We start from the raw sequence: 46181 nt of genomic DNA on the forward strand, positions 1-46181 counted from the left end.
ATACCACACACTTAGCGCACTGATTATGCACCGAAAACCCAATTCGCTTGACCACATCCCGCCCAGCCGTTAGAAGCGCCGATCTTTCGACCACCCGAAGTGATGCGAGCCATGAAAACCTTTTCCGCCACGCCCAAGGACATCGAGAAGTCCTGGGTCCTCATCGATGCTAGCGGCCTCGTGGTCGGCCGGCTTGCGGCGCTGATTGCCACGCGCCTGCGCGGCAAGCACAAGCCCGGCTACACACCGCACATGGATGACGGCGACAATATCATCGTCATCAACGCCTCCGATGTGGTCTTCACGGGCAACAAGCGCGCCAACAAGGAATACTTTTGGCACACCGGGTATCCGGGCGGCATCAAGAGCCGGACCGCCGAGAAGGTTCTAGAGAGCAAAAATCCTGAGCGCGTGCTTCAGAAGGCCGTGCAGCGCATGCTGCCCGACGGCCCGCTGGCGCGGAAGCAGCTCAAGAACTTGAAAGTCTATGCCGGCTCCGAGCATCCCCACGAGGCGCAGAACCCCGAGAAGCTCGACATCGCCGCCCTCAATTCGAAGAACGCAAGGAGCGCTTAAGAGCCATGAGCGAGACCACGACGCTGGAAGATCTGGCTCAACTGAAGGGCGAAGGCGAGGGCGATGCCCCGGCGCCGGAGCGTGTCTACGAAAAGAAGGTGGACGCGCAAGGTCGCGCCTATGCCACAGGTAAGCGCAAAGACGCCGTCGCGCGCGTCTGGGTCAAGCAGGGCCCGGGCAACATCATCGTGAACGGCAAGGACCACACGGCTTACTTCGCCCGTCCCGTGCTGCAGATGATTCTGAAGCAGCCGCTCGTTACCGCGGACCGCGAGGGCCAGATCGACATCGTCTGCACCGTATCGGGTGGTGGACTGTCGGGGCAGGCCGGCGCCGTGCGTCACGGCATCTCCAAGGCGCTGACTCATTTCGAGCCCGAACTGCGTAGCGTGCTCAAGAAGGCGGGCTTTCTCACTCGCGATGCGCGCACCGTCGAGCGTAAGAAGTACGGTAAGGCGAAGGCCCGACGAAGCTTCCAGTTCTCCAAGCGCTAGCGCTTGTCTCTGGAGGTTGCGGGAGGGGGCCGAACAGCCTTTATCTTCCGCACCGCGTCGAATTCCGCTAAGCCCGCATCCAACGCGGGACGTCTTCGTTAGGGTCGCACATGACCAGCAATCAGCCTATCCGGGCCGCCGTGCTCGGCGCCTCCGGTTACACCGGCGCCGATCTCATTCGGCTTGCCGCACGGCACCCGAATATTCAAATCACCGCGCTCATCGCCAAGGCCCATGCGGGCCAGCCGCTTGGCCAAGTCTTCCCGCATCTCGGTAGCCTCGATCTGCCCCAGCTCGTCACGTCGGACGAGGTGGATTGGGACAGCATCGACGTCGCGTTTTGCGGCCTGCCTCACGGCACGGCCCACGTCGAGATTGCCAAACTGCCGGAGCGCGTGAAGGTCATCGACATGTCCGCCGACTTTCGCTTGCGGGATCTGTCGACCTACGCCGAATGGTATGGCGGCGAACACGGCGCGCCTCAGTTGCTAAGCGATGCCGTCTATGGGCTCACCGAGCACTACCGCGACGAGATCGCGGGCGCCCGGATCGTGGCGTGTCCGGGTTGTTACCCGACCGCGGTGCTGCTCGCGCTCCTGCCGCTTGTGAAAGAGAAATTGATCGCCTCGGAAGGGATCATCATCGATGCCAAGTCCGGCGTGACTGGCGCAGGACGGTCCTTGAAACAGAACATTCTGTTCTCCGAAGCGGGCGAGGGGCTGTCGCCCTACGGGATCGGCAGCCATCGTCACGTGCCGGAAATCGAGCAGGAAATCGGCATGGCCGCCAACCAAGCGGTGATCGTGAACTTCACCCCGCATCTGGCGCCCATGGCGCGCGGCGAACTGTGCACCTGCTATGTGCAGCTGCCGAGCGGCACGACGGACGCCGATTTGCGCGGTGCCTTGCGGGACGCCTATGCGGCAAGCCCCTTCGTGCGGGTGATGGACGAGGGCGTGATCCCGGCCACGCAGCACGTGCGCGGGTCCAACTACTGCCATGTCGGCGTGTTTGCCGACCGCATCCCCGGCCGCGCCATCGTCGTCTCAGCGATAGACAACTTAGTGAAAGGCTCTGCGGGTCAGGCCTTGCAGAACTTCAACGTGATGCACGGCCTTGACGAGAGCACCGCGTTAGAGCAACTGCCGCTGTTTCCGTGAAGCCGGCTTAGTCGCGGTCCTTCACGAAAGACCCGGGCGCGTCCTCGATCGGCTTTAAGGCGCCGGCCGACGGATCGCGGGCCGGGATCTTTTCGCCGGATTGTCCGCTCAGCCATTCGGCCCAGTCGGGCCACCACGAGCCGGGGGCCTCGGCTGCCGTCTTGGTCCAGGCGTCGAACGTGTCAGCCGGCGTACCGGTCCAGTATTGGTACTTTTTCTTGGCCGGTGGATTGACCACGCCGGCGATATGGCCCGAGCCGGCCATCACATAGCGCACCGGTCCGCCGAACAGCTTGCTGCCACGATAGACCGACGTTGCCGGCGCGATGTGATCCTCTCGTGTGAACAACTCGTAGATCGGGATCTTCACCTTCGACAGGTCGAGCTTCACACCGCCGAGCTCCATTTCGCCCTTGCTCAAACGGTTCTGATGATAGAACTCGCGCAAGTAGAACGCGTGGTTCGCTGCCGGCAAACGCGTGGAGTCCGCGTTCCAATACAGCAGATCGAACGGGAAGGGCTTCTTTCCGAGCAGATAGTTGTTCACGATGTACGGCCAGATCAGGTCGCGCGGCCGCAGCATGTTGAACACGGCGGCCATGCGCGAGCCGTCGAGATAGCCTTGCTCGGCCATCATCTCCTCTAACGACTTGAGCTGTGCGTCGTCGATGAAGACGAGAAGGTCGCCCGCTTCGCTGAAGTCCACCTGCGCGGTGAGGAAAGTCGCGGTGGCGATACGGTCGTCGCCCTTCGCCGCAGCATAAGCAAGGGTCGATGCGAGCAGCGTGCCCCCGACGCAGTAGCCGAGCACATTCACATGGTGGAGCCCAAGCTGACGGTCCACCGCGTCAACGGCCGCCAGAATGCCTTCGGTCATGTAGTCCTCGAAGGTCTTCCGGGCGAGCGCCGCCTTGGGGTTCACCCACGAGATCATGAACACAGTGAAACCCTGGTCCACCGCGTACTTTACCAGCGACTTCTCCGGCTTGAGGTCGAGGATGTAATATTTGTTGATCCACGGCGGCGCCATAATCAGCGGCCGCTCATAGACTTGCTCGGTCGTCGGAGAATATTGGATGAGCTGAATAAGGTCGTTCTGGAACACGACCTTGCCGGGCGAGATGGCAATGTCGCGGCCGACCTCGAAGGCGGACAAGTCGGTCTGGCTGATGCGAAGCAAGTCCTTCGACTGTTCCAGATCCTCGGCGAAGTGCGTCATGCCTTGGACCAGGTTCTCCGCGTTGGACTGAAGCGTCGCGCGCACGACTTCCGGATTGGTGAAGGGATTGTTCGACGGCGACAGCGCAGCCAGCATCTGTTCCAAATAGAACAGCGCCTTCTTGCGAGTCTTGTCGTCGACGCCTTCGGTGTTCTTGGTGACGTCCTCGGCCCAGCGCGAGGTGATGAGGTAAGCCTGCTTCCAGAAATCGAAGAACTGGCTCTCCGACCACTCCGGATCCTTGAAGCGATTGTCGCCGGGCTCCGGCTCCGCCACCGGCTCAACCTCCTCGCCAAAGAAACGCCGCACGGACCGGCCCCACAGGTCGGCATAATTCTGGAATAGATCGCCTTGCGCGGCCGCCAGTTTGTTGGGGTTGGTAACCCAGGCGCCCGCGACTTCGCCGAGCGTCTTGGCGGCCTCGGTGACCTCGGAGGCCATGCTGTAGGGGCCACCATTATTCCCGTTCGTGCTGGAGCGCTCGGCCAGTGTCGAGAAGACTTTCGTGCCCTGATCGAATAGGCGGACCATATTCCGGGCAAATTCGTCCATTTGGGTCGTCTGGCTGTCGTCCGCTTCCGGCTTATCGGCGCCGTCCATTCGCTCCTGCATCAAAATGTCCCTGTCTTTGGCCCCAACTGACCATGCTCCCGCCTGTTTGCAGCTCGAAAACCTTGGGCAGGTTCCGCATAGTCACTCATTGTGCTATGCAATATAAGCTTCAGGCGATGCCTATCGCCAGGGGAAAGTCCACAAGAGCCAACATCTTACCGATGTTTCTGCGATCAGCGTATTGTCTGATGGTCCTACTGCCTGCGCTTCTGCTCGGCGGATGTGCCGGCAGCATGCCCGACACCAGCCGCCTGAAGCGGTTTACCGACGTGATCCGGGGCTATGACGAGACCCTGACCCCGGCGGAGAAAGAGGCCGCCATTTCGGAGCTCCAGAAGGACAAGGAGCGGCAGGACGAACAAACCGGAAAGAGCGAGGACGCTCCAAAAACCAACTAAAATCAAGGCGAAGGGTGCCGCTTGAAGGGTTCAACAGCTTGCCCGGAAGGTCCCTTTCGTGGTTCAACTGCAGACTCCCTGTTTGAGGAGCCCCAATCGGGGGCAAATCGCCCGTGCACAACGACTTTCATAGGATCAAGCGGCTGCCGCCGTACGTCTTTGAGAAGGTAAACCGGCTCAAGGCCGAAGCGCGCGCGCGTGGTGACGACATTATCGACTTCGGCATGGGCAATCCGGATATGCCGACGCCGCCGCACATCGTCGACAAGCTGGTTGAGACCTTGCGCGATCCGCGGACCAGCCGCTATTCGGCCTCCAAGGGGATCGGCGGTCTCCGCCGGGCCCAGGCCGCGTATTACGACCGCCGCTTCGGCGTGAAGCTCGATCCGGACACCCAAGTCGTGGTGACCCTGGGCTCCAAGGAAGGCTTCGCCAACATGGCGCAGGCCATTACCGCGCCTGGCGACGTGATCCTCGTGCCCAATCCGACCTATCCGATCCACGAGTTCGGTTTCATCATGTCGGGCGGAGTGATCCGGCACTTGCCCGCCAGCACGGATTCCCAATTCATGGTGTCGCTGGACAAGGCCGTGCGCCATTCGGTGCCGAAGCCGTCGGCGCTCGTGCTGAACTATCCGGCCAACCCGACCGCCGTGGTCGCCAATCGCAATTTCTACCGTGACGTCGTCGCCTACGCGAAACGCAACGACCTCATCGTGCTGTCCGATCTTGCTTATGCCGAGATCTATTTCGATGACGAGCCGCCGCCGTCGATCCTCGAAATCCCCGGTGCAATGGATATCGCCGTGGAGTTCACGTCCGTTTCCAAGACGTACTCCATGCCGGGTTGGCGCATCGGCTTCGCCGTCGGCAACGAGCGGCTGATCCAAGCGTTGACGCGCGTGAAGTCCTATCTGGACTATGGCGCCTTCACACCCATTCAGGTCGCAGCAACTGCGGCCCTCAACGGTGAGCAGGGGTGTGTGGACGAAGTGCGCGGCGTCTATCGCCGTCGCCGCGATTGCCTCGTGGACGCGCTCGCACGCGCCGGCTGGCCGATCCCGTCACCACCGGCCACGATGTTTGCCTGGGCGCCGATCCCCGACATGTTCGCGCATGTCGGTTCGCTTGAGTTCTCCAAGCTGCTTCTGGAGAAGGCCTCCGTCGCGGTCTCACCCGGCGTCGGCTTTGGTGAATACGGCGAAGGCTATGTGCGCATCGCGCTTGTGGAGAACGAGCAGCGTATTCGCCAGGCCGCGCGCAATATTCGTAAGTTCCTCACTGAGTCAGCGAATTCGCTGCACAACGTCATTCCCATCGCCTCTAAGGCACAACGGACTTTCTGATCTTTCCCGATGGCGGATCGTTTGAAGCTTGGACTGGCCGGTATCGGTACTGTCGGCGGAGGTCTCTTGCGGCTTTTGGAGGCGCGCGAGGCCGTTCTCGACGCGCGCGCGAGCCGTCCCATCGAAGTCGTGGCGGTTTCGGCGCGGAGCAGACGCAAGAAACGTAGCGTCGATCTTTCGGGTGTGCGTTTCGTGGCCGATCCCGTGGCGCTTGCGACCGATCCTGAAATCGACGTCTTCGTCGAGCTGATCGGCGGAGAGGAGGGCGTCGCCAAGGACGCCGTCGAGGCCGCGCTACGCGCCGGCAAACATGTGGTCACCGCCAACAAAGCATTGCTTGCCCATCACGGGGCCGCTTTGGCTGCCCTTGCCGAGAAGCACGGCGCGGCACTGAACTTCGAGGCGGCCGTCGCCGGCGGCATTCCCGTTGTCAAGGTGATCCGCGAGGGGCTCCAAGGCAACGACATCACCCGCGTCTACGGCATACTGAACGGCACCTGCAATTACATCCTGACGCGCATGGAGCGCGACGGACGCAGCTTCGCCGATGTGCTGAAGGAGGCACAAGAGCAAGGCTATGCGGAGGCCGATCCGACCTTCGACATTGGCGGCTTCGACACCGCGCACAAGTTGGCTCTTCTGACGAGCCTCGCTTTCAGCACACGCACCAAGTTCGATGCGGTCTATGTTGAGGGGATCGAGACCATTACACCGGCGGACATCGAAGCCGCCGACGATCTTGGCTACCGCATCAAACTTCTGGGTGTTGCGCTCCGCACCGACAGCGGCATCGAACAGCGCGTGCATCCGACCATGGTGCCGAAGGACACGGCCATCGCCAATGTCGACGGCGTCTCCAATTGCGTGGCCATCGATGGGGACTACGTCGGCGACGTCATGCTGATAGGCCCTGGCGCGGGCGGCGGTCCGACAGCCTCGGCGGTGATGAGCGACATTATCGATATTGCCCGCGGCGGCATCCTGCCCACCTTCGGCATCAAGGCGAAGCACTTAAGGCCGTACAAGAAGGCGCAAATGCGCGCCCATGAAGGTGGCTACTACATCCGGCTTTCGGTCTACGACCGTTCCGGCGCGTTCGCCGCGATCGCGCAGCGCATGGCCACGCATGGGATTTCGCTGGAGAGCATCGTCCAGCGCCGCCCGGAGGCCGACCCGGGCCGCAAAGGACGGCGTGGCAGAGACAAAGCCACCGTGGTCATGGTCACCCATGAGACGACGGAGGCCGCAGTGCGTAAGGCATTGGCCGCCATCGAGCGGGACGGCCATGTGGATGCCAAGCCGCAGATGATCCGTATCGAAAAGTTGTGATAGGGAGTCTCTAAGACGTCTGTACGGACGGACCCGCGAGTGAGGGAGCATGGACGTGCCAGACCAAACGGCAAGGAGCGAACTCGACCGCGCGCTCGCGCTCGATATTGTTCGCGTTACCGAGGCAACCGCTGTCGCCGCCGCCCGCTGGCGCGGCCGGGGTGACGAGGCCGCCGCCGACGAGGCCGCGGCCACCACCATGTACCGGGCCATCGCGCGGCTCCCGATCGAAGGCGTGGTCGTCGTGGGCGAGGGCGAGGAGAGCGAGTCGCCCATCCTCTATATTGGAGAGACGCTCGGCGCCGCCTCGGAAACGGACGTCAAGGTGGACCTTGCCGTCGATCCCATCGAAGGCACGACGCTGTGCGCCAAGGCCCTGCCGAATTCCATGTCGGTCTTCGCGGTGGCCGAGCGCGGGCACTTTCTCAAAGTGCCGGCCATCTACATGGACAAGGTCGCCATCGGCCCCGGCTACCCGGATGGACTGATCAATCTCAATGTCGGCCCCACGGAGAACCTCAAAGCCTTCGCCGATGCCAAAGGCGTTCCCGTCAACGAACTCAGCGTGTGCATCCTCGACCGTCCGCGTCATGGCCAGTTGATTGAAGAGGTGCGGAACGCCGGAGCGGCGTTGCGGTTGATCGGCGACGGTGACATCGCGGGCGTCATCCATGTGAGCGATCCGGTAGAGACGGGGATCGACATGTATATGGGCACGGGTGGCGCGCCAGAAGGCGTGCTCGCTGCCGCGGCCCTGGCCTGCATGGGCGGTCAGATGCAAGGACGCCTGATCGCCTCGAACGCCGAGCAGCAGGCGAGGGCGCGCGCCTCCGGGATCACCAACCTCGATAGGACATACGCGATTGCTGACATGGTCTCCGGCGATTTGAGCTTCGCCGCCACGGGCATCACCAATGGTTCGCTTCTTGGCGGCGTGCGTTTCACCAAGGAGGCGATCCTGACCCAGAGCGTGGTCATGCGCGCCTCCACGCACACGATCCGCTGGATCAAGACCACGCATGCCGACGTCTCGAAGTTCGACTGACGGGAGAACGGGGGCCCCGCGCGAATCGGCTACACTTTTCGATCCTCTAAGATCGCAATCAGTGGGTAGCGTGCGTGACGGCAGCTCTCAAAACTGACGCCAAGAACGAACCAATGGATGACGCACACGTCTTGCTGGGCGTGGAACGGTCCGCCACGGGACAGCGCTGGGTTGAGCGCCTAAAGGCCGGCCGCGAGCATACCGCCACAGCCATCGCACAAGCCGAAGACCTGCCAGAGCTGCTCGGCCGGGTGCTCGCTGCGCGCGGTGCCGAGCCCCAGACGACGAGGCACTTTCTGGACCCGTCGCTGCGCACGCTTCTGCCGGACCCTTCGCGTCTACAGGATATGGAGCGGGCGGCGCAGAGGTTCGCGCGCGCCATCACCGAGGGTGAGCCGATCGCCGTGTTCGGCGACTATGACGTGGACGGCGCGGGTTCCGTGGCGCTTGTCGAGCGCTTCCTACGCGCCCATGAACAGTCCTGCCTCGCCTACATCCCGGATCGCCTAACAGAGGGCTACGGACCCTCACCGGAGGCGCTGAGGGGGCTTGTGGAGGAGGGGGCGAAGCTCATCGTCACCGTGGACTGCGGGACGACCTCCGCGGGCGCCATTTCGGCAGCCAATACGGTGGGGGCGGAGGTCATCGTGATCGACCATCACCAGGCCGACGAAGACCTGCCGCCCGCCTACGCCGTGGTGAACCCGAACCGCCAGGACGATCTCTCAGGCCAAGGTCATCTCGCCGCCGCGGGCGTGGTGTTCTTATTCCTGGTCGCAACCGCCGGGGTCCTGCGGCGCGAGGGCTTTTATGCCGGCCGCACTGAGCCGGATCTGCTCGGTCTTCTGGACCTCGTCGCCCTCGCCACGGTTTGCGACGTGGTGCCGCTGAAGGACGCGAACCGCGCCTTCGTCGCCAAGGGGCTCCAGGTCTTAAGGCTCCGGCACAATGCCGGCTTGCGCGCGCTCGCCGATACCGCGCGGCTCGACGAGGCGCCCTCGACGTATAGTCTCGGCTTCATCTTGGGCCCGCGCATCAACGCCGGCGGACGCATCGGCGCATCGGGGCTGGGCGCGCGGTTGCTCGCAACCGAAGACGACGTCGAGGCACGCGCCATCGCCGCCAAGCTTGAAGCGCTGAACGCCGAGCGCAAATCCATCGAAGACCGCATGCTCGAAGAGGCATTCGTCCGCGCCGAAACCGTGATCGACGCATCGCCCGATGCACCCCTGATCTTCCTTGGCGCTGCCGACTGGCACAAAGGGCTCGTTGGGCTCGTGGCGGGACGCATCGCGCAGCGCCTTCACCGGCCCGCCTTCATCATGGGGCACGAGCCTGATGGTACGGCGACGGGATCGGCACGGTCGGTGGGCTCCGTCGATCTCGGGGAAGCGGTCCGTGCCGCCGTGCAGGAGGGACTTCTGATTAAGGGCGGCGGCCACACCATGGCAGCAGGGTTTTCGCTCGCGCTTGCCAAGGAAGACGCCGTCCGCACCTTCTTGGAGGAGCGCCTGGCCGGGCCGGTGGCGGAAGCCCGCGCGGTGCGGTCGCTGGCAATCGACGGCGCGCTGTCTGCCCGCGGTGCCACGCTTCATCTGATCGATCTGTTGGACCGGGCCGGACCCTATGGCATGGGGCACCCGAGACCGCGCTTCGCCTTTCCGTCCCATCGCATCATGCGGCTGCGGCCGATCGGCGAGAACCACATGCGCTTTACGCTTCAGGCGCCCGACGGCGGCCGTCTGGACGCGGTCGCCTTCCGGGTCGCCGGCACCCCGCTCGGGGATCTCCTGGCCGCGTCAGACGGCGCAACCCTTCACGTCGCCGGGCATTTGAAGCGCTCGGTCTGGCAGGGACGGGAAAGCGTGGAGCTGATGGTCGAGGACGCGGCTCCGTGCCTCGGGTGAGGGCAGGCGCCTCATTCTTGCGGGAAGCGGCAAAGCTTTCTATATGACGGTGCTCAAGCGGTACGCTCCCTTCGTCTAATGGTTAGGACGCCAGGTTTTCAACCTGGAAACAGGGGTTCAATTCCCCTAGGGAGTGCCACTTCTTCTCGGCGCACCGCGCCCGCCTACCACTTCCCGGTATTTTCCATCGACGCCCAGGGCTCTTGCTTGGGTTTCGGTGCGCCCTTCTGCAGCAACTCGATCGAGACATTGTCGGGCGAGCGGATGAAGGCCATGTAGCCGTCCCGCGGCGGGCGGTTGATCGTCACGCCGTTCTTCATCAGGTGGTCGCAGGTCGCGTAGATGTCGTCGACCTCGTAAGCCAGGTGGCCGAAGTTGCGGCCCTCGCCATACTCTTCCGAATCCCAGTTATAGGTGAGCTCAACTTGGGCATCCTCATCGCCGGGGGCTGCCAGAAAGATCAGGGTGAAGCGGCCTTGCTCGTTCTCCATCCGCTTGACTTCCTTCAGGCCGAGCTTGTTGCAGTAAAAGTCGAGCGACTTATCGACATCGGCAACGCGCACCATTGTGTGCAGATACTTCATCGGGAACGTCTCCTCGCAGATGGGTTTAAGGTCTTGGCCCGACCCTAATGCGGAGCGCGCAAGCCTGGCAAGCCGCGCTAACCGGCTCGAATACGGCTCGAATACAAAATTTTCCTGGCGAATGTTGCCGCGCGTCCACAGCATCGCGCGAATCTGAGTGGAAGTGGAGATTTGTTCGCTGCCGTAAACATTTGCAGTGCTGTCACCGAGATTTCATGCCTTTGACACGAAATTTCGAACGCACCTGCAACATCGAAGAGTTTCTCTTGCCGATCAGACGTTTGAGCGACACATCATGCCTTCGTGATGAGGCTCGGCTGCGTCTGTGGAGAAGCGTTTGCGTGTTGGAAAATTCCACTAGCCACCGAAACGCGCAATGCTATGTTCAAAGTCAGAGTGTTTCAGTCGATTCGTTGTGAGGCGTACGAATTGGCTGATGAAAGTTAAGCGGGGGGAATGCGGCAATGGGGGCGAAAGAATCGCCACATCTTGAGGAACACGCCCAACGCGACGAAGAAGCCACAGTCGATGTGTTCGAGGTTTCAGGGTCGATCAAGTGGTTCGACGCGTCCAAGGGTTATGGCTTTATTGTTCCGGACGAAGACCTTCCCGACGTACTTTTGCATGTGACATGTCTCAGGCGAGACGGCCACCAGACAGCCTACGAGGGCGCGCGGGTGGTTTGCGAAGTACTGCGCCGCCCGAAGGGCTTGCAGGCCTTTCGGATTCTCGAGATCGACGATTCCACGGCGATCCATCCGTCCCAACTCCCGCAACGCACCCATGTGGTCGTCATTCCCGAAAGCGATTGGGAACGCGCCATGGTGAAATGGTTCAACCGTCTGCGCGGTTTCGGCTTCCTGACACGCGGTCCGTCTACGCTCGACATCTTCGTGCACATGGAGACCTTGCGGCGTTGCGGCTTTACCGAACTGAGGCCCGGCCAGTCGCTGCTTGTGCGCTACGGCCGCGGTCCGAAGGGGCTGATGGCGGCGGAGCTCAAGCCCGACGGCGCCGGCGGCCCGTCCTCACACTGACACCCTCATCTTTTGCATCTTTTGCGCTTCTCTGGGTCATGATGCTCGTGACCGTTCATCCCGTCATGTCCGCGGGCGCGGCCGACACCGGCACGCTCGTCCTGAAAACCGATAGCGGCGATCATACCTATACGGTCGAGGTGGCGACGACCCCGGGCGAGCAGGCGAAGGGACTCATGTTCCGCCGCTCGCTGCCCCCGTCGCACGGCATGATCTTCCTCTACGACCCACCGCGGAAGATCGGCATGTGGATGCGCAACACCTACATCCCCCTCGACATGGTCTTCATCGACGCCGACAACCGCGTGCACCGTATCGCGGCCCATACCGAGCCCTTCTCCACCGATATCATCCCCTCCGGCGGGGCCGTGGCGGCGGTGCTGGAACTCAATGCGGGCCAGGCCGACCAGATCGGCCTCAAGCCGGGCGATGAGGTGGTCTATCCGGGCTTGGCCGGCGCCCCGTGAGCTGCTGGCCACCGATCACGCAGGCTTAACGCCTTTGGCCTAGCCTCCGCTCGCCGAGACAACTATGTATGAGAGCACACGACCGATCCTGTCTTGCCAGGGTCACCAGCCGATGTTTGTTTCGGGGCATAGCGCAGTCTGGTAGCGCACCTGCTTTGGGAGCAGGGGGTCGCAAGTTCGAATCTTGCTGCCCCGACCAACTCGGAAATGAGAGGGAAACGCGACATGGCGGCCCGCATTTACAAGCCGGCGCAAAATGTCATGCAGCAGGGCAAGGGCGCCTCGGCGGATTGGGTCCTGGAGTACCTGCCGGCAAAGCGGCGGGTGATCGAGCCGCTGATGGGCTGGACAAGTTCGGCGGATACGAGACGGCAAGTCCGCATCAACTTCGCCACGAAGGACGAGGCGGTCGCCTTCGCCAAGAAGAATGGCATTGCCTTCCGGCTCGAGGAGCCGCCGGCGACGAAGCTCCGGCCGAAATCCTACGCTTGGAACTTCAAGTACGGCCGCCCCGACCGCTGGACGCACTGAACACGCTGTTTCGCGTTATACTGACGCCAATCGTGGTCCCGTAGCTCAACCGGATAGAGCACCTGCCTTCTAAGCAGGGGGTTGCAGGTTCGAGTCCTGCCGGGACCGCCATTTCGGAAACGAACGAACCTTCAGTGGGGATTTCATGCGTTTGCTTGTCGCTCTCTTCACCATCGTCTTTGCCAACACGGCGCTTGCGGCAGCGCCCGAACTCTTATGGGAGGCCAAGGGCCTGGCGAGACCGGAGTCGGTCGCCTACGACCCGGTCACCGATGTCCTCTACGTGACCAACATCAACGGTCCGGTGATGCAGAAAGACGACAACGGCTTTATCTCGAGGCTGAAGCCGGACGGGACTGTGCTCGAGCGGGCCTGGGTGAAGGGCTTGCATTCGCCGACCGGCATCGCGCTGCGCGACCGCACCCTCTACGTCGCCGATGTCGACCAGCTTGTTGAGATCAGCGCGGCCTCCGGCGCCGTCACCAAACGTCACAAGGCCAAGAACGCCATCTTCCTCAACGCCGTGACGATCGCCGATGACGGCACGGTCTATGTCTCCGACACGCCGATGAACACGATCTGGCGCCTCAAGGACGGCGTGTTCGAGCCTTGGCTCGTCAATGACGATTTGAATGGACCGAACGGCCTTCTCGTCGAGGGGGACAGATTGATCGTGGCCTCGTTCGGCAGGATGCCGAGCGAAGGGCAGACCCAAGAGCCCGCCGGCCTGCTCACCGTCAACCTGGAGGACCAGGCCATCGCGCCCTTAGGCAAGGGCACGCCGGTCGGAAATCTCGACGGTCTCAAAGCGTACCCGCCGGGGGCCTACATCGCCACGGACTGGGCCGCAGGCGCGCTCTACAAGATCGACAAGAAGGGCAAGGCCACCAAATTGATCGATCTCAATCAGGGCAGCGCGGACCTGGCCTATTTTCCTGAAACCGGCACGGTGCTGATCCCGATGATGCTGGACAACACACTGGCCGCCTACCGCTTGAGCAAACCCGCCGCCAAGACCAAATAACCTTTTGGGCCTGACGCGGCCCTAACCCCTGGCGAAACGGCCCAACTTGCCGTATCTCCGCGCGGGGGTAGGGTCCGGCATACGCCGGCCCGCAGAGATTGGACGGCGCGCTGTCAGAGGAGTTCTGCCTAGCATGGGAATGTCAGCTTGATCGCGGGATTGGCGCAGCTTCCAATCGCCTTCAACTTGGCGCTCTTCGCCCTGGCCGCGGCCGGGGTGTGGTTCGCAGGCAGCCGGCTGGCGATCTACGCGGACGCCATCGCCGACCGCAAGCGGATCGGGCATGCCTTTATGGGTCTTGTCTTCGTGGCCGCCGCCACCTCGCTCCCGGAAATGGTGACTACGATCTATGGCGCCCTGTCGGGCGAGGCCCTGCTCGTGCTCGGCAACATGTTTGGCGGGATCAGCATGCAGACGGCGATCCTCGTCCTCGCCGACCTCTGCGTCGCCCGGGCGGCACTGACTTCTTACCCTCGCGGCCCCAACTCCGCGCTCGAAGCCACGCTCCTTATTGCGCTGCTGGCGATGCTGCTCGGACTACATGCGGTCGGCGAATTCGCACTGCCGTTCGGGTTCGGCTTCGGCACGCTTCTTCTGGGCGTAACCTATGTCGGCATCGTGTGGATGCTGCGCGAGTACGACAAGAATGACACCTGGGTCCCGGTCGAGGTGCCTGAGACTGAAAAGCATCTCGTTGGCGAGATCGCGCCGAAGGAGCTCGATCGGACGCCGTTCCCCTCGCTGGTGTGGGGTTTTGCACTGCTCAGCCTCACCATTCTCATCTGCGCGCTGGTGCTGACGTCGAGCGCCGCGGCCATCGCGGAACAAACGGGCCTCAAGTCCAGCTTCGTTGGCGTCACCTTACTTGCCACCGCCACCTCGTTGCCCGAAGTGAGCACGACACTTGCCGCGGTGCGCATCGGAGCGCACTCCATGGCGATCTCCAATATCTTCGGCAGCAATCTTCTGATGGTGGCGCTCGTCCTGCCGGCGGACCTTTTCTATGTCGGCGACCCGATCCTCGGTGTCATGGATCAGGCGACGGCGTTCGCGCTCGTGTCCGGCATCCTGGTGACCAGCATCTATCTGGCCGGACTTTTGATGCGCAACAAACGCCAAATCTTCGGCATGGGAGTCGACTCTGCGCTCGTGCTGCTCGTCTACCTGATGACGCTCGGCGTGTTTTATCACTTCAGCTAAGCGTCAGCTGTTCGCCGCCAATCGCGCAAAGCCCGCCTCAAGATCCGCTTTGAGGTCGTCGATATGTTCCAGGCCCGCATGGAGCCGTAATGCGGGGCCCTTCGCATCCCAGGTCGTCACGGACCGGTAACGCCTAGGGTCAAATGGCAAAATCAGGCTCTCATAGCCGCCCCAGGAATAGCCCATGCCGAACAGTTCCAGGTCGTCGAGCATGGCCGCGAGAGCGTCCCGCGACGTCGGTTTCAGCACGATTGAAAACAGTCCCGACGCGCCGGTGAAATCGCGTTGCCATAGAGCGTAACCGGGATCGTTGGGGCGCGCCGGGTGCAACACGCGGTCCACCTCGGGGTGTGCGGCGAGCCAGTCGGCAAGCGCCAGTCCCGTCTGCTGGTGACGCTCCAGCCGCACATGCAACGACCGTAAGCCGCGCAAGGCGAGATAAACGTCCTCGGGCCCGGGGCATAAACCCAGCTCGTCATGGGTCTTGGCGACGCGCGCCGTTGTTGCGGCGTTCGTGGTGATGACGCCGAGCATCGCGTCCGCATGGCCGACAATGTACTTGGTCGCCGCGTGGATCGACACGTCGACGCCATGCGCGAAAGGCTTGAAGTAGAGCGGCGTCGCCCAGGTGTTGTCCATGACAACAACGACGCCGCGTGCGTGCGCAGCATCCGCAATCGCCGGAATGTCCTGCATCTCGAAAGTCTGCGAACCGGGCGACTCGGTGAACACGAGCTTCGTCTTGTCGGTAATCAGATCCGCGATGCCGGCACCGATACACGGATCGTAATACGTGGTGCTGACGCCGAGCCGCTTCAGCACGTTGTCGCAGAAACGCCGCGTCGGCCGGTAGACACTATCGGCAACCAGAATGTGATCGCCGCTTGAGGCAAAGGCGAGCAGCACCGTGGAGATCGCCGAGAGCCCCGACGGCGTGAGCAGCGTGGCATCGCCGCCCTCAAGCTCGATGAGCGCGCTTTGCAACGCCTCGACCGTCGGCGTGCCGAGCCGGCCATAGCTGAAGTCCTGCGCGTCCTTCTCGATGCACTCAAGCGTCGGGTAGAGCACCGTCGAGCCGCGATAGACAGGCGTGTTGACGAAGCCGTCAAAGCGCGCCGGATCGCGGCCGGCATGGGCCAAGGTCGTGTGCTGCTTTCTTGGCCGTTTCGTTTTGCTCATAGGAGCCCTCGGCCGCTGGGAAAGGGTGCGGCGCTAGCCGGTCTCAATGGGAAGGCTCTCATTGGCGCCCCATTCAGCCCAGGAGCCGTCATAGACCGAAGTCCTCAAATGACCGGTCTCCGCCAGCGCCAAGGCCAACACGCAAGCGGTGATCCCCGAGCCGCAGGTGGTGACCGCGGGCGTATGCGGATCGACGCCTGCCGCCTCGAACAGACTATGCAATTCGTCGCGCGACTTGAGTGTGCCGTCCGCATTGAGCACGGACTTGTACGGCACGTTGTGCGCGCCCGGCATATGACCGGCGCGCAAACCCTCGCGCGGCTCAGGCGACGTGCCGGCAAAGCGCTCAGCCGAACGCGCGTCCAAAATCGTCGCCGACTTGTCCTTGATCGCCGTCTTCATGTCATCGACGTCGCGGACGAGATCGAGATTATGCCGCGCCGTGAAATGGCGCGTAGTGCGCTGTGCGGGCTCGCTCATCATCAGCGGCCGCCCCTCGGCCTTCCATTTCGGCAGGCCGCCGTTCAAAACGCTGACATCCTCGGCGCCCATGACGCGAAACATCCACCACACACGCGGCGCGGAGAAGATGCCTTGGCGGTCGTACACCACGATGCGCTGACCGTCGCCAATCCCCATGGTGCGCATGCGCGAGGAGAACTTCTCCGGCGACGGCAGCATGTGCGACGAGGCGGCGTTCGTATCCGAAATCTCATCGATGTCGAAAAACACCGCGCCGGGAATGTGCTCGGCGAGATATTCCTCACGCGCATTCTTGCCTTCGTTCGGCATGAACCAAGTGGCGTCGATGATGACAAAATCAGGTGCATCGAGCTCGCGCTCGAGCTCGTCGGTCTCAATCAGCCATGAAGTCTTCGTCGTCAAATTCTTGTCTCCAATTCTCGGCTCAGACGAATGCGCTCGGCGCTGGGGGCCGGGGCTGGTCCAGCCACTGCGGTACCGGCAGGCCCTTTTCGCGCAAGAAGTCTGGGTTGAACAGTCTGCTTTGATAGCGCGTGCCGTAATCGCAAAGCACCGTGACGATGGTGTGGCCTGGGCCCATCTGTTTGGCGAGGCGGATCGCGCCGGCGACATTGATGCCGCTCGACCCGCCGAGGCACAGGCCCTCGTGTTGCAGCAGGTCGAAGACGATCGGCAGCGCCTCCGCGTCCGGAATCTGAAACGCCTCGTCGACCTTGGCGCCTTCCAGATTGGCGGTGATGCGCCCCTGGCCGATGCCTTCGGTGATGGAACTACCTTCGGACTTCAGCTCGCCATGAGCGTAGAAATTGTAGAGCGCCGCGCCATTGGGATCGGCGAGCCCGATGACCACGTCGCGATTGTGCTCCTTCAGCCCCATGGAGACGCCTGCCAGCGTACCGCCGGTGCCGACCGCGCAGATGAAGCCGTCGACCTTGCCGTCCAGGTCACGCCAGATCTCTTGTGCCGTCGTCTGGATGTGACCGTTCCGATTGGCGACGTTGTCGAACTGGTTTGCCCAGATCGCGCCGTTCGGCTCAGTCTTGGCCAGTTCCTCGGCGAGCCGGCCTGAATATTTCACGTAGTTGTTGTCGTTCCGGTAGGGGACCGCGGGCACTTCGATCAGCTGGGCCCCGGTGAGCCTCAACATGTCCTTCTTCTCGTCCGACTGGGTCTCGGGGATGACGATCACCGTTTTCAGCCCCAGCGCGTTGCCCACAAGCGCGAGCCCGATGCCCGTATTGCCGGCCGTGCCTTCGACCACCGTGCCGCCGGGCTTGAGCAAGCCCTTATCCAGCGCATCGCGGATGATGAACAGCGCGGCGCGGTCCTTGACCGACTGGCCCGGGTTCATGAACTCGGCCTTGCCGAGAATCGTGCAACCCGTCTCCTCGGACGCAGCCTTCAGCTTGATGAGCGGCGTATTGCCGATCGCCTCGATAATTCCGTCTCGGTAACTCACGGGGAAAGCCCTTGGATTCGGGTGCGATCTGCAACCTACTGAGGGCGGCAAGGCCTCGCAAGTCGCCTAAATTGCGTGAAATCAGCCAAGCCGGGCATGCCGTTCTACGGCCCATGGCCTTTGCGGGTATGGACCGGCGTCAGGCCGCCCGCGTTACATGGACCCGCGGGCTAGCGGCCCGGGAGGGCGCTGTGTATATAGAGCCGCACGATGCGGCCGGCGCGGGGCGTATTCGATCCTGAACGCGGGCGTGGTGGAACTGGTAGACACGCCAGATTTAGGTTCTGGTGGCTTCGGCCGTGGGGGTTCAACTCCCTCCGCCCGCACCAACCAACCTTGTTGGATCCCAACGTCGTTGGATGGTTCTTCTGGAAATTGATGTGCCGCCCGCCGGGCTGGCGAAGAAGGTGGATTGAGACGGTATGAACGTCACAGAGACAAATACAGACGGCCTGCGCCGTGAGTTGAAAGTCGTCGTCGGTGCTGACGAGCTGGAGAAGCGCCTCTCGTCGCGACTGGAGGAACTCCAGGGCAAGGCCCAGATCAAGGGCTTCCGGCCGGGCCATGTGCCGAAGGAACACTTGCGCAAGATCTATGGCCGCTCGGTGATGGCTGAGGTCGTGCAACAGACCGTCGACGAGACGACCCGCGAGGCCTTGTCCCAGCGTGAGGAGCGTCCGGCGTTCCGGCCCAATGTCGCGCTGACCGAGGACAAGGACGAGATCGAGAAGATCTTTGCCGGTACCGGCGACCTTTCTTACACGCTGTCCTTCGAGGTTCTGCCCAAGGTGCAACTCGGCGACATGTCCGAGCTCACCCTAGAGCGGCCCGTCACCCCGGTGACCGATGAGGACATCGACAAGTCCGTCGAGAAGATCCTGGCGACCAACCCGACCTTCAAGCCGAAGAAGGGCGCCGCCAAGACCGGCGACCGGGTGACCATCGACTTCGTCGGCAAGCTGAACGGCGAGACCTTCGAGGGCGGCACCGCCAAGGACGCGCCCATCGTGTTGGGGGCCGGGGGCTTCATCCCTGGCTTCGAAGAGGGTCTCACCGGGACGAAGGCCGGAGACGAGAAGGTCGTCGATGCGACATTCCCGGACGCGTATGGGGAGCCCAAGCTTGCCGGTAAGGCCGTCAAGTTCGAGGTGACGGTGAAGGAAGTGGCCGCACCGGAAACCCCGACCCTCGATGACGACTTCGCCAAAAGCCTTGGCGTGGAGTCGGTTGCGCAGCTGCGCGAGGCGGTGAAGGGGCGCATGGATGAGGACCGGAACCTGGCCTCACGCCTCAAGGTCAAGCGCGCGCTGCTCGATGCGCTCAATGAGAGCCATAAGTTCGAGTTGCCGCCGACGCTAGTCGATAACGAATTCAAGGCGATATGGGAGCAGGTTACCAAGGACTTCGAGCAGTCAAAGAAGACCTTCGAGGACGAGGGGACCACGGAAAAGAAGGCGGAGAAAGAGTATCGCAACATCGCCGAACGGCGTGTGCGCCTGGGGCTTCTGCTGTCCGAGATCGGATCGACCAACGAGATCACCGTGAGCGACGAGGAGCTCAACAAAGCGCTGCTGGAGCGCATCCGGCAGTTCCCGGGGCAGGAGCGGGAGGTCTACGACTTCTACCGCAACACGCCGGAGGCTTTGGCCGAGATCAGGGCGCCCCTCTACGAGGACAAGGTCGTGGATTACATCCTTGAGCTGGCCAAGGTGACCGACAAGGAGGTCAGCATGGAGGAACTCTATGCCGACGCGGATGGCGGACATCACCACGATCACAGCCATGGCTGAGGTCCCGGAGGCTTGCTAACCGAGGCGGAGGGTGCCCCTTCCGTTTCAGGCGCCGACGCCATATGTAGGAACCACGCTTACGATTCGGCGGTTTACTAAAAAGCTGGCCCTTTAGCCCTAAGCACAGGACATGATGAGCAATCTGGTCGAGACACACATGAACACGCTTGTTCCCATGGTGGTCGAGCAGACCAACCGCGGTGAGCGCGCTTACGACATCTATTCGCGCCTGTTGAAGGAGCGGATCATCTTCGTGACCGGCGTCATCGAGGATCACATGGCCTCGCTCGTCACGGCACAGCTCCTCTTCTTGGAGGCAGACAACCCCAAGAAGGAAATCTCGATGTACATCAATTCGCCAGGTGGCGTGGTGACGTCGGGCATGGCGATCTATGACACCATGCAGTTCGTCCGCCCGCCGGTGGCAACACTGTGCATCGGCCAAGCGGCGTCCATGGCCTCGCTGCTGCTCTGCGCCGGCGAGAAGGGCATGCGCTACGTCCTGCCCAACGCGCGCGTCATGCTGCATCAGCCCTCCGGCGGCTTTCAGGGCCAAGCCAGCGATATCGAGCGGCATGCCGAGGACATCATCAAGATGAAGCGCCGACTGAATGAAGCCTACGTCCATCACACCGGTCAGGACTACGACACCATTGAGAGAACGCTGGATCGTGATTACTTCATGTCTGCCGAGGACTCCCGGAAATTTGGCCTGGTTGACGAGGTGATTTCCAGGCGGCAAGCCTCCGAGGGCAAGTCGGATAGCGCTCCGTCGTCGTCCTAAGGACCCGAAACATCGACGCTATTGGCGCCCATTAGGACTAACCCGCGAATTGCCACGATAGGCCCTTGCTGCGGCCATAAGTGACATGTTCCCTAGGCCTCAAATTCATTGGGAAAAGCCTCTTTCAGGGGGATTCGCCGGATTAATCAATCCTTGATCAGTGCCGCCTTAGCATGCTCAGATTGTGCGTCGGGCAACCTTCCAAGAGGAGTCGCTCACACTTGCGAGGCGGTATCGAGACGACGCGAAAGCGGGGCCATAGCCCCCAGCGCCAAGCACGAACCAAGAAGAATCGGATGATGGAATGAGCAAGGTGAGCGGAACAGATTCAAAAAATACCCTGTACTGCTCTTTCTGCGGCAAGAGTCAGCACGAGGTTCGCAAGCTTATTGCCGGCCCGACCGTGTTCATCTGCGATGAATGCGTTGAGCTCTGCATGGATATTATTCGCGAGGAGAACAAGAGCTCTCTCGTGAAGTCTAGGGACGGCGTTCCGACCCCTGTGGAGATTTGCCAGGTTCTTGACGACTATGTCATCGGCCAGGGTTACGCCAAGCGCGTGCTCTCGGTCGCCGTGCACAACCACTACAAGCGGCTCAATCACTCCGGCAAGAACGCGGACGTCGAGCTCGCCAAGTCGAACATTCTTCTGATCGGGCCCACGGGTTGCGGCAAGACATTGCTCGCCCAGACGCTGGCCCGCATCCTCGACGTGCCCTTCACCATGGCGGACGCCACGACGCTGACGGAAGCCGGCTATGTGGGCGAAGACGTCGAGAACATCATCTTGAAGTTGCTGCAGGCCGCCGACTACAACGTCGAGCGGGCCCAGCGCGGCATCGTCTATATCGACGAGGTCGACAAGATCAGCCGCAAGTCGGACAACCCGTCCATCACGCGCGACGTGTCGGGCGAGGGCGTCCAGCAGGCGCTCCTCAAGATCATGGAAGGCACGGTTGCTTCCGTGCCCCCGCAAGGCGGGCGCAAGCATCCGCAGCAAGAGTTCCTGCAGGTCGACACCACGAACATTCTGTTCGTGTGCGGCGGCGCGTTTGCCGGCTTGGAGAAGATCATCTCCGCGCGCGGCCGGTCCACTTCGATCGGCTTCGGCGCCAAGGTGGAGACCGTGGACGAGCGGCGCACCGGCGATATCCTGCGCGGTATCGAACCCGAGGATCTTTTGAAGTTCGGCCTGATCCCAGAATTTATCGGCCGTGTGCCTGTCATCGCCACGCTCGACGATCTGGACGAGGAAGCGCTGATCCGCATCCTCACCGAGCCGAAGAACGCGCTCGTGCGTCAGTATCAGCGTCTGTTCGAGATGGAAGACGTGCAGCTCTCCTTCGCCGAGGAGGCATTGCGCACGATCTCCAAGAAGGCCATCGAGCGCAAGACGGGCGCGCGCGGCCTCCGCTCCATCATGGAAGGCATCCTGCTCGACACCATGTTCGAGCTGCCCAGCATGCGTGGCGTGGAAGAGGTCGTCATCAGCGCCGAGGTCGTGGAGGGCAAGGCACGGCCCTTGCGCATCTACTCCGAACGGCATGAGGAAGTCGGCACCAGCGCCTGACTTTAAGGCCGTTAGCCATTCGTTCTTGAAGACGGCCGCGAATCCCACTCAAATTCGGGCATTCGCGCCTTATCCGCGCGTGGGTTTGAGGCCACTTGACGGCTCCCCGGCCGGTCGCCACTTTCAGGTTCAGGCGAGCCAACTTGACGCAGTGCCCAGTGGGGCGTTTGCCGGGAGAATGCACGCTAAAGGCGGTCCTTGGGGGAGGAGAGCTGAGACAGTAGCTTCGCGGAACGGCACTCGGTCCGCCCAAAAGACGAAGAAAGCGACGGCACCACAATGACTGACACAGACCCGTCCGTGACCATCGAGGATGCACCGGAGCTTTATCCGGTGCTGCCTCTGCGCGACATCGTGGTTTTCCCCTACATGATCGTGCCGCTCTTCGTCGGACGCGAGAAGTCGATCGCCGCCCTGGAAGAGGTCATGCGCACCGACAAGCAGATCCTGCTGGTCGCGCAGAAGAATGCCTCGGACGACGAGCCGAACGCCGACGCCATCTACGAAATGGGTACGCTTGCCTCGGTCCTGCAGCTTCTGAAGCTGCCCGACGGCACGGTGAAAGTGCTTGTCGAAGGCATGCGCCGGGCCACCATCGCCCGCTACACCGAAAACGAGAACTATTTCGAAGCCGAGATTGCGCCAATCGAGGAAAGCCTCGGCTCGGAGGACGAGATCGAGGCGCTTGCCCGCTCGGTCGTGTCGCAGTTCGAGAGCTATGTGAAGCTCAACAAGAAGATCTCGCCGGAGGTACTCGGCACCGCGAGCCAGATCGAGGACTATTCGAAGCTGGCCGATACCATTGCCAGCCATCTCGCCATCAAGATCGCCGAGAAGCAGCAGATCTTGGAGGTCACGTCGGTCTCCGAGCGGTTGGAGCGTGTCTTCACGCTCATGGAGAGCGAGATTTCCGTCCTTCAGGTCGAGCGCAAGATCAGGAGCCGCGTGAAGCGTCAGATGGAGAAGACGCAGCGCGAGTACTACCTGAACGAGCAGATGAAGGCGATCCAGAAGGAGCTTGGCGACAGCGAGGAAGGCCGGGACGACCTGGCCGAGCTCGAGCACAAGATCGAGAAGACCAAGCTCTCGAAGGAAGCGCGTGAAAAGGCCATGGGCGAGCTGAAGAAGCTGCGCCAGATGAGCCCCATGTCGGCCGAAGCCACGGTCGTGCGCAACTACCTCGATTGGCTGCTGTCGATCCCGTGGGGCGTGAAGGGCAAGGTCAAACGCGACCTGGACGACGCCCAGAAGATCCTGGACGAGGACCACTTTGGCCTGGAGAAGGTCAAGGACCGCATCGTCGAATATCTCGCCGTCCAGAACCGCACCAACATGCTGAAAGGCCCGATCCTGTGCCTGGTCGGTCCGCCCGGCGTGGGCAAAACCTCGCTCGGCAAGTCGATCGCAAGATCCACGGGCCGCGAGTTCGTGCGCATGAGCCTTGGCGGCGTGCGTGACGAGTCTGAAATCCGCGGTCACCGCCGCACCTATATCGGCTCATTGCCGGGCAAGGTGATCCAGTCCATGCGGAAGGCCAAGAAGGTCAATCCGCTGTTCCTGCTCGATGAGATCGACAAGATGGGCGCCGATTTTCGCGGCGACCCAGCCTCGGCTCTGCTCGAGGTCCTGGATCCGGAGCAGAACCACACCTTCAACGACCACTATCTCGAAGTGGACTACGACCTGTCCAACGTGATGTTCGTGACCACGGCCAACACGCTGAACATTCCGCCGGCCCTGATGGACCGCATGGAGATCATCCGCATCGCCGGCTACACCGAAGACGAGAAGGTGGAGATCGCCCGGCGGCATCTAATCCCCGAGCAGATCAAGAACCATGGTCTAGAGGACGAAGAGTTCTCGCTGGATGACGGGGCCTTGAAGGAGGTCATTCGCCGCTATACGCGCGAGGCCGGCGTCCGCAGTCTTGAGCGCGAGATCGCCAAGCTCTCACGTAAATCGGTGAAGGAGCTCCTGACCACGGAGAACAAGTCGGTCAATGTCACGATCGACAATCTCGCCGACTATCTTGGCGTGCCGAAATACCGCTACGGCGAGGCCGAGCTGGAGGACCAGGTCGGTGTCGTCACCGGTCTCGCTTGGACCGAAGTCGGCGGCGAGATCCTGACCGTCGAAGGCGTGATGATGCCGGGCAAGGGCAAGATGACCGTCACCGGCAATTTGCGCGATGTCATGAAAGAATCGATTCAGGCCGCAAATGCCTATGTGCGGTCCCGGGCCGTGGATTTCGGCATCGAGCCGCCTTTATTCGAGAAGCGGGATATCCACGTTCACGTGCCCGAAGGAGCCACCCCGAAGGACGGCCCGTCCGCGGGCGTCGCCATGGCTACCGCCATCATCTCGCTGATGACCGGAATTCCGGTCAAGCGGGACGTCGCCATGACGGGCGAGATCACCTTGCGCGGCCGGGTCCTGCCCATTGGCGGGCTCAAGGAGAAGCTGCTCGCAGCCCTCCGCGCCGGCATCAAGACCGTGATTATCCCTGAGGAAAACGTCAAGGATCTCGCGGAGATACCCGATTCGCTTAAGAATGCACTTGAAATCAGCCCCGTCTCGCGTGTGGAGGAGGTGCTGAAGCTCGCCTTCACGCGGGCGCCCCAACCCATCGTCTGGGAAGAAGAGGGCGAAGGGTCTGCGCAGGTCGTCCCGTCCGAGGACAAGTCCGGCTCCGGATTGACCGCACACTAGAGCTGTGCACTTGCGTCTCCTGCCGCGGATTTGCCGCAATCCAGGAGTCCGCCCTTATGCACTGAGTCGCCCAAAATTGTTGATTTTCCGCAGTTTTTGCGCGAGTCATACATGACTTGTTTGTGAATCGGAGCGTACCAAAGCGGCCTTGAGGGTTAAGTGACGCCCTGCGATCGGGGCCAAGCGAAAGGATGGAGACCCGTGAACAAAGCTGAGCTGGTCGCCCATGTGGCGAAAGAATCCGAATTGTCGAAGGACGCCGCCGAGAAAGCTGTCGACGCGACGTTCAAGAACATCGAGAAAGCCTTGAGCGGCGGTGACACCGTTCGCATTGTCGGCTTCGGAAATTTCCAGGTCGCGGATCGTAAGGCGTCCATTGGTCGCAATCCGCGCACCGGCGAAGCGGTCCAAATTCCGGCCTCCCGCGTGCCGAAGTTCCGCGCTGGCAAGGCGCTCAAAGAGGCTGTGAACGCGTAAACACGGATTACGCGATTTCTGAGGATTTCCTGGCGAGGCCTCGCCCTTTGCGTGAGGCTTCGCCTTTCTTATTTGAAGGTGAGGGCGGTTAGCTCAGTTGGTAGAGCGCCACGTTTACACCGTGGATGTCGGCAGTTCGAGCCTGTCACCGCCCACCATTCTCGCCATGCATGACGCTAACGGTTGGTCCCAGGTCAACCTGCACGCGCCGCAACGTCCCATCCTCGTGTCTTCGCTAGGCTCGCCTTGACTTGGGGAATCCCAGGCCGTACATGCTGAAGATCGCCTCTGGCCGTGGTTGACGGCCCGGTAGGGGGTGTAGCTCAGTTGGTTAGAGCGCCGGCCTGTCACGCCGGAGGCCGCGGGTTCGAGTCCCGTCACTCCCGCCATTTTGGCCCCGTGAATGCAAAAGAAGGCTTCGGAAGAGCCATGGGCCAGCTGCTTCAAGATTACCTTCCCCTCGTCATCTTCATCGGCATCGCATTCGTCATCAGCACCATCCTGCTGGTCGTGCCCTTCGTCATCGCCGTACGCAATCCGGATCCCGAGAAAGTCTCGGCCTATGAATGCGGCTTCGACGCGTTTGATGACGCGCGGATGAAATTCGACGTGCGCTTCTATCTCGTGTCGCTGCTTTTCATTATCTTCGACTTGGAAGTCGCATTTCTGTTCCCCTGGGCCGTCGCCTTCGGAGACATTGGCGCGCTCGGGTTCTGGTCGATGATCGTGTTCCTCGGCGTGCTCACGATCGGCTTCATTTATGAGTGGCGGAAAGGCGCGCTCGAATGGGATTGATGCCTGAAGTCAGGTTCGAGACGGAAGGGAAGGGCGGCGGCCAGATCACAGCCGGCGCCACTACATTCGGCACCTTCTCCGACGAACTCGCCGACAAGGGCTTTCTACTCACCACCGCCGACGACCTCATAAACTGGTCGCGCACCGGGTCCCTCATGTGGATGACGTTCGGCCTCGCGTGCTGCGCCGTTGAAATGATGCAGGCGTCGATGCCCCGCTACGATCTGGAGAGGTTCGGCTTCGCACCGCGCGCCAGTCCGCGTCAGTCCGACGTGATGATCGTCGCCGGCACGCTCTGCAACAAAATGGCGCCCGCTCTGCGCAAGGTCTACGACCAGATGCCCGAGCCCCGCTACGTTATCTCTATGGGCTCCTGCGCCAATGGCGGGGGCTACTATCACTACTCCTACTCTGTGGTGCGCGGCTGCGATCGGATCGTACCTGTGGACATCTACGTTCCTGGGTGTCCTCCAACGGCCGAAGCGCTCGTCTATGGCGTACTACTCCTACAGAAGAAGATCAGGCGGACAGGTACGATCGAACGCTGACCTCCAGTCCACTCTGATCCTGGGTATTTGATGGACGACGCACTCAATAAGCTGGGCGCTTACCTCTCCGGAAAGCTCGGGCCGAAACTCGTGCGGTTCGACGTGGCACTCGGCGAACTCACCATTGAGGTGAAGCGCGACAGCGTGCGTGACGTCATCACGTTCTTGCGCGACGACGAGCGCTGCCGCTTCGCATCGATCATCGATATTTGCGGCGTGGACTATCCCGACCGCGATGAGCGTTTCGATGTCGTCTATCACTTCTTGAGCCCCTGGCTTAATCACCGCGTCCGTGTCCGTGTGCCGGCAAGCGCCGACACGCCAGTCCCGAGCATTGTCGATCTGTTCCCCGGGGCCAACTGGTTCGAGCGCGAGGCGTACGACCTTTACGGCATTGAGTTCGAAGGCCACCCGGACCTGCGCCGGCTGCTCACCGATTACGGTTTTCAAGGTCATCCCTTGCGTAAAGACTTCCCGCTCACCGGCTTCGTCGAGTTGCGCTACGACGACGAACTCAAGCGCGTTGTCTATGAGCCCGTGAAGCTCATGCAGGAGTTCCGCAATTTCGACTATCTGAGCCCTTGGGAAGCCATGGACACGGCGATCCCTGGTGACGAGAAGGCGGGCCCTGCCGAAGAGCCGAAGGGGGACAGCTAAAGCCGATGGCCGAGACCGACACCAAAGACGTCGTGGACAGCGGCAAGCGGGAAGGGGACGACCGTACCTTCACCATCAATTTCGGGCCGCAGCATCCTGCGGCACATGGCGTGCTGCGCCTCGTGCTCGAACTGGACGGCGAGGTTGTCGAGCGCGTCGATCCGCATATCGGGCTGCTGCACCGCGGCACCGAGAAGCTGATCGAGCACAAGACCTATCTCCAAGCCGTTCCGTATTTCGACCGGCTCGATTACGTCGCGCCGATGAACCAGGAGCATGCCTTCGCGCTCACCGTGGAGAAGCTGTTGGGACTGAGTGTCCCCAAGCGTGCCCAGCTGATCCGCGTGCTCTACTCCGAAATCGGTCGCTTGTTGTCGCATCTTCTGAACATCACCACGCAAGCCTTGGATGTCGGCGCGCTGACGCCGCCGCTCTGGGGCTTCGAGGAGCGCGAGAAGCTAATGGTGTTCTACGAGCGGGCCAGTGGCAGCCGCATGCATGCGGCCTATGTCCGCCCCGGCGGCGTGCACCAGGATCTGCCGCCGGCCTTGGTCGACGACATCTACGCCTTCTGCGATCCCTTTCTTAAAGTCTGCGACGACATCGAAGGACTGCTGACCCATAACCGCATCTTCAAGCAGCGCAATGTGGATATCGGCGTGTTCAGCGAGAAGGACGCTTGGGCCTATGGCTTTTCGGGCGTGATGGTCCGCTCCACGGGCGCGGCGTGGGACTTGCGCAAGAGCCAGCCTTACGAGTGCTACGAAGAACTCGAGTTCGACATTCCCATCGGCAAGAACGGCGACTGCTACGACCGTTATCTGCTCCGCATGGAAGAGATGCGCCAGGCCATCCGCATCATGAAGCAATGTTGCGAGATGCTGACGACGACGCCGGGCCCCGTCACCGTCGACAACCACAAGATGGTGCCGCCGCACCGCGCCAAGATGAAGGGCTCCATGGAATCCCTCATCCACCACTTCAAGCTGTACACCGAGGGCTACCACGTCCCGAAAGGCGAGGCCTACGCCGCCGTCGAAGCGCCCAAGGGCGAATTCGGCGTCTATCTAGTCGCCGACGGGTCGAACCGGCCTTACCGCTGCAAGATCAGGCCGCCGAGCTATCCCCATCTCGCGGCGCTCGATTTCCTCTGCCGCGGGCACATGCTGGCGGATGTGTCGGCAGTGCTGGGGTCGATCGATGTTGTCTTTGGGGAAATCGACCGATGACGATTTGTGCATTGCGAAATCGTTCCCGGTCGGCAAGACTCTTGAAGGCCTTACGGAAGTCAGTTCACAGCGATTTGCGCTTGTCTGGGCACGACCCGGCGCCGATCGCACAAGAAGATTGAGATGAGCGTCCGACGCCTCGCCGCCGATCAGCCTGAGGGCTTCGCCTTCACGCCCGAGAACCTGAAATGGGCCAAGGCTGAGATCGCCAAATACCCGGAAGGCCGCCAGGCTTCGGCCGTGCTGTCGCTGCTATGGCGCGCCCAGGAGCAGAACGACGGCTGGATCTCCGAGCCTGCACTGCGCTACGTCGCCGACATGCTCGGTATGCCCTATATCCGGGTCTACGAGATCGTCACCTTCTACACGATGTACAATCTGGCGCCGGTCGGCCGCTACTACGTGCAAGTGTGCGGCACGACGCCTTGCATGCTCAGCGGCGCGGAGGACATCAAGGACGTCTGCCGCAAACACATCGGTCCGAAGGACACTGTCAGCGACGACGGCATGTTCTCCTGGACCGAGGTCGAATGTCTTGGCGCCTGCGTGAACGCGCCCATGGCGCAGATCAACAAGTACTATTACGAGGACCTGACGCCGGAGAGTTTCGAGGCGCTGCTCGGCAAACTCCGCAAAGGGGAAAACGTTGAGCCCGGCCCACAAGACGGCCGCCAGGCCGCAGCCCCTGAAGGCGGCCCCAACACGCTCACCGATCCTGCGCTCTACGCTAAGGACAAGTCTGGCCCCGAGCCGGGTTATGCGGGTACGTCCGACGAGACAGCCAAGGCGAGGTCGCGCTGATGCTCCCGGACAAGGATCGCATCTTCACCAACCTCTATGGCCTGCACAGTTGGCGGCTGCCGGCGGCGCGGGCGCGTGGCGCCTGGGACGGCACCAAGAGCTTCATCGCCAGGGGCCATGACGGCGTGATCGATGAGGTGAAGGCATCCGGCTTGCGCGGCCGGGGCGGTGCCGGATTCCCGACAGGTCTCAAATGGTCGTTCATGCCCAAGAACGACAGCCGCCCGAGCTACCTCGCCGTCAACGCCGATGAATCGGAGCCCGGCACCTGCAAGGACCGGGAGATCATTCGCCACGACCCGCATCTTCTCATCGAGGGCGCGCTGCTCGCCGCCTTCGCCATGCGCGCGCATACCGCTTACGTCTATATTCGCGGCGAGTTCATCGCCGAACGCGAGATTATGCAAGCGGCCATCGACGAAGCCTACGCCGCCAAGCTCGTCGGCAAGAACAACGTCAATGGCTGGGACTTCGAAATTTTCGTCCATCACGGGGCCGGGGCCTATATCTGCGGCGAGGAAACAGCGCTCCTGGAAAGCCTCGAAGGCAAGAAGGGTCAGCCGCGCCTAAAGCCGCCATTTCCTGCCAATTGCGGCGTGTGGGGCGCACCGACCACGGTCAACAACGTGGAGACCCTCGCCTCGGTGCCGGACATCATGCGCCGTGGTGCCACCTGGTACGCCGCCCTCGGCCGTCCCGGTAACACCGGCACCAAGCTCTATTGCATCTCCGGCCACGTGAATAAGCCCTGCACCGTCGAAGAAGAGATGGGCATTCCCTTGCGCGAGCTGATCGACACTTACGCGGGCGGGGTACGCGGCGGCTGGGACAATCTCCTGGCGGTCATCCCGGGCGGCTCGTCGGTGCCGTGCCTTCCCGCCAGCCTCTGCGACACCGTGCTGATGGACTACGACAGTCTCAAAGCCGTCGATACCGCACTTGGCACCGCCGGTGTCATCGTCATGGACAAGTCGACCGACATCATCCGGGCAATCGCGCGCATCGCCTATTTCTACAAGCACGAGTCTTGCGGCCAGTGCACGCCCTGCCGCGAAGGCACGGGCTGGATGTGGCGCGTGCTGGAGCGCATGGCCGACGGCAATGCACGGAAGGGTGAGATCGAGATGCTGCTCGACGTGAGCCATCAAGTCGAAGGCCACACGATCTGCGCGCTGGGTGACGCCGCCGCCTGGCCGGTGCAAGGCCTGATCCGGCATTTCCGTCACGTCATCGAAGAACGCATCGACGCGGCAGCGACAAAACCGTCCGTTCCAGTGGCCGCGGAGTAGGGGCAAGCATGCCGAAGCTGATCATCAACGACAAAGAGCACGACGTCCCGGACGGCATCACGCTGATCCAGGCGTGTGAGCTCGCCGGCGTTGAGATCCCGCGCTTCTGTTACCACGAGCGCCTGTCCATCGCCGGCAATTGCCGCATGTGCCTCGTCGAAGTGATCGGCATGCCAAAGCCCGTGGCCTCCTGCGCCATGTCGGTGAACGATCTGCGCCCCGGACGCGACGGCACGCCGCCAACCATCCTGACGCACTCGGAGACGACCAAGAAGGCGCAGGAAGGCACGCTCGAATTCCTGCTGATCAATCACCCGCTCGATTGTCCGATCTGCGATCAGGGCGGCGAATGCGACCTGCAAGATCAAACCATGGCGTTCGGCTTCGACGCCGGCCGCTTTCACGACAACAAGCGCGCCGTCGAAGACAAATATCTCGGCCCGCTCATCGACACCTGCATGACGCGTTGCATCCACTGCACGCGCTGTGTCCGCTTCATGACCGAAGTCGCCGGCGTCCAGGAATTGGGCGCCATCGGCCGTGGCGAGGACACGGAGATCTCCACCTATCTTGAGCACGGAATGCACTCGAACCTGTCGGGCAATGTCGTCGATCTTTGTCCTGTCGGCGCACTGACGTCGAAACCTTACGCATTCCATGCGCGCCCCTGGGAACTCTCCAAGACACCCTCCATCGACGTCATGGATGCGCTCGGCTCGTCCATCCGTGTCGATGCACGCGGCCGCGAGGTCTTACGCATCCTGCCGCGCATCAACGACGAGGTGAACGAGGAGTGGATCTCCGACAAGGCGCGGCATGTGTGGGACGGCTTGCGTACCCAACGCCTCGACCGGCCCTATGTCCGCAAGAACGGCAAGCTCGTCCCGTGCAGCTGGGACGACGCCTTTGCCGCGATCGCCAAAAAGCTTAAGGGCCTCGACGGCGCGAAGTTCGGCGCCATCGCCGGAGACCTCGCCGCGGCCGAAGACATGTTCGCCCTCAAGCAGCTTACCGAAGCGCTGGGCTCACCGAACATCGATTGCCGCCAGGACGGCACCAAGCTCGATCCGGCGTCGGGCCGCGCCAGCTATCTCTTCAACACCACGATCGGGGGCGTCGAAGACGCCGACGCCGTACTGTTCATCGGCACGGACCCGCGCGTGGAGGCGCCGGTCCTCAATGCGCGCATCCGCAAGCGTTGGACGCGCCTCGAAGAAGGCCTCCCCGTCGCCCTGATCGGGACGGAAGTCGATCTCACCTATGACTACGATTACCTCGGCGCAGGGCCGGAGACGCTCGCCAAGATTGCCGACGGCTCGCATGCTTTCGCCAAGACGCTTCAGAACGCCGAGAAGCCGCTGATCGTCATTGGCCAAGCCGCGCTGACGCGTGCCGACGGGGCTGCCGTGCTGGCGCTCGCCGTTCGGGCGGCGAAGAAAGTCGGCGCGATCGCGTCCGGCTGGAACGGTTTCAACGTGCTGCACACCGCCGCCGCCCGCGTTGGCGGTCTCGATCTTGGGCTGGTCCCGGGGAAGGGCGGTCTCGACGTGGATGCGATGCTCGATGCGGCCGGCAAAGGCAAACTCGACGTCGTTTATCTGCTCGGTGCCGACGAGATCGACATGGAACGCCTCGGCGATGCCTTCGTCATCTATCAGGGCAGTCATGGCGATCGCGGCGCACACCGCGCCGACGTGATCCTGCCGTGCGCCGCCTATACCGAGAAGGAAGGCACCTATGTGAACACGGAAGGCCGCGCGCAAATGACCGCGCGTGCCATCTTCCCGCCTGGCGAGGCCCGCGAGGATTGGACGATTCTGCATGCATTGTCCGGGGCTCTGGGGCAGACGCTTGCCTTCGGCAGCCTGGAGGAGCTCCGCGCGAAGATGTACGAGGCCGCACCGACGCTCGCGCATCTGGATTCTGTGGAGCCGGCCGACACGTCCGCTCTCGACAAGCTCGCAAGCTCGGCGGCAAAGATGACGCGGACCCGCTTCGGCCTCGTCGTCGGCGACTATTACCTGTCCAATCCGGTGGCCCGTGCCTCCGCCATCATGGCGAACCTCAGCGCCATGCACGCGGGCGGCCCGGAGAAAGCGACCGGCACCGATGGCTGAGTTCTGGACCGAATACGGTTTGCCGACCGCGCTGACGATTGTGCACAGCGTGGCGATGATCGTGATCCTGCTGATCGTCGTCGCCTTCGTGCTTTACGCCGACCGCAAGGTCTGGGCCGCCGTGCAGATGCGGCGCGGACCAAACGTGGTGGGACCGTTCGGCCTCTGGCAGTCCTTCGCCGACCTTCTGAAGTTCGTTTTCAAAGAGGTCATCATCCCGGCGGGCTCCAACAAGGGCATCTTCCTGCTGGCGCCGATCATCACCGCAGGCCTCGCCATTTCCGCCTGGGCGGTCATGCCGGTGGACGAGGGCTGGGCCGTTTCCGACATCAATGTCGGCGTGCTCTACATCTTCGCCATCTCCAGCCTGCAAGTGTACGGCGTGATCATGGCCGGCTGGGCGTCCAACTCGAAATACGCCTTTCTTGCCGCGCTCCGCTCGGCCGCGCAGATGGTCTCCTACGAAGTCTCCATCGGCTTCGTCATAATCACCGCACTGCTTTGCGCCGGATCGCTGAACCTGACGGAGATCGTCCAGGCGCAAGACCGGGGGCTTGGCCTGTTCGGCTGGTACTGGCTGCCACTGTTCCCGATGTTCGTCATCTACTTTATCTCCTGTCTCGCGGAGACCAACCGACCGCCCTTCGATCTGCTCGAGGCGGAATCGGAACTCGTGGCCGGTTTCATGGTCGAGTATTCGTCCACGCCCTACATGCTCTTCATGCTGGGCGAGTACGTCGCGATTCTTCTGCTGTGCGGGCTTGGAGTCGTCCTCTTCTTCGGCGGCTGGCTGCCGCCCTTCGACGTGGTGCCCTTCACCTGGATACCCGGCGTGATATGGTTCCTCCTGAAGCTCTTCTTCTTGTTCTTCCTTGTCTCCATGGTGAAAGCCATGGTGCCGCGCTATCGCTACGATCAACTGATGCGGCTCGGCTGGAAGGTATTTCTGCCTTTGTCTCTCGCCGCCGTGGTCATTGTCGCCGCGGTGTTGCGCCTTTGGGAACATGGATTTTAGAGGAGTGAGCGCGTGAGCCGATTTGCCCAAGCTGCAAAATCTCTTCTCCTGGTGGAGTTCGTGTCCGCCTTCTGGCTCGCCATGAAATACTTCGTGGCGCCGAAGGCGACCTTGAACTACCCCTTCGAAAAAGGGCCCTTAAGTCCAAGATTTCGCGGGGAGCATGCGCTTCGCCGCTATCCGAACGGCGAGGAGCGCTGCATTGCCTGCAAGCTGTGCGAGGCGATTTGCCCGGCGCAGGCCATCACCATCGAAGCGGGGCCGCGGCGCAACGACGGCACGCGCCGCACCACCCGCTATGACATCGACATGGTGAAATGCATCTATTGCGGTTTCTGCCAGGAGGCATGCCCGGTCGAAGCCATTGTCGAGGGACCGAATTTCGAGTTCGGGACCGAGACGCGGGAGGAGTTGTACTACGACAAGGAACGGCTGCTAGCGAACGGTGATCGCTGGGAGAGTGAGATCGCCAAGAACATCGCGCTGGACTCGCCGTATCGATGAGGGGTGACGTGGGGGATTTTGGGACAAACAAGAACTGCGTGACGAAGAAGGCTGCATGATGCTGTCCGCGCTGTTCTTCTATCTCTTCTCCATTATGTGCATCGGCGCCGCCTTCATGGTTGTTGCGTCGAAGAACCCCGTGCACGCGGTGCTGTTCCTCATTCTTGCTTTCTTCAATGCGGCGGGACTGTTCGTGCTGCTTGGCGCGGAGTTCCTCGCCATGATCCTGGTCGTTGTCTATGTCGGCGCGGTCATGGTGCTGTTCCTGTTCGTGGTGATGATGCTCGATATTGACTTCGCCGAGCTGCGCGCGGGCTTCATCAAATATCTGCCCGTCGGCGCCGTGGTCGGGCTGCTACTGCTGGTCGAGCTTGTCTTCGTGGTTGGCACATGGGTCACCGCACCCGATCTCGTGCACAATGCCCCGACGCCTCCCGTGGCCGAGGTGAGCAACACGAAAGCCTTGGGCAACGTGCTCTATACTCAATACGTCTATCTCTTCGAGGCAGCCGGCCTCATTCTCCTCGTCGCCATGATCGGCGCCATCGTTCTCACGCTACATCACAAGCGCGATGTGCGTCGTCAGTCCATCTCCGCGCAAGTGGCGCGCACGCCTGAGACCGCCATTGAAGTGGTCGAGGTGGAATCGGGGAGGGGCCTCAAATGACCATCGGTCTGTCCCACTACCTCACCGTGGCTGCCGTGCTGTTCACCATTGGCGTCTTCGGCATTTTCCTCAACCGCAAGAACGTCATCGTCATCTTGATGTCGATCGAGCTCATGCTGCTCGCGGTCAATATCAATCTCGTGGCGTTCTCCTCCTTCCAAGCCGATCTGGTCGGCCAGGTCTTTGCGCTGATCGTATTGACCGTCGCGGCGGCGGAGGCGGCCATCGGGCTCGCCATCGTCGTCGTCTACTTCCGTAATCGCGGCACGATCGACGTCGCCGAAATCCATCTCCTGAAAGGCTGACGGCAAGACGTGATGTATCACGCGATCCTCTTCCTACCCCTGATCGGGGCGCTGTTCGCCGGTCTCTTTGGCCGGGTCGTCGGCGCGCGGGCCTGCGAGGTCGTGACCATCTCGCTGATGTTCGTCACCGCGTTCTTGTCGTGGATCGCTTTCTATCAAGTCGCCATCGAAGGCAACGACGTCCGCATCACGCTGCTCGGCTGGATGCAGTCCGGTGACTTCAAGACCTATTGGTCGATCCGCGTCGACACGCTGACTGCCGTGATGCTCGTTGTGGTCAACACTGTGTCCTCCGTGGTGCACCTCTATTCTGTCGGCTACATGGACGAGGACCCGCACAAGGAGCGGTTCTTCGCCTATCTCTCCATGTTCACCTTCGCCATGCTGGCGCTGGTGACCTCCGACGATCTCGTCCAGCTGTTCTTCGGCTGGGAGGGCGTTGGCCTCGCGTCTTATCTGCTCATCGGCTTCTGGTACCGCAAGCCCGGACCGAATGCCGCCGCCATCAAGGCGTTTATCGTCAACCGCATCGGCGATTGGGGCTTCGCGCTCGGCATCTTCGCCGTGTTCATCACCTTCGGTGCTGTGCAATACGACACGATCTTCGCCGCCGCGCCTGACCAAGTCGGCAAGACCATGACGTTCCTGTCCTGGGAAGTCCCGGTGCTGGAGCTGATCTGCTTCCTTCTGTTCATGGGCGCCATGGGCAAGTCGGCGCAATTCCTGCTGCACACCTGGTTGCCGGACGCCATGGAAGGCCCGACGCCGGTCTCCGCGCTGATCCATGCGGCCACAATGGTCACGGCCGGCGTGTTCATGGTGGCGCGCATGTCACCGCTCTTCGAGCTGGCACCGTACGCACTCGCCTTCGTCGCCATCATCGGCGCGACAAGCGCCTTCTTTGCCGCCACTGCCGCCGTGGTGCAGACCGATATCAAGCGCGTCATCGCGTACTCGACCTGCTCGCAGCTCGGCTACATGTTCGCCGCAGAAGGGGTCGGGGCCTTCGACGCCGGCATGTTCCACCTGTTCACCCATGGCTGCTTCAAGGCGTGCCTGTTCTTATGCGCCGGCGCCGTGACCCATGCCATGGCGGACAATCGCGACATGCGCCGCATGGGGGGCTTGCGGAAGATGATGCCCTTTACCTTTGCCATGATGCTGTTCGGCTCGCTGGCGCTCACTGCTTTCCCGCTGACGGCCGGCTTCGTCTCCAAGGACTTCATCATCGAGACCACTTGGTTCGATCACACGCTGGTCGGCCAATACACCTATTGGATGACGCTGATCGCAGCCTTCCTCACCGCGCTCTACACCTGGCGGCTGATGTTCTTCACCTTCGAAGGCAATTTCCGCGGCGGCAAGGCGATGGCCGCACACGTTCACGATCCGCCCTGGACCATGGCGGTGCCGATGGCGATCCTCGCCGCCGGCGCGCTGTTCGCCGGTCTGGCTTTTCGGCATTTGTTCATCGGCCCCGACCACGTCGCCTTCTGGCGCGACTCGATCGTGCTGCAAGATGCCCATCACGTCGCTCCGTTCTGGCTGACACTGTCGCCGACGATCGCCATGACGCTCGGCTTCCTGATCGCTTGGTACTTCTATATGTGGCGGCCGCTCTATCCGTTCGGACTGCTCAAGCGCTTCCCGGCGATCAACAAGTTCTTCCTGCACGCCTGGTACTTCGATGCGCTGTACGACCGCATCTTCGTGCGGCCCTCCAAGTGGATTGGGAACTTCCTCTGGAGGTATGGTGACGGCGCCGTCATTGACGGCATCGGCCCCAATGGCGTGGCCGCGCGCGTACTCGACATCACCAACCGCGTGGTCAAGCTGCAGACCGGCTACATATACCACTACGCCTTCATCATGCTGATCGGCGTCGCGCTCCTCATCACCTACTTCATCGTCACCGGAGGGGCGCTTAACCCATGAGTTACAGCTGGCCGATCCTCTCCACCGTCACCTTCCTGCCGCTGCTTGGCGCGCTGCTGATCCTTGCGCTGCGCGGCAATGACGAGAGCGCCTTCCGCAACGCCCGCTACATCGCGCTGTGGACGACGCTCATCACTTTCGCCATCTCGCTGCTGCTGTGGCGCGACTTCGATCCCGGCACGGCGCAGTTCCAGTTCGTGGAACTGAGACCCTGGCTCGGTCCCATCACCTTCCACATGGGCCTCGACGGCATCTCCATGCCCTTCGTGATCCTCACTACGCTGCTGATGCCGCTGACCATCCTGTCCAGCTTCGGCGCCATCAAAGTGCGGGTGAAGGAATTCATGATCGCCTTCCTCGTGCTCGAGACCTTGATGCTCGGCGTGTTCTGCTCGCTCGACCTCGTGATGTTCTATCTGTTCTTCGAGGGCGGCCTGATCCCGATGTTCCTCATCATCGGCATCTGGGGCGGAGAGCGGCGCGTCTATGCGAGCTTCAAGTTCTTCCTCTATACGCTCGCTGGCTCCGTCCTGATGCTGCTCGCAATCATGGCCATGTACTTGGAAGCGGGCACGACCAACATCCCGGCGCTGCTCAACTACGACTTCCCGCCGGAAATGCAAACCTGGCTATGGTTCGCCTTCCTCGCGTCCTTCGCGGTGAAGCTGCCCATGTGGCCGGTACACACCTGGCTACCGGACGCGCATGTGGAGGCGCCGACCGCCGGCTCGGTGATCCTTGCCGGCATTCTCCTGAAGCTCGGCGGCTACGGCTTCTTGCGCTTCTCCATCCCGATGTTCCCGCTGGCCTCGGCCGATTTCGCGCCCGTGATCTTCGCCCTGTCGGTCATCGCCATCATCTACACCTCACTGGTGGCACTGGCCCAAGAGGACATGAAGAAGCTGATCGCCTATTCGTCGATCGCCCATATGGGCTTTGTCACCATGGGTCTCTTCACCTTCACCATGCAGGGGCTTCAAGGCGGCATCTTCCTGATGCTTTCCCACGGCATCGTCTCTGCCGCGCTCTTCTTATGCGTCGGCGTCGTTTACGACCGCATGCACACGCACGAGATATCCGTGTTCAACGGCCTCGTGAACCGCATGCCGCTTTACGCCGCGTTCTTTATGGTCTTCACGCTGGCCAATGTCGGCCTGCCGGGCACGACTGGCTTTGTCGGCGAGTTCCTGACGCTTCTTGGCGCCTTCCAGGTCAACACCTGGGTCGCGGCGCTTGCGGCAACCGGCATCATCTTGTCGGCCGGCTATGCACTGTGGCTCTATCGCCGCATCATCTTCGGCACCATCGTCAACCCGGCACTGAAGAACATCGCCGATCTTTCCTGGCGTGAGGTCGCCGTGATGGTCCCGCTCCTCGTCATTACGATTTGGTTTGGCTTCCATCCCAATCCCATCCTCGACGTCTCGGCCGTCTCGGTCGAAGCGTTGATGGCTGACTTCAAAGCGGGCCTTGCCGCCGCCCAACAGGCGCCGCTTGCGCCCGGACCGTAGAGGATGTCCGAGACCGTGACCGAGACGCTCAACTTCGCGCCAATCCTACCGGAGCTGACCCTTGCGATCGGCGCCATGGCGCTGCTCATGCTGGGCGTCTTCTCCAAGCCCGAACATGGCGAGCGCATCTTGTGGCTCGCTCTGGGTGTGCTCGTCCTGGCCGGCATCTTCGTCGCGCGCGGCGAGGGGACTGCGACGGCGTTCAACGGCACCTTCATCGTCGATCCTTACGCACGCATGCTGGACCTGATGACACTGACGGGTGCCGGGGTCGCGCTCATCCTGTCGCGCGACTACTGGCTCGAGCATGGCGGCGTGAAGTTCGAATACCCGGTGCTGTTGCTGTTCGCCGCGACCGGCATGCTGATGATGGTCTCGGCCAACGATCTCATCACGCTCTATGTCGGACTGGAATTGCAGAGCCTGGCGCTCTACGTGGTCGCCGCTTTCAAACGGGACTCCGCGCGCTCCTCGGAGGCCGGCCTCAAATATTTCGTCCTCGGCGCGCTGTCGTCCGGCATGCTGCTCTACGGCGCCTCGCTGATCTACGGGTTTACCGGCTCGACCGAGTTCACGCAGATCGCCAACGCCGTGCAGCCGTCGAATATCAGTTTAGGCCTGATCTTTGGGCTGGTGTTCCTGATGGTCGGCTTTGCGTTCAAGATTTCGGCCGTGCCGTTCCACATGTGGACGCCCGATGTCTACGAAGGCGCACCGACGCCAGTGACCGCATTCTTCGCCGCCGCGCCCAAGATCGCCGCCATGGCGCTGACCGTACGCGTGGTTATCACAGCGTTCCCCGCGGCCACCATGCAGTGGCAACAGATCGTCATCTTCCTGGCCATCGCTTCCATGGCGCTTGGCGCGTTTGCCGCGATCGGCCAGCACAACATCAAACGCCTGATGGCCTATAGCTCGATCGGCCATATGGGCTTTGCGCTTGTCGGGCTGGCGGCGGGAACGGCTGACGGCGTGCAGGGCGTGATCATCTATCTCGCCATCTATCTTGTCATGACGCTCGGTACATTCGCCTGCATCCTGGCGCTGCGCCGCGACGGCAAGATGGTGGAGGAGATCGACCAGCTTTCCGGCCTCTCCCAGACGAGCCCCGGCATGGCACTCATGCTGGCGATCCTGCTGTTCTCGCTCGCCGGCATTCCGCCACTGGCGGGTTTCTTCGCCAAGTTCTACGTGTTCTTGGCAGCCATCGAGGCGGGGCTCTATGTGCTCGCCGTCATCGGTGTGCTCTTGAGCGTGGTGGGCGCGTATTATTATCTGCGCATCGTCAAGATCATGTATTTTGACGAGCCTGCCGAACGCTTCGAGCCCATGCCGAAAATCCTTGCCGGGGTCTTGGGAGCGAGCGGCGTCCTGACCCTGTTATACTTCGTCTATCCCGCACCGCTCGTTACCGCAGCTGGGGTGGCGGCCAAATCGTTGTTCTGATCGTTGTTCTGAATGTCCCGTTCCGCTTCTCCGTCCCCAAAGATGCCGACCGGCTACCGGTTGGTCCGGCTCGACAGTGTGGATTCCACCAGTTCGGAAGCCCGCCGCCGCGCCGACATGGGCGAGCCCGGCCCGTTATGGGTGTGGTCGGCGCGTCAGTCCAAAGGCCGGGGACGCATAGGCAGAGAGTGGACATCGCAGTTCGGCAATCTCTTCGCCAGCCTGCTCATCCGGCTCAACTGTCCGATCCAGACCGCGAGCGAGCTTGGTCTGGTCGCCGGGATCATCGCTTACGAGACCATCGCCAAGCTCATCGCCTATGAGGGCCGCTCTGAGCTTCTGCTGAAATGGCCCAACGACGTGCTTCTTGCGGAAGAGAAGATCGCCGGCACATTGCTGGAGAATGTAGGAACGCCGAACAACAATGGATCGGTCGTCGTCATCGGCACGGGCATCAATCTGGCGAGCCATCCGGAAAAACTGCCGCAACCCGCGATCAGTCTCGACGCTTATGGCCTCACCGTCTCGCCCGGCGACGCGCTGGAAGCGCTGGCCGAAACCACCCATGAATGGCTCCAACAGTGGGGCGAGGGCGCCACGTTTCCCACCATCAGGCGCGCCTGGCTCGACCGCGCCGGTCCCGTCGGGCGACCGCTTATCGTGCGGCTGAACGATGAGGAACTGCGAGGCGCTTATGCGGGCCTCGACCCCGAAGGCGCGCTGCGCCTCAAGACCGACGAAGGCGAGCGGCTCATCACAGCCGGCGACGTCTTCTTCGCGAGCCAATAGCCCCTGTTGAACGCAAGTCCCAAAAAACCCGACCGCAATCGCGACGCGCTCGTCTTCGTGCCCTTAGGCGGCGTCGGCGAGATCGGCATGAATCTGTATCTCTATGGCTACGGACGCCGGGATAGCTATCAGTGGCTTGTCATCGACATGGGCGTGACCTTCGGTTCCGAATACGAGCCGGGCATCGACGTGATCATGCCCGACATTCGCTTTCTCGAAGAGGAACGCCACAACATTGCGGGGCTCCTTCTGACCCATGCGCACGAAGATCACTTCGGCGCCATTCCCGATCTTTGGCCTCTGCTCGGCCGCCCGCCGATCTACGCCACGCCGTTCACCGCCGAGATGCTGAAGTCGAAGCTCGCCGAAATGTGGGCCGATGACGACGACTTGCCGCTGGAGGTCGTACCGCTTGGCGCAAACCGCGACATCGGTCCGTTCGACGTCGAACTGATTGCCATGTCGCATTCGATCCCCGAGCCCTCGGCCGTTGCCATCACCACGCCGCTCGGCCGCGTCCTGCATACCGGCGACTGGAAGCTCGACGAGAACCCGTTGACGAGCCCGCCAACGGACGAAGACCGGCTCCGGGCCATTGGGCGGGACGGGCTCGACGCGCTTGTCTGCGATTCCACCAACGCGATCCGCGAGGGCGTGTCGCCGTCCGAAGCGGAGGTCGGCGCTAATCTTGAGAAACTCATCGCCGAAGCGCCGCAATGCGTGGCGGTGACGACCTTCGCCTCGAACGTCGCCCGGCTTGGATCCGTGGCGAGGGCCGCGCGGGCGGCGGGCCGCGAACTCGTCGTGGCCGGCCGCGCCATGTATCGCGTCATCGAGGCCGCGCAAGCCACCGGCTATCTCGATCCGGAACTCGACTTTCGCGAAGAGACGGCCTTCGAGAGCCTGCCCCGGAACAAAGTCGTGGCGCTGTGTACCGGAAGCCAGGGCGAGGCGCGCGCCGCCTTGGCCCGCATTGCCTCAGGCGAGCATCCGAACCTCTCCCTGAAGCCTGGCGACTGGGTAATCTTTTCCTCCCGCACCATCCCTGGGAACGAGAAGGCCGTGGGCCGCGTCCAGAATGCGCTCGCCGACAACAAGGTCGAGATCCTCACGGATCAGGACGCGCTGGTGCATGTCTCCGGGCATCCCCGGCGGGGCGAACTCAAGCAGCTATACGACTGGCTGAAACCGGATGTCGCCGTGCCCATGCACGGAGAGGGCCGCCACCTGGAAGCACACGCGGAGTTCGCCGAGGCGCTTGGCGTCAAGCAGGTCATCCGCGCGCGCAACGGCACCATGGTGCGCCTCCTGCCGCAACCTGCCGCGATCATCGCCGACGTACCGGTGGGACGGCTTTATCGCGACGGCATGATCCTCACCGCGGCCGACCACGGCCAGGTGCGCGATCGCCGCAAGCTCAGCTTCGCCGGGATCGTAACCGTCTCGCTGGTGCTGACGACCAAGGGCGAGCTCGTCTGCGACCCCGAGGTCTCGCTGCTGGGAATTCCGGAAGAGGACAATCGGGGGATACCGCTTTGGGAGATCGCCCGCGAGGCCGCCATCGGTACGGTGACAAGTATTCCCCGGCCTCGGCGCAAAGACCCCGCGCTCGTCGCCGAAGCGGTCCGCCGGGGCGTGCGCGCGGCCATCGGTCAGTCCTGGGGCAAGAAGCCCGTGTGCACGGTCCTCACGACGGTGCTATAGCGCCTGCCAGGGGCGCACCCGCTGTTGTCCCGCAAACGCGCCGCAATGCGCTACCATTGATCCCGTATTGAAGCCTGGAGCAGAGTTACATGATTGGCCGTTTGAACCATGTCGCGATTGCCGTACCCGACCTGAAAGCCGCGACCGACGTCTACCGCAACACCCTGGGGGCCAAGGTCTCCCCGGAAGAGGAACAGCCGGAGCACGGGGTCAGTACGGTATTCATCGAGCTTCCCAACACGAAGATCGAACTCCTTGGCGTGCTTGGTGAAAAATCACCCATCACCGCCTTTCTGGAGCGCAATCCCAATGGCGGCATCCACCATCTCTGCTACGAGGTGCCGAACATCATCGAGGCCCGCGATCGCCTGGTGAAAGACGGCGCGCGCGTGCTCGGCGACGGCGAGCCCAAGATCGGCGCCCACGGCAAGCCCGTGCTGTTCCTGCACCCGAAAGACTTTTGCGGGACCTTGGTGGAGCTGGAGGAGGCTTAGGATCATGAGCCTTGTTTTCGCCTTCGCCGTCTATTTCATCGTGTGGTGGATCGTGCTGTTCGCCATCCTACCGTTCGGCGTGCGCACCTCCGAAGAGGCCGGTGAGGAGAGTACGCCAGGTTTTGCCGAGAGCGCACCGCACCACCCACGCCTTCTGCCGAAGATGATCGCCACAACGGTGATTTCGGCAATCGTCTTCGCCGGCATCTACGCGATCATCGCGCACCGCATGATCTCGCTGGACGATATTCCCTTCTTCCCGCGCTACGAGAAGGTGCAGCAGGGCTAACTGCCAGGCGATGTTGCGAAGCCAAAAAAAAGCAAGGTCTGCGAGACCTTGCTTCAGTATCGTGACTCCTTTTCTCTTCGGCTTGGCGAACTCGCGTCACAGGGTCTGCGAGTTTCTGCTAAAGAGCGGCGGCGCCAATGTAAAAACACGATTAGCGCGCCAGGAGTACTTCCTCCCAAGACTTGGACCTTAAGTCCAATCTCTCAACGCGAGACTCTCAAGATCGCTAGCGGTCCCGATTGCTCCGACGTTGTGGCCGGACCCTAGACCAGGCGTGCCAAATTGTCACCATGATTGTGACCCGTCGCCGCAGATTTAGGTACGCTGATCAAGGGGTCCCGGACCCTCGCGCCTATCACCGCTCCGGATCCGGACGATTTTCGCCTAGGCCGCAGGCAGAATTCCCGGCTGCAATCCAATGCATCACTAATCTTGCCTGTACACGGGTTTCGATGCCCTAGTCTTGAGAATCATTATAAGAGCCATTCTGGTTTGGGGCCTCGTCGGCCTTGGCGGATTTCCTACTCCCACGCCGATTGCTTAGACCTGCGATCTTGGCTATTAGCCGCCAAGACGGGGCCGGCGAGGGGGTTCGATTTCCGCGCCAAACATGGCTCACCGCAACGGGCACGCCTTGCCGGGCCCTCAACGCCATTAGAGCATTTGGATGCGCCTCAGCCAGTACTTTCTGCCTCTCTTGCGCGACGTCCCGAAGGAAGCGGAGATCGTCTCCCATCGGTTGATGTTGCGCGCAGGGCTGATCCGCCAGTCGAGCGCCGGCATCTATACCTGGCTGCCGCTCGGCACCCGCGTGCTCCGAAACATCGAACAGATCGTGCGCGAGGAGCAGGACCGCGCCGGTGCGATCGAACTTCTCATGCCCACGATCCAGTCCGCCGACCTGTGGCGCGAAAGCGGACGCTATGACGATTACGGCGCCGAGATGCTGCGCATCCAGGACCGCCACGAACGCGACATGCTGTATGGGCCGACCAACGAAGAACTGATCACGGCCATCTTCCGCGACGCGGTGAAGTCCTACAAAGAGCTGCCGCGCATCCTCTATCACATCCAATGGAAGTTCCGAGATGAGATCCGCCCGCGCTTCGGCGTGATGCGCGGCCGCGAATTCCTCATGAAGGATTCTTACTCCTTCGACCTCGACAAAGAGGCCGCCGAGAAATCGTACAACAAGATGTTCGTCGCCTATTTGCGCACGTTCGCCCGCATGGGACTTCACGCGGTACCAATGCGCGCGGAGACTGGGCCGATCGGCGGCGATCTCTCTCATGAATTCATCATCCTTGCCGACACCGGCGAGTCCCAGGTCTATTGTCACAAGGATCTGGTGGAGATGCCGGCGCCCCCGGCCGATCTCGACTATGCAGGCGATCTCACCGAATATGTCCATCAGCGCACCGCGCTCTACGCGGCGACCGACGACGTGCACGATCCGAAGCGCTTCGAGCAGGAGGTGCCCGCCGACAAGCGACTCTCCGCTCGCGGTATCGAGGTCGGGCAAGTTTTCTATTTCGGCACGAAGTACTCCGAAGCCATGGGCGCGCGCGTCCAAGGTCCGGACGGCGACCTGGTGACGGTCGAGATGGGCTCCTACGGCGTCGGCGTCTCACGGCTGCTCGGCGCTATCATCGAGGCGTCCCATGACGAGGCCGGGATCATCTGGCCGCAAGCCGTCGCCCCCTTCGATGTCGGCCTGATCAATCTGAAGGCCGGCGATAAGGACACCGATGCGGCTTGCGAGGACCTCTACGCGAAGCTCCAAGCGGCGGGGCTCGAAATTCTCTATGACGACACCGATGACCGGGCTGGGGCTAAATTCGCCGCTATGGACCTGATCGGGCTCCCCTGGCAGCTTGTCGTGGGGCCCAAGGGCCTGAAGGCCGGAGAAATCGAAGTGAAGGAACGCGCCACCGGCGCCCGCCATAGTCTTACCTTCGACGCGAGCCTTAATATGCTCGTCGACAAGGCGGAACAGGCCAAGAGGGAGGCGGCATGAGCGCCACCACAAGCACTCCAAGCGGCACGCGGGCTTTTGCACCCTTCGAATGGCTGGTGGCGGGGCGTTACCTGCGGGCACGGCGGAAGGAAGGCTTCATCTCCGTGATCGCCGGCTTCTCCTTCCTCGGCATCATGCTCGGCGTCGCCACGCTGATCATCGTCATGGCGGTGATGAACGGCTTCCGCCAGGAGCTGTTCGACAAGATGCTCGGCCTTAACGGCCACGTGGTCGTCCATAGCCTCGGCGAGTTCACCGACTATGACGAGGTGGCCGAGCGCGTCCGCAAAGTCGACGGCGTGAAATACGCACTACCCTTGGTGGAGGGACAGGTGCTGATCTCCACGCACTACAATTCCAGCGGCGCGCTCGTGCGCGGCTTACGCGAAGAGGACCTCAAAAACCTCAAGGCCATTTCCAACAATATCCGCTTCGGCACTTTGGATGGGTTCGACGGAAAGCCGGGTCTGGCGCTGGGCAGCCGCATGGCCAACGACCTCAACGTGAAGGTCGGCGACGAAGTCAACATTCTGACGCCCCGCGGTCCATCCACGGCGCTCGGCATCGCCCCGCGCACCAAGCGCTATCCGGTCGTCGCCATCTTCGAGATCGGCATGTCCGAATACGACGCGAGCATCATGTTTATGCCGCTCACCGAGGCGCAGCGTTATTTTAGCCAGCCCAAAAAA

Annotated in this window: 43 protein-coding genes and 6 tRNA genes; 44 read left to right on the top strand and 5 right to left on the bottom strand. The window is 62.1% G+C overall.

Annotated elements, in window-relative coordinates; translation table 11 throughout:
• Positions 1–111: 111 nt before the first annotated feature.
• The 3 genes from rplM (at position 112) to argC (ending at position 2230) form a co-directional block, all read left to right on the top strand.
• Entirely contained in the window at positions 112–576 is a 465-nt protein-coding gene (gene rplM / locus ABY454_RS06125; RefSeq protein ID WP_372929303.1) for a 50S ribosomal protein L13, read from the top strand.
• 23 nt (positions 577–599) lie between these two features.
• Positions 600–1070 carry a 30S ribosomal protein S9 gene (gene rpsI / locus ABY454_RS06130; protein ID WP_372929344.1) on the top strand — a complete coding sequence of 157 codons (471 nt, stop codon included), beginning with the start codon at positions 600–602 and terminating at the stop codon, positions 1068–1070.
• Between the two features lie 110 nt (positions 1071–1180).
• Entirely contained in the window at positions 1181–2230 is a 1050-nt protein-coding gene (gene argC / locus ABY454_RS06135) for an N-acetyl-gamma-glutamyl-phosphate reductase (RefSeq protein WP_372929304.1), read from the top strand.
• A 7-nt stretch (positions 2231–2237) separates the two neighbouring features.
• On the opposite strand, the gene ABY454_RS06140 is transcribed toward argC, so the two are convergent.
• Positions 2238–4061, bottom strand: coding sequence for a PHA/PHB synthase family protein (locus tag ABY454_RS06140; protein WP_372929305.1), 1824 nt, complete (start codon positions 4059–4061; stop codon positions 2238–2240).
• A gap of 161 nt (positions 4062–4222) precedes the next feature.
• Between ABY454_RS06140 and ABY454_RS06145 the strand changes: the two genes are divergently transcribed.
• From ABY454_RS06145 to ABY454_RS06170, 6 genes are all read left to right on the top strand, one after another.
• Positions 4223–4459: a hypothetical protein gene (locus ABY454_RS06145; RefSeq protein WP_372929306.1), complete on the top strand. Its 237-nt coding sequence runs from the start codon at positions 4223–4225 to the stop codon at positions 4457–4459.
• Positions 4460–4572: 113 nt separating this feature from the next.
• Complete coding sequence (locus ABY454_RS06150) at positions 4573–5805, top strand: LL-diaminopimelate aminotransferase (protein ID WP_372929307.1); 1233 nt, start codon at positions 4573–4575, stop codon at positions 5803–5805.
• Between the two features lie 9 nt (positions 5806–5814).
• Entirely contained in the window at positions 5815–7134 is a 1320-nt protein-coding gene (locus ABY454_RS06155; protein ID WP_372929308.1) for a homoserine dehydrogenase, read from the top strand.
• A gap of 49 nt (positions 7135–7183) precedes the next feature.
• Entirely contained in the window at positions 7184–8179 is a 996-nt protein-coding gene (gene glpX, locus ABY454_RS06160) for a class II fructose-bisphosphatase (protein WP_372929309.1), read from the top strand.
• A 113-nt stretch (positions 8180–8292) separates the two neighbouring features.
• Positions 8293–10086 (top strand): single-stranded-DNA-specific exonuclease RecJ, encoded by a 1794-nt coding sequence (gene recJ, locus ABY454_RS06165; RefSeq protein WP_372929310.1) that lies wholly within the window; start codon positions 8293–8295, stop codon positions 10084–10086.
• Positions 10087–10150: 64 nt separating this feature from the next.
• A tRNA-Glu gene (locus ABY454_RS06170) sits at positions 10151–10225 on the top strand.
• Positions 10226–10250: 25 nt separating this feature from the next.
• On the opposite strand, the gene ABY454_RS06175 is transcribed toward ABY454_RS06170, so the two are convergent.
• Positions 10251–10670 carry a VOC family protein gene (locus tag ABY454_RS06175; RefSeq protein ID WP_372929311.1) on the bottom strand — a complete coding sequence of 140 codons (420 nt, stop codon included), beginning with the start codon at positions 10668–10670 and terminating at the stop codon, positions 10251–10253.
• A 464-nt stretch (positions 10671–11134) separates the two neighbouring features.
• On the opposite strand from ABY454_RS06175, the gene ABY454_RS06180 reads away from it, so the two are divergent.
• From ABY454_RS06180 to ABY454_RS06210, 7 genes are all read left to right on the top strand, one after another.
• Entirely contained in the window at positions 11135–11707 is a 573-nt protein-coding gene (locus tag ABY454_RS06180) for a cold-shock protein (protein WP_372929312.1), read from the top strand.
• Positions 11708–11754: 47 nt separating this feature from the next.
• Positions 11755–12174 (top strand): DUF192 domain-containing protein, encoded by a 420-nt coding sequence (locus tag ABY454_RS06185; protein WP_372929313.1) that lies wholly within the window; start codon positions 11755–11757, stop codon positions 12172–12174.
• A 122-nt stretch (positions 12175–12296) separates the two neighbouring features.
• Positions 12297–12373: transfer RNA gene (locus ABY454_RS06190), tRNA-Pro, on the top strand.
• A gap of 26 nt (positions 12374–12399) precedes the next feature.
• Positions 12400–12705, top strand: a complete 306-nt coding sequence (locus ABY454_RS06195) for an ETC complex I subunit (protein ID WP_372929314.1) — start codon at positions 12400–12402, stop codon at positions 12703–12705.
• Positions 12706–12739: 34 nt separating this feature from the next.
• Positions 12740–12816: transfer RNA gene (locus ABY454_RS06200), tRNA-Arg, on the top strand.
• 34 nt (positions 12817–12850) lie between these two features.
• Positions 12851–13729 carry an SMP-30/gluconolactonase/LRE family protein gene (locus tag ABY454_RS06205; RefSeq protein WP_372929315.1) on the top strand — a complete coding sequence of 293 codons (879 nt, stop codon included), beginning with the start codon at positions 12851–12853 and terminating at the stop codon, positions 13727–13729.
• Between the two features lie 159 nt (positions 13730–13888).
• Positions 13889–14929, top strand: a complete 1041-nt coding sequence (locus ABY454_RS06210) for a sodium:calcium antiporter (protein ID WP_372929316.1) — start codon at positions 13889–13891, stop codon at positions 14927–14929.
• A 3-nt stretch (positions 14930–14932) separates the two neighbouring features.
• Here ABY454_RS06210 and metC read toward each other — a convergent pair whose 3' ends face one another.
• From metC to ABY454_RS06225, 3 genes are read right to left on the bottom strand one after another with little or no spacing between them, the layout of a single operon-like run.
• Positions 14933–16108: a cystathionine beta-lyase gene (metC, locus tag ABY454_RS06215; protein ID WP_372929317.1), complete on the bottom strand. Its 1176-nt coding sequence runs from the start codon at positions 16106–16108 to the stop codon at positions 14933–14935.
• Positions 16109–16141: 33 nt separating this feature from the next.
• On the bottom strand, positions 16142–16993 hold the full coding sequence (sseA, locus tag ABY454_RS06220; protein WP_372929318.1) for a 3-mercaptopyruvate sulfurtransferase: 852 nt from the start codon (positions 16991–16993) through the stop codon (positions 16142–16144).
• Positions 16994–17015: 22 nt separating this feature from the next.
• A complete protein-coding gene (locus ABY454_RS06225) occupies positions 17016–18050 on the bottom strand; it encodes a cysteine synthase A (protein ID WP_372929319.1) in 1035 nt (344 codons plus the stop codon).
• A gap of 244 nt (positions 18051–18294) precedes the next feature.
• Here ABY454_RS06225 and ABY454_RS06230 point away from each other — a divergent pair.
• The 28 genes from ABY454_RS06230 to ABY454_RS06365 all read left to right on the top strand — a co-directional run.
• Positions 18295–18379: transfer RNA gene (locus ABY454_RS06230), tRNA-Leu, on the top strand.
• Between the two features lie 93 nt (positions 18380–18472).
• Positions 18473–19840, top strand: a complete 1368-nt coding sequence (tig, locus tag ABY454_RS06235) for a trigger factor (RefSeq protein ID WP_372929320.1) — start codon at positions 18473–18475, stop codon at positions 19838–19840.
• Positions 19841–19973: 133 nt separating this feature from the next.
• On the top strand, positions 19974–20624 hold the full coding sequence (locus tag ABY454_RS06240; RefSeq protein WP_372929345.1) for an ATP-dependent Clp protease proteolytic subunit: 651 nt from the start codon (positions 19974–19976) through the stop codon (positions 20622–20624).
• A gap of 304 nt (positions 20625–20928) precedes the next feature.
• Positions 20929–22194 carry an ATP-dependent Clp protease ATP-binding subunit ClpX gene (gene clpX / locus ABY454_RS06245; RefSeq protein WP_372929321.1) on the top strand — a complete coding sequence of 422 codons (1266 nt, stop codon included), beginning with the start codon at positions 20929–20931 and terminating at the stop codon, positions 22192–22194.
• A gap of 279 nt (positions 22195–22473) precedes the next feature.
• Complete coding sequence (gene lon, locus ABY454_RS06250) at positions 22474–24903, top strand: endopeptidase La (RefSeq protein ID WP_372929322.1); 2430 nt, start codon at positions 22474–22476, stop codon at positions 24901–24903.
• Positions 24904–25104: 201 nt separating this feature from the next.
• Positions 25105–25380 carry an HU family DNA-binding protein gene (locus tag ABY454_RS06255; RefSeq protein ID WP_372929323.1) on the top strand — a complete coding sequence of 92 codons (276 nt, stop codon included), beginning with the start codon at positions 25105–25107 and terminating at the stop codon, positions 25378–25380.
• 82 nt (positions 25381–25462) lie between these two features.
• A tRNA-Val gene (locus ABY454_RS06260) sits at positions 25463–25538 on the top strand.
• Between the two features lie 154 nt (positions 25539–25692).
• Positions 25693–25769: transfer RNA gene (locus tag ABY454_RS06265), tRNA-Asp, on the top strand.
• 40 nt (positions 25770–25809) lie between these two features.
• Positions 25810–26175: an NADH-quinone oxidoreductase subunit A gene (locus ABY454_RS06270; protein WP_372929324.1), complete on the top strand. Its 366-nt coding sequence runs from the start codon at positions 25810–25812 to the stop codon at positions 26173–26175.
• Positions 26166–26723, top strand: coding sequence for an NADH-quinone oxidoreductase subunit B family protein (locus tag ABY454_RS06275; RefSeq protein ID WP_372929325.1), 558 nt, complete (start codon positions 26166–26168; stop codon positions 26721–26723). Before ABY454_RS06270 ends, ABY454_RS06275 begins: the two co-directional genes overlap by 10 nt.
• Positions 26724–26753: 30 nt before the next feature.
• Entirely contained in the window at positions 26754–27380 is a 627-nt protein-coding gene (locus ABY454_RS06280; RefSeq protein WP_372929326.1) for an NADH-quinone oxidoreductase subunit C, read from the top strand.
• Between the two features lie 5 nt (positions 27381–27385).
• The gene (locus ABY454_RS06285) at positions 27386–28609 is read left to right on the top strand and encodes an NADH-quinone oxidoreductase subunit D (RefSeq protein ID WP_372929327.1); all 1224 of its coding nucleotides are present in this window, start codon (positions 27386–27388) and stop codon (positions 28607–28609) included.
• A 123-nt stretch (positions 28610–28732) separates the two neighbouring features.
• Positions 28733–29410 (top strand): NADH-quinone oxidoreductase subunit NuoE, encoded by a 678-nt coding sequence (nuoE, locus tag ABY454_RS06290; RefSeq protein WP_372929328.1) that lies wholly within the window; start codon positions 28733–28735, stop codon positions 29408–29410.
• Complete coding sequence (gene nuoF / locus ABY454_RS06295; RefSeq protein ID WP_372929329.1) at positions 29410–30699, top strand: NADH-quinone oxidoreductase subunit NuoF; 1290 nt, start codon at positions 29410–29412, stop codon at positions 30697–30699. Before nuoE ends, nuoF begins: the two co-directional genes overlap by 1 nt.
• Positions 30700–30707: 8 nt before the next feature.
• A complete protein-coding gene (gene nuoG, locus ABY454_RS06300; protein WP_372929330.1) occupies positions 30708–32816 on the top strand; it encodes an NADH-quinone oxidoreductase subunit NuoG in 2109 nt (702 codons plus the stop codon).
• On the top strand, positions 32809–33831 hold the full coding sequence (gene nuoH, locus ABY454_RS06305; RefSeq protein WP_372929331.1) for an NADH-quinone oxidoreductase subunit NuoH: 1023 nt from the start codon (positions 32809–32811) through the stop codon (positions 33829–33831). The genes nuoG and nuoH overlap by 8 nt, the downstream gene beginning before the upstream one ends.
• A 12-nt stretch (positions 33832–33843) precedes the next feature.
• Entirely contained in the window at positions 33844–34335 is a 492-nt protein-coding gene (gene nuoI, locus ABY454_RS06310; protein WP_372929332.1) for an NADH-quinone oxidoreductase subunit NuoI, read from the top strand.
• Between the two features lie 55 nt (positions 34336–34390).
• Positions 34391–35002 (top strand): NADH-quinone oxidoreductase subunit J, encoded by a 612-nt coding sequence (locus ABY454_RS06315; RefSeq protein ID WP_372929333.1) that lies wholly within the window; start codon positions 34391–34393, stop codon positions 35000–35002.
• On the top strand, positions 34999–35307 hold the full coding sequence (gene nuoK / locus ABY454_RS06320) for an NADH-quinone oxidoreductase subunit NuoK (RefSeq protein WP_372929334.1): 309 nt from the start codon (positions 34999–35001) through the stop codon (positions 35305–35307). The genes ABY454_RS06315 and nuoK overlap by 4 nt, the downstream gene beginning before the upstream one ends.
• 9 nt (positions 35308–35316) lie before the next feature.
• Entirely contained in the window at positions 35317–37242 is a 1926-nt protein-coding gene (gene nuoL, locus ABY454_RS06325) for an NADH-quinone oxidoreductase subunit L (RefSeq protein ID WP_372929335.1), read from the top strand.
• Positions 37239–38753, top strand: coding sequence for an NADH-quinone oxidoreductase subunit M (locus tag ABY454_RS06330; protein ID WP_372929336.1), 1515 nt, complete (start codon positions 37239–37241; stop codon positions 38751–38753). Before nuoL ends, ABY454_RS06330 begins: the two co-directional genes overlap by 4 nt.
• A 3-nt stretch (positions 38754–38756) precedes the next feature.
• Positions 38757–40199, top strand: coding sequence for an NADH-quinone oxidoreductase subunit NuoN (gene nuoN, locus ABY454_RS06335; RefSeq protein ID WP_372929337.1), 1443 nt, complete (start codon positions 38757–38759; stop codon positions 40197–40199).
• 12 nt (positions 40200–40211) lie between these two features.
• Positions 40212–40988, top strand: coding sequence for a biotin--[acetyl-CoA-carboxylase] ligase (locus ABY454_RS06340; RefSeq protein WP_372929338.1), 777 nt, complete (start codon positions 40212–40214; stop codon positions 40986–40988).
• 6 nt (positions 40989–40994) lie between these two features.
• Complete coding sequence (locus ABY454_RS06345) at positions 40995–42692, top strand: ribonuclease J (RefSeq protein WP_372929339.1); 1698 nt, start codon at positions 40995–40997, stop codon at positions 42690–42692.
• Between the two features lie 89 nt (positions 42693–42781).
• Positions 42782–43186 carry a methylmalonyl-CoA epimerase gene (gene mce, locus ABY454_RS06350; protein ID WP_372929340.1) on the top strand — a complete coding sequence of 135 codons (405 nt, stop codon included), beginning with the start codon at positions 42782–42784 and terminating at the stop codon, positions 43184–43186.
• Between the two features lie 4 nt (positions 43187–43190).
• A complete protein-coding gene (locus tag ABY454_RS06355) occupies positions 43191–43475 on the top strand; it encodes a DUF1467 family protein (RefSeq protein ID WP_372929341.1) in 285 nt (94 codons plus the stop codon).
• Between the two features lie 667 nt (positions 43476–44142).
• Positions 44143–45492 (top strand): proline--tRNA ligase, encoded by a 1350-nt coding sequence (proS, locus tag ABY454_RS06360; protein WP_372929342.1) that lies wholly within the window; start codon positions 44143–44145, stop codon positions 45490–45492.
• On the top strand, positions 45489–46181 hold a 693-nt coding region (locus tag ABY454_RS06365; protein WP_372929343.1), incomplete at its 3' end, for an ABC transporter permease. The genes proS and ABY454_RS06365, both read left to right, overlap by 4 nt.

It is taken from the genome of Methyloceanibacter sp., assembly GCF_041573655.1.
In the GTDB taxonomy this organism is placed as follows: domain Bacteria; phylum Pseudomonadota; class Alphaproteobacteria; order Rhizobiales; family Methyloligellaceae; genus Methyloceanibacter.

Coding starts and splice junctions, on each gene's coding strand:
- rplM (WP_372929303.1), top strand. CDS start 112: ATGAAAACCTTTTCCGCCACGCCCAAGGACATCGAGAAGTCCTGGGTC.
- argC (WP_372929304.1), top strand. CDS start 1,181: ATGACCAGCAATCAGCCTATCCGGGCCGCCGTGCTCGGCGCCTCCGGT.
- ABY454_RS06140 (WP_372929305.1), bottom strand. CDS start 4,061: ATGCAGGAGCGAATGGACGGCGCCGATAAGCCGGAAGCGGACGACAGC.
- ABY454_RS06145 (WP_372929306.1), top strand. CDS start 4,223: ATGTTTCTGCGATCAGCGTATTGTCTGATGGTCCTACTGCCTGCGCTT.
- ABY454_RS06155 (WP_372929308.1), top strand. CDS start 5,815: ATGGCGGATCGTTTGAAGCTTGGACTGGCCGGTATCGGTACTGTCGGC.
- glpX (WP_372929309.1), top strand. CDS start 7,184: ATGGACGTGCCAGACCAAACGGCAAGGAGCGAACTCGACCGCGCGCTC.
- recJ (WP_372929310.1), top strand. CDS start 8,293: ATGGATGACGCACACGTCTTGCTGGGCGTGGAACGGTCCGCCACGGGA.
- ABY454_RS06175 (WP_372929311.1), bottom strand. CDS start 10,670: ATGAAGTATCTGCACACAATGGTGCGCGTTGCCGATGTCGATAAGTCG.
- ABY454_RS06180 (WP_372929312.1), top strand. CDS start 11,135: ATGGGGGCGAAAGAATCGCCACATCTTGAGGAACACGCCCAACGCGAC.
- ABY454_RS06195 (WP_372929314.1), top strand. CDS start 12,400: ATGGCGGCCCGCATTTACAAGCCGGCGCAAAATGTCATGCAGCAGGGC.
- ABY454_RS06205 (WP_372929315.1), top strand. CDS start 12,851: ATGCGTTTGCTTGTCGCTCTCTTCACCATCGTCTTTGCCAACACGGCG.
- metC (WP_372929317.1), bottom strand. CDS start 16,108: ATGAGCAAAACGAAACGGCCAAGAAAGCAGCACACGACCTTGGCCCAT.
- tig (WP_372929320.1), top strand. CDS start 18,473: ATGAACGTCACAGAGACAAATACAGACGGCCTGCGCCGTGAGTTGAAA.
- ABY454_RS06240 (WP_372929345.1), top strand. CDS start 19,974: ATGAGCAATCTGGTCGAGACACACATGAACACGCTTGTTCCCATGGTG.
- clpX (WP_372929321.1), top strand. CDS start 20,929: ATGAGCAAGGTGAGCGGAACAGATTCAAAAAATACCCTGTACTGCTCT.
- lon (WP_372929322.1), top strand. CDS start 22,474: ATGACTGACACAGACCCGTCCGTGACCATCGAGGATGCACCGGAGCTT.
- ABY454_RS06270 (WP_372929324.1), top strand. CDS start 25,810: ATGGGCCAGCTGCTTCAAGATTACCTTCCCCTCGTCATCTTCATCGGC.
- ABY454_RS06275 (WP_372929325.1), top strand. CDS start 26,166: ATGGGATTGATGCCTGAAGTCAGGTTCGAGACGGAAGGGAAGGGCGGC.
- ABY454_RS06280 (WP_372929326.1), top strand. CDS start 26,754: ATGGACGACGCACTCAATAAGCTGGGCGCTTACCTCTCCGGAAAGCTC.
- ABY454_RS06285 (WP_372929327.1), top strand. CDS start 27,386: ATGGCCGAGACCGACACCAAAGACGTCGTGGACAGCGGCAAGCGGGAA.
- nuoE (WP_372929328.1), top strand. CDS start 28,733: ATGAGCGTCCGACGCCTCGCCGCCGATCAGCCTGAGGGCTTCGCCTTC.
- nuoF (WP_372929329.1), top strand. CDS start 29,410: ATGCTCCCGGACAAGGATCGCATCTTCACCAACCTCTATGGCCTGCAC.
- nuoG (WP_372929330.1), top strand. CDS start 30,708: ATGCCGAAGCTGATCATCAACGACAAAGAGCACGACGTCCCGGACGGC.
- nuoH (WP_372929331.1), top strand. CDS start 32,809: ATGGCTGAGTTCTGGACCGAATACGGTTTGCCGACCGCGCTGACGATT.
- ABY454_RS06315 (WP_372929333.1), top strand. CDS start 34,391: ATGATGCTGTCCGCGCTGTTCTTCTATCTCTTCTCCATTATGTGCATC.
- nuoK (WP_372929334.1), top strand. CDS start 34,999: ATGACCATCGGTCTGTCCCACTACCTCACCGTGGCTGCCGTGCTGTTC.
- ABY454_RS06330 (WP_372929336.1), top strand. CDS start 37,239: ATGAGTTACAGCTGGCCGATCCTCTCCACCGTCACCTTCCTGCCGCTG.
- nuoN (WP_372929337.1), top strand. CDS start 38,757: ATGTCCGAGACCGTGACCGAGACGCTCAACTTCGCGCCAATCCTACCG.
- ABY454_RS06340 (WP_372929338.1), top strand. CDS start 40,212: ATGTCCCGTTCCGCTTCTCCGTCCCCAAAGATGCCGACCGGCTACCGG.
- mce (WP_372929340.1), top strand. CDS start 42,782: ATGATTGGCCGTTTGAACCATGTCGCGATTGCCGTACCCGACCTGAAA.
- ABY454_RS06355 (WP_372929341.1), top strand. CDS start 43,191: ATGAGCCTTGTTTTCGCCTTCGCCGTCTATTTCATCGTGTGGTGGATC.
- proS (WP_372929342.1), top strand. CDS start 44,143: ATGCGCCTCAGCCAGTACTTTCTGCCTCTCTTGCGCGACGTCCCGAAG.